At 60.0% G+C, this 57,671-nt stretch carries 56 protein-coding genes, 2 tRNA genes and 2 pseudogenes (2 of these 60 only partly in view); 43 read left to right on the forward strand and 17 right to left on the reverse strand.

Going from position 1 to position 57,671, the window contains the following annotated elements; all coding sequences use genetic code 11:
* Nucleotides 1–164: the 3' portion of a murein biosynthesis integral membrane protein MurJ gene (locus R4P64_RS03330; RefSeq protein WP_317819263.1), read on the forward strand. Its footprint begins 3,745 nt before the window's first position; the window shows 164 of its 3,909 coding nt (coding positions 3,746–3,909); its start codon lies beyond the left edge, outside the window; its stop codon occupies nt 162–164.
* 49 nt (nt 165–213) lie between these two features.
* Nucleotides 214–477: pseudogene (locus R4P64_RS03335) on the forward strand (sigma factor); the annotation flags it as partial.
* Between the two features lie 23 nt (nt 478–500).
* Here the strand turns inward: R4P64_RS03335 and R4P64_RS03340 are convergent.
* A complete protein-coding gene (locus tag R4P64_RS03340) occupies nt 501–1,694 on the reverse strand; it encodes a tyrosine-type recombinase/integrase (protein WP_317819265.1) in 1,194 nt (397 codons plus the stop codon).
* Nucleotides 1,678–2,346, reverse strand: a complete 669-nt coding sequence (locus tag R4P64_RS03345) for a helix-turn-helix transcriptional regulator (RefSeq protein ID WP_317819266.1) — start codon at nt 2,344–2,346, stop codon at nt 1,678–1,680. Before R4P64_RS03345 ends, R4P64_RS03340 begins: the two co-directional genes overlap by 17 nt.
* A gap of 105 nt (nt 2,347–2,451) precedes the next feature.
* Between R4P64_RS03345 and R4P64_RS03350 the strand changes: the two genes are divergently transcribed.
* The 15 genes from R4P64_RS03350 to R4P64_RS03420 all read left to right on the forward strand — a co-directional run bounded on the left by R4P64_RS03350 (nt 2,452) and on the right by R4P64_RS03420 (nt 11,696).
* The gene (locus R4P64_RS03350; protein WP_317819267.1) at nt 2,452–2,691 is read left to right on the forward strand and encodes a helix-turn-helix domain-containing protein; all 240 of its coding nucleotides are present in this window, start codon (nt 2,452–2,454) and stop codon (nt 2,689–2,691) included.
* 98 nt (nt 2,692–2,789) lie between these two features.
* Nucleotides 2,790–3,350: a hypothetical protein gene (locus tag R4P64_RS03355; RefSeq protein ID WP_317819268.1), complete on the forward strand. Its 561-nt coding sequence runs from the start codon at nt 2,790–2,792 to the stop codon at nt 3,348–3,350.
* A 107-nt stretch (nt 3,351–3,457) separates the two neighbouring features.
* The gene (locus R4P64_RS03360) at nt 3,458–4,282 is read left to right on the forward strand and encodes a helix-turn-helix domain-containing protein (RefSeq protein ID WP_317819270.1); all 825 of its coding nucleotides are present in this window, start codon (nt 3,458–3,460) and stop codon (nt 4,280–4,282) included.
* A 181-nt stretch (nt 4,283–4,463) separates the two neighbouring features.
* Complete coding sequence (locus R4P64_RS03365; RefSeq protein ID WP_317819272.1) at nt 4,464–4,973, forward strand: WhiB family transcriptional regulator; 510 nt, start codon at nt 4,464–4,466, stop codon at nt 4,971–4,973.
* Between the two features lie 333 nt (nt 4,974–5,306).
* On the forward strand, nt 5,307–5,576 hold the full coding sequence (locus tag R4P64_RS03370) for a hypothetical protein (RefSeq protein ID WP_317819274.1): 270 nt from the start codon (nt 5,307–5,309) through the stop codon (nt 5,574–5,576).
* Nucleotides 5,569–5,979, forward strand: coding sequence for a DNA-binding protein (locus R4P64_RS03375; RefSeq protein WP_317819276.1), 411 nt, complete (start codon nt 5,569–5,571; stop codon nt 5,977–5,979). The genes R4P64_RS03370 and R4P64_RS03375 overlap by 8 nt, the downstream gene beginning before the upstream one ends.
* Entirely contained in the window at nt 5,976–6,596 is a 621-nt protein-coding gene (locus R4P64_RS03380) for a hypothetical protein (protein WP_317819278.1), read from the forward strand. The genes R4P64_RS03375 and R4P64_RS03380 overlap by 4 nt, the downstream gene beginning before the upstream one ends.
* 2 nt (nt 6,597–6,598) lie before the next feature.
* The gene (locus tag R4P64_RS03385) at nt 6,599–6,973 is read left to right on the forward strand and encodes a DUF2190 family protein (protein WP_317819280.1); all 375 of its coding nucleotides are present in this window, start codon (nt 6,599–6,601) and stop codon (nt 6,971–6,973) included.
* A gap of 14 nt (nt 6,974–6,987) precedes the next feature.
* The gene (locus tag R4P64_RS03390) at nt 6,988–7,872 is read left to right on the forward strand and encodes a major capsid protein (RefSeq protein ID WP_317819282.1); all 885 of its coding nucleotides are present in this window, start codon (nt 6,988–6,990) and stop codon (nt 7,870–7,872) included.
* Nucleotide 7,873: 1 nt separating this feature from the next.
* Nucleotides 7,874–8,293 carry a hypothetical protein gene (locus R4P64_RS03395; protein ID WP_317819284.1) on the forward strand — a complete coding sequence of 140 codons (420 nt, stop codon included), beginning with the start codon at nt 7,874–7,876 and terminating at the stop codon, nt 8,291–8,293.
* The gene (locus R4P64_RS03400; protein WP_317819286.1) at nt 8,290–8,751 is read left to right on the forward strand and encodes a hypothetical protein; all 462 of its coding nucleotides are present in this window, start codon (nt 8,290–8,292) and stop codon (nt 8,749–8,751) included. The genes R4P64_RS03395 and R4P64_RS03400 overlap by 4 nt, the downstream gene beginning before the upstream one ends.
* 601 nt (nt 8,752–9,352) lie before the next feature.
* Nucleotides 9,353–9,943, forward strand: a complete 591-nt coding sequence (locus R4P64_RS03405; RefSeq protein ID WP_317819288.1) for a Panacea domain-containing protein — start codon at nt 9,353–9,355, stop codon at nt 9,941–9,943.
* The gene (locus R4P64_RS03410) at nt 9,940–10,458 is read left to right on the forward strand and encodes a GNAT family N-acetyltransferase (RefSeq protein WP_317819290.1); all 519 of its coding nucleotides are present in this window, start codon (nt 9,940–9,942) and stop codon (nt 10,456–10,458) included. Before R4P64_RS03405 ends, R4P64_RS03410 begins: the two co-directional genes overlap by 4 nt.
* Nucleotides 10,459–10,538: 80 nt before the next feature.
* Complete coding sequence (locus R4P64_RS03415; protein ID WP_411742638.1) at nt 10,539–10,922, forward strand: sigma-70 family RNA polymerase sigma factor; 384 nt, start codon at nt 10,539–10,541, stop codon at nt 10,920–10,922.
* Nucleotides 10,923–10,985: 63 nt separating this feature from the next.
* Complete coding sequence (locus R4P64_RS03420; RefSeq protein WP_317819292.1) at nt 10,986–11,696, forward strand: hypothetical protein; 711 nt, start codon at nt 10,986–10,988, stop codon at nt 11,694–11,696.
* Nucleotide 11,697: 1 nt separating this feature from the next.
* Here the strand turns inward: R4P64_RS03420 and R4P64_RS03425 are convergent, their stop codons facing one another.
* Complete coding sequence (locus R4P64_RS03425) at nt 11,698–12,261, reverse strand: helix-turn-helix domain-containing protein (RefSeq protein ID WP_045066051.1); 564 nt, start codon at nt 12,259–12,261, stop codon at nt 11,698–11,700.
* A 98-nt stretch (nt 12,262–12,359) separates the two neighbouring features.
* Between R4P64_RS03425 and nox the strand changes: the two genes are divergently transcribed.
* From nox to R4P64_RS03450, 5 genes are all read left to right on the forward strand, one after another.
* Nucleotides 12,360–13,544, forward strand: coding sequence for a 4,4'-dithiodibutanoate disulfide reductase (gene nox, locus R4P64_RS03430; protein ID WP_033235294.1), 1,185 nt, complete (start codon nt 12,360–12,362; stop codon nt 13,542–13,544).
* A gap of 56 nt (nt 13,545–13,600) precedes the next feature.
* Entirely contained in the window at nt 13,601–14,182 is a 582-nt protein-coding gene (locus R4P64_RS03435) for a TetR/AcrR family transcriptional regulator (RefSeq protein ID WP_033235295.1), read from the forward strand.
* A gap of 110 nt (nt 14,183–14,292) precedes the next feature.
* Nucleotides 14,293–15,300, forward strand: a complete 1,008-nt coding sequence (gene trxB / locus R4P64_RS03440) for a thioredoxin-disulfide reductase (protein WP_045066055.1) — start codon at nt 14,293–14,295, stop codon at nt 15,298–15,300.
* Between the two features lie 38 nt (nt 15,301–15,338).
* A complete protein-coding gene (trxA, locus tag R4P64_RS03445) occupies nt 15,339–15,662 on the forward strand; it encodes a thioredoxin (protein WP_033235297.1) in 324 nt (107 codons plus the stop codon).
* A gap of 128 nt (nt 15,663–15,790) precedes the next feature.
* Nucleotides 15,791–16,978 carry an N-acetylmuramoyl-L-alanine amidase gene (locus R4P64_RS03450; protein ID WP_033235298.1) on the forward strand — a complete coding sequence of 396 codons (1,188 nt, stop codon included), beginning with the start codon at nt 15,791–15,793 and terminating at the stop codon, nt 16,976–16,978.
* 12 nt (nt 16,979–16,990) lie between these two features.
* Here R4P64_RS03450 and R4P64_RS03455 read toward each other — a convergent pair whose 3' ends face one another.
* From R4P64_RS03455 to rsmG, 4 genes are all read right to left on the reverse strand, one after another.
* On the reverse strand, nt 16,991–17,674 hold the full coding sequence (locus R4P64_RS03455; protein ID WP_033235299.1) for a hypothetical protein: 684 nt from the start codon (nt 17,672–17,674) through the stop codon (nt 16,991–16,993).
* 256 nt (nt 17,675–17,930) lie between these two features.
* Nucleotides 17,931–19,019 carry a ParB/RepB/Spo0J family partition protein gene (locus R4P64_RS03460; RefSeq protein ID WP_095887544.1) on the reverse strand — a complete coding sequence of 363 codons (1,089 nt, stop codon included), beginning with the start codon at nt 19,017–19,019 and terminating at the stop codon, nt 17,931–17,933.
* A 1-nt stretch (nt 19,020) separates the two neighbouring features.
* The gene (locus tag R4P64_RS03465) at nt 19,021–20,076 is read right to left on the reverse strand and encodes a ParA family protein (RefSeq protein WP_233363932.1); all 1,056 of its coding nucleotides are present in this window, start codon (nt 20,074–20,076) and stop codon (nt 19,021–19,023) included.
* Between the two features lie 60 nt (nt 20,077–20,136).
* Nucleotides 20,137–20,817 (reverse strand): 16S rRNA (guanine(527)-N(7))-methyltransferase RsmG, encoded by a 681-nt coding sequence (gene rsmG / locus R4P64_RS03470; RefSeq protein WP_033235301.1) that lies wholly within the window; start codon nt 20,815–20,817, stop codon nt 20,137–20,139.
* Nucleotides 20,818–21,521: 704 nt separating this feature from the next.
* On the opposite strand from rsmG, the gene R4P64_RS03475 reads away from it, so the two are divergent.
* Nucleotides 21,522–21,779, forward strand: a complete 258-nt coding sequence (locus R4P64_RS03475; protein WP_317819298.1) for a hypothetical protein — start codon at nt 21,522–21,524, stop codon at nt 21,777–21,779.
* Nucleotides 21,780–21,791: 12 nt separating this feature from the next.
* On the opposite strand, the pseudogene R4P64_RS03480 reads toward R4P64_RS03475, so the two are convergent.
* The 6 genes and pseudogenes from R4P64_RS03480 to rpmH form a co-directional block, all read right to left on the reverse strand.
* Nucleotides 21,792–22,751, reverse strand: a pseudogene (locus tag R4P64_RS03480) (IS481 family transposase).
* A gap of 393 nt (nt 22,752–23,144) precedes the next feature.
* The gene (locus R4P64_RS03485; protein ID WP_033235303.1) at nt 23,145–23,717 is read right to left on the reverse strand and encodes a protein jag; all 573 of its coding nucleotides are present in this window, start codon (nt 23,715–23,717) and stop codon (nt 23,145–23,147) included.
* Nucleotides 23,718–23,737: 20 nt separating this feature from the next.
* On the reverse strand, nt 23,738–24,853 hold the full coding sequence (gene yidC, locus R4P64_RS03490; RefSeq protein ID WP_033235304.1) for a membrane protein insertase YidC: 1,116 nt from the start codon (nt 24,851–24,853) through the stop codon (nt 23,738–23,740).
* A gap of 4 nt (nt 24,854–24,857) precedes the next feature.
* Nucleotides 24,858–25,211 (reverse strand): membrane protein insertion efficiency factor YidD, encoded by a 354-nt coding sequence (gene yidD / locus R4P64_RS03495; protein WP_045066062.1) that lies wholly within the window; start codon nt 25,209–25,211, stop codon nt 24,858–24,860.
* Nucleotides 25,208–25,588, reverse strand: coding sequence for a ribonuclease P protein component (gene rnpA, locus R4P64_RS03500; protein ID WP_045066064.1), 381 nt, complete (start codon nt 25,586–25,588; stop codon nt 25,208–25,210). Before rnpA ends, yidD begins: the two co-directional genes overlap by 4 nt.
* Nucleotides 25,589–25,614: 26 nt before the next feature.
* Complete coding sequence (gene rpmH, locus R4P64_RS03505; protein ID WP_003942540.1) at nt 25,615–25,758, reverse strand: 50S ribosomal protein L34; 144 nt, start codon at nt 25,756–25,758, stop codon at nt 25,615–25,617.
* An 816-nt stretch (nt 25,759–26,574) separates the two neighbouring features.
* On the opposite strand from rpmH, the gene dnaA reads away from it, so the two are divergent.
* From dnaA to R4P64_RS03575, 14 genes are all read left to right on the forward strand, one after another.
* The gene (dnaA, locus tag R4P64_RS03510; protein WP_033235306.1) at nt 26,575–28,128 is read left to right on the forward strand and encodes a chromosomal replication initiator protein DnaA; all 1,554 of its coding nucleotides are present in this window, start codon (nt 26,575–26,577) and stop codon (nt 28,126–28,128) included.
* 581 nt (nt 28,129–28,709) lie between these two features.
* Entirely contained in the window at nt 28,710–29,894 is a 1,185-nt protein-coding gene (gene dnaN, locus R4P64_RS03515; RefSeq protein ID WP_033235307.1) for a DNA polymerase III subunit beta, read from the forward strand.
* 22 nt (nt 29,895–29,916) lie between these two features.
* The gene (gene recF / locus R4P64_RS03520) at nt 29,917–31,155 is read left to right on the forward strand and encodes a DNA replication/repair protein RecF (RefSeq protein WP_045066067.1); all 1,239 of its coding nucleotides are present in this window, start codon (nt 29,917–29,919) and stop codon (nt 31,153–31,155) included.
* A complete protein-coding gene (locus tag R4P64_RS03525; RefSeq protein ID WP_033235309.1) occupies nt 31,148–31,681 on the forward strand; it encodes a DUF721 family protein in 534 nt (177 codons plus the stop codon). The genes recF and R4P64_RS03525 overlap by 8 nt, the downstream gene beginning before the upstream one ends.
* A gap of 87 nt (nt 31,682–31,768) precedes the next feature.
* Entirely contained in the window at nt 31,769–32,662 is an 894-nt protein-coding gene (locus R4P64_RS03530) for a metal-dependent hydrolase (RefSeq protein WP_045066069.1), read from the forward strand.
* A 104-nt stretch (nt 32,663–32,766) separates the two neighbouring features.
* Nucleotides 32,767–33,786: a PDR/VanB family oxidoreductase gene (locus R4P64_RS03535; RefSeq protein ID WP_394855597.1), complete on the forward strand. Its 1,020-nt coding sequence runs from the start codon at nt 32,767–32,769 to the stop codon at nt 33,784–33,786.
* Nucleotides 33,787–33,813: 27 nt separating this feature from the next.
* Nucleotides 33,814–34,737: an alpha/beta fold hydrolase gene (locus tag R4P64_RS03540; protein WP_317819299.1), complete on the forward strand. Its 924-nt coding sequence runs from the start codon at nt 33,814–33,816 to the stop codon at nt 34,735–34,737.
* 197 nt (nt 34,738–34,934) lie between these two features.
* Nucleotides 34,935–36,971: a DNA topoisomerase (ATP-hydrolyzing) subunit B gene (gene gyrB, locus R4P64_RS03545; RefSeq protein ID WP_033235312.1), complete on the forward strand. Its 2,037-nt coding sequence runs from the start codon at nt 34,935–34,937 to the stop codon at nt 36,969–36,971.
* A 93-nt stretch (nt 36,972–37,064) separates the two neighbouring features.
* The gene (gyrA, locus tag R4P64_RS03550) at nt 37,065–39,596 is read left to right on the forward strand and encodes a DNA gyrase subunit A (protein WP_033235313.1); all 2,532 of its coding nucleotides are present in this window, start codon (nt 37,065–37,067) and stop codon (nt 39,594–39,596) included.
* The gene (locus R4P64_RS03555) at nt 39,596–40,858 is read left to right on the forward strand and encodes a DUF3566 domain-containing protein (RefSeq protein WP_317819300.1); all 1,263 of its coding nucleotides are present in this window, start codon (nt 39,596–39,598) and stop codon (nt 40,856–40,858) included. Before gyrA ends, R4P64_RS03555 begins: the two co-directional genes overlap by 1 nt.
* 75 nt (nt 40,859–40,933) lie before the next feature.
* Nucleotides 40,934–41,007, forward strand: a tRNA-Ile gene (locus R4P64_RS03560).
* A gap of 175 nt (nt 41,008–41,182) precedes the next feature.
* A tRNA-Ala gene (locus tag R4P64_RS03565) sits at nt 41,183–41,255 on the forward strand.
* 130 nt (nt 41,256–41,385) lie between these two features.
* Entirely contained in the window at nt 41,386–43,053 is a 1,668-nt protein-coding gene (locus tag R4P64_RS03570) for an alpha/beta hydrolase (RefSeq protein WP_033235315.1), read from the forward strand.
* Between the two features lie 140 nt (nt 43,054–43,193).
* Nucleotides 43,194–44,459: a lipase family protein gene (locus R4P64_RS03575; protein WP_202026677.1), complete on the forward strand. Its 1,266-nt coding sequence runs from the start codon at nt 43,194–43,196 to the stop codon at nt 44,457–44,459.
* A 64-nt stretch (nt 44,460–44,523) separates the two neighbouring features.
* On the opposite strand, the gene R4P64_RS03580 is transcribed toward R4P64_RS03575, so the two are convergent.
* Together R4P64_RS03580 and R4P64_RS03585 are read right to left on the reverse strand one after the other, a co-directional pair.
* Nucleotides 44,524–44,952 carry a hypothetical protein gene (locus tag R4P64_RS03580; RefSeq protein WP_033235316.1) on the reverse strand — a complete coding sequence of 143 codons (429 nt, stop codon included), beginning with the start codon at nt 44,950–44,952 and terminating at the stop codon, nt 44,524–44,526.
* A 219-nt stretch (nt 44,953–45,171) separates the two neighbouring features.
* Entirely contained in the window at nt 45,172–46,194 is a 1,023-nt protein-coding gene (locus tag R4P64_RS03585) for a LacI family DNA-binding transcriptional regulator (RefSeq protein WP_317541816.1), read from the reverse strand.
* A gap of 1,087 nt (nt 46,195–47,281) precedes the next feature.
* Here R4P64_RS03585 and R4P64_RS03590 point away from each other — a divergent pair.
* Nucleotides 47,282–47,809 carry a peptidylprolyl isomerase gene (locus R4P64_RS03590; RefSeq protein ID WP_033235424.1) on the forward strand — a complete coding sequence of 176 codons (528 nt, stop codon included), beginning with the start codon at nt 47,282–47,284 and terminating at the stop codon, nt 47,807–47,809.
* Between the two features lie 17 nt (nt 47,810–47,826).
* Complete coding sequence (locus R4P64_RS03595; RefSeq protein WP_179300789.1) at nt 47,827–48,780, forward strand: rhomboid family intramembrane serine protease; 954 nt, start codon at nt 47,827–47,829, stop codon at nt 48,778–48,780.
* A gap of 7 nt (nt 48,781–48,787) precedes the next feature.
* Here R4P64_RS03595 and R4P64_RS03600 read toward each other — a convergent pair whose 3' ends face one another.
* Complete coding sequence (locus R4P64_RS03600) at nt 48,788–49,897, reverse strand: NYN domain-containing protein (protein ID WP_317819302.1); 1,110 nt, start codon at nt 49,895–49,897, stop codon at nt 48,788–48,790.
* A gap of 20 nt (nt 49,898–49,917) precedes the next feature.
* The gene (locus R4P64_RS03605; protein ID WP_317819304.1) at nt 49,918–51,738 is read right to left on the reverse strand and encodes a serine/threonine-protein kinase; all 1,821 of its coding nucleotides are present in this window, start codon (nt 51,736–51,738) and stop codon (nt 49,918–49,920) included.
* Nucleotides 51,739–51,855: 117 nt separating this feature from the next.
* Here R4P64_RS03605 and R4P64_RS03610 point away from each other — a divergent pair, with 117 nt between their 5' ends.
* The 4 genes in view from R4P64_RS03610 to R4P64_RS03625 are tightly spaced (at most 14 nt apart) and all read left to right on the forward strand, a layout consistent with a single transcriptional unit that may run on beyond the window.
* On the forward strand, nt 51,856–53,241 hold the full coding sequence (locus tag R4P64_RS03610) for a protein kinase domain-containing protein (RefSeq protein WP_317819305.1): 1,386 nt from the start codon (nt 51,856–51,858) through the stop codon (nt 53,239–53,241).
* A 14-nt stretch (nt 53,242–53,255) separates the two neighbouring features.
* Complete coding sequence (locus R4P64_RS03615) at nt 53,256–54,245, forward strand: PP2C family protein-serine/threonine phosphatase (protein WP_317819743.1); 990 nt, start codon at nt 53,256–53,258, stop codon at nt 54,243–54,245.
* On the forward strand, nt 54,242–55,141 hold the full coding sequence (locus R4P64_RS03620; protein WP_317819306.1) for an FHA domain-containing protein: 900 nt from the start codon (nt 54,242–54,244) through the stop codon (nt 55,139–55,141). Before R4P64_RS03615 ends, R4P64_RS03620 begins: the two co-directional genes overlap by 4 nt.
* Nucleotides 55,141–57,671, forward strand: partial view of a penicillin-binding transpeptidase domain-containing protein gene (locus tag R4P64_RS03625; protein WP_317819307.1) — the 5' portion only. 178 nt of this gene lie beyond the right edge of the window; 2,531 of the gene's 2,709 nt are visible here — the first part of the coding sequence; the start codon lies at nt 55,141–55,143; its stop codon lies beyond the right edge, outside the window. Before R4P64_RS03620 ends, R4P64_RS03625 begins: the two co-directional genes overlap by 1 nt.

A 57,671-nucleotide genomic window follows, 5' to 3' on the forward strand; every position in this document is an offset into this window, starting at 1 on the left:
CGAAGCAAATCGGGACCGGAACATTGAAGAACGGTGTCACGGATATTCCGGTCACCACCGACAGCCCGAGTCAGTACGTTCTCATCTGGATTACCGAACTCAGCACGCAATCCGGACAAAACCAAACAGCCATCTCGGACATAACGTTCAACGCCGCTCGATAGCCCGTCCCTGACCCCTCCCGATGGCCCGCTCCTGGGTTAACATCCGCCGGTGCACACTTATCGGGGGGGCACCGGGGGCGAGGTAACGGATGTCGAATTACTGACAGCACATGTGGCGGGCGATCCACATGCTTTCCGTGAATTGCTGACCCGGCATCAGGATCATCTATGGCACGTCGCCCGGCGTACCAGCTATTCGGACGAGGACGCCAGTGACGCCTTGCAGGAAGGCTTGCTGTCTGCGCACCGCAACGCGTCCAAGTTCCGTCGCGATGCCGCTGTGCGAAGTTGGCTCCACGCGATAGTTGTCAATGTGTGGAATGCCAGGTCAGCAGCCTAAACGAGGCCTTCGGTACGCAGAGAGTACGCAGCAGATCCCAAAGCCTCACCGAGCAAGTCGCCAGCGGCCTTCCGTGTGCGATCCTCTGCCTTCGGCCACAGGTGGCTGTACGTGTTGAGCGTGACCGACGCCGAGCTGTGCCCGAGCGCTCGTTGCACGGTCACCACATCGCACCCGGCAGCGATCAAACCTGACGCGAAGTAGTGACGTAGAGAGTGCATCTTGAGGCTCGATATCCCGGCCGCGCTCTTGGCTTTCCGCCATCGTGTACCGACCATGTTCGTCTCCATCGGATTGTCATTCAGCCCCGGGAACATCCACCGCTGAGGATCGTCGCCAGGAACGTGCAAACGGATGTGTTCAGCTGCCATGTCGATCAACTCTTTCGGGGCCGACACCACACGTTCACTTCCGTACTTCGGAGGGCGTATCTCAACCACACCGCTCCGAATGCGTTGCGCTTGACGCTGCACCTGGATCTCTCGCCGCAGGAAATCGAAGTCACCGACCTGTAGTGCCGAGGCTTCACCCGAGCGGACGCCGGCGAAAGCGCACAGCGCAATGAACAGCTCGAAGTGCTCTTCGGCGGCGGCGACGAGACTGCCCACCTGCCCGCTGGTCGGTATCACCATTGCGGCCTCTGCGCGCCTCGTGCGGGGGAGTTTGACTCCTTGGCTGGGATCGGATGCCAGCGCCTTGTCGCGGATCGCAGCTTTGAGAATGGCGCGCACATTCATCATTCGAGACTTGATTGTCGTCGGCGCGAGCGGCTGTTCCTGCATCTTCTTGACCCACGTCTCGAAGTGGCTGGCACGCAGGTCCGACATTGCCACATTGCCGAATGGCACGGTGCGGTCTATCCGATCCATTTCGCGCCGTGTGTTGTGCACCCACACTTGTCGTGAGGCCCACTCCGCGTAGAAGCTTCGGAACGTGATCTGTCCGCGCGCGGGGTCAATGTAGTTGCCGGTGACCTGACTTGTGACGATGTTGTTGAGCCAGTTTTGGGCGTCTACCTTGCGATCGAATCGTTTGGTATGCTCGGAACTTTCATCATCGACATACCTTGCACGCCAACGCTTTCCGGTGCCGTGAAGTTTGGACTCGACCTTAGTTTCCTTATTGTCAACCTTGACGGTCTTCCACCACAGATCCTCGACGCCGGCGCGCCGGTTACGACGTGGACTCATCGAAGCTCTCCGGCGGGTTAAATGTCAGCTCGTCACCACCTGGGTCGACCGCCATTGAGACAATGCCGGAAAGCCTGTCCGCCTCGCCGACGTCATACAGGCTCGGCTTTTTGCCCGTCTCCAGATAGAGCAACTGCAAGCGTGCGAGATTCAGCGCCTCATAAGCCTCATGGCCTGCCCTGAGCCAGCCATATGACCACCTCACCACCTCTGACGTCGCACCTGCATCTCCAACCTCTTTCAAATGATCGGCAATCAGATCAGAGAGTTTGCGCAAATCCGACTCCCAGCGAGTGACTACTGGCACAAGATCTTTGCCACACGCCGCCGCCTCTCTACGCAATCCGTCGACCTTGTAGACGAGCTGACGCTCGGAGGCCCCCATCTCCGAAGTCATGGCGACCACAGTCGTATCCAGCACCTCGGCGATCACATGCGCCTCATTGAGCCGAATAGGACGTTGCCCTGCTTCGATTCTTTGAATCGTCTGCTGATGAAATGGCAAGCCCCACAAACCAATTCGGCGAGCCAGCTCCGTCTGATTGAGACCTCGCGCAGACCGCAGTTTGTACATTTGGCTCGCGAAGTTCAGCTCCCATGGCGTTACCGGTCGCGCCTCTGATTCGTCCGCGCTTTCACCCTTGGATGTCATGACCAGAGATTACAACGAATTGTAGATATGGGCTACGTGTCCTGTTGCGGATACCGTTTGCGACTGATACAACTATTTGAAGGTTGCCAACTACAGGAGGTTGTAATGCCAGATCGAACGGCACTTATTCAGACGGACATAGAGCAGATGGAGCAGTACCTCACCACAAAGCAGTTGAGCGAGAAGACCGGAATCCCCGAAGCGACCTTCCGTTACTGGCGCCATGTCGGCGAAGGTCCCGAGTCGTTTGTTCTCGGCAAGAAGCGCGTGGTCTACAAGCTGTCAAAGCTCAACGAATGGCTTGCAGCGCAGGAGAACAACAACGTTCGTGGCGGCGTCGCCTGATGGCCATCAACCTAGCCCACAAAAACGGCCCCGACGCGGGTGCAACCGCAGTCGAGGCCAGTGAAAACCACCCGCCAACCAAGCAGGAGCAGATTCCAATGAATGACCATACCGCAGGCGAGGTTACGCAGGAGTCGATGGAGAAGGCATCCGCAAACGCGGTTATAGCCGAGCTCCGCCGGGAGCTCGAAGTGACCTTCCCCGTTACACAGTCCGATGTCAGGGAATGGTTCGACGTCCTCGAGACGATGCACGGCGCCAGTCACAAGTTTGACGAGAACCGATGCGAGTACACGACGGATCGGCTGAACTACTTCGCAGACGCTGAGCGCCGCGTGTCCGAGTTCTTCTCGGCCGTCTACATGTACAGCGAGGAAAACCGTATTCCTGATGGCTTCGACTTCGAATACAGCCCTGGCTTATTCGTCCGCTACGAGCCGATGCGCGAGTGGCCCAGCATCCGTGAGGCTGACGGCTTCCGTCCTGTCGAGGTGAGTACGTCCGAGAAGATTTTTAGTGACGGCACGAGCAGTCGCGTAGTCAGTATCGAAGCCGGAAACGCTGAGTTGACCTACGAGTCGGTGCACCTGTTGATCGACTACCTGACCGAAGCCGCGCGCTCGCTGGTCGCCGACGATGCCCCCGAGGGTGATTCGTGATGTCGCTGACTGAACTGGTTCTCGCCACACTGCTCGTCGTTCAGACCGTCTCGTGGATGGTCGCCGACTACAGCCGCTTCGATCCGCAGGGTGGTGATCGCTGAATCATGTCCGGCCGCTCGCTGAACAAGTTCGCGTGGATGGAAGCACTGAGGGGTGCGGACCTCACGCACGCCGAGTACCGAGTCCTGCTGAACCTCAGCACGTTCGCGAGAGGCGACCTGACCAATGCTCACCCCGGTCTCCCCAAACTGTGTGAAGCCGCGGGCGTCTCGGTGCCGACGGCGAAGAAGGCTCTGCGCGTACTCGTTGCTAAGGGCTGGCTTGTGCTCACCGAAGAAGGCGGCAACAAGCACTGGAAGGGCAAGGCAAATGTGTACTCGCTTTCTATCCCCAAGGGGGTAAGTGATTTACCCCCTTGGGGCGCAGAGAAGGGGGAAAATCGCGATCACGAAGGGGGTAAACCATTTTCGGAAGGGGATAAATCGGCACCACCTGAAGGGGGTAACTCACTTACCCCCCATCAGGAAGTACTAACAGGGGATTACATCAATGAAGGGGATCATTTGTCGTCTTACGTAAGTATCGCGAGAGACGAAGAGCCACCCCAAAAAGAAGTTCAATTCATCGAGGAACGACAAGCACCCGCGCCTGGCTTCGCCGCGCCGGCCGAGAAGTCGCCGAGCATCGACCCCGACACGAATCCGCTCGCATGGATCGACAACGCGCTGCACGGTGGATTCAAGATCGGCGAGCGTGAAGAGGCCCAGCGAATGCTCGACGAGGGCGTGCCTTACGGCCCGGTTCGATGGCGAATCCTCGACGCCCGCAAACCCATGAAGCCGCTCGATCGACTCCGCAAACGGCGCGAGTTCATCGACGACTCACCTGCCCAGCCGTCACACGCCCAGACAGGAGCACCGAACACATGACACTCGACAGGACAGGTGAACCCATCGAGAACGCACCCGCACCACGCCGCCCATCGCATGATCCCTTGTGTCAAAGCGGCTGGCTCGGTGAGGATCGCGACGGACACCCGGTGCCATGCCTTCAGTGTCGACCGCATCTCGCCAAGACCGCTGACGTGAACGATCACGGCGCACTAGATCGATGACTGCTCGCAAGATCACGTCACCGACCGAGGCGCAGATCGTCGAGATGATTGCAGACCTCGATCGGCTGGGAGTTCCGGTCACGGCCTCGCGTGCCGATGCTCAGCACGCGCTACGGCTCGCAGGATGCGGCACGGGTACCGATCGGGTACGCATGGCGATGAACAAGCGCAAGGAGGCTGCAGGGCTGACTTCGCGCAACGGCGATGCCACAAAGCCGAAGCCAGTACGCAAAGAGCCGAAGCGCGAAGGGATCGAACGCAAGCGCGCCGCCGAGCTCGCGCTGTCGGTATTGATCGATCCGAGGCTGTTCGGTGCCGCTTGCGTAGGTCATCACCACTTGTTCGATGCTGCTCTGGATGGCGAGAAGTACGACGAGCGCGCCGCCCGACACCTCGAGGCTGTCCAGATCTGTCAGGGCTGCCCGGTTCTCGAAGCGTGCCGAGAGGTTGCGATCGAGAATCCGAAGGCCATAGCGGGCGTCTGGGCCGGTCAGGTGATGACCTGACGACGAACTCGACCCCCGTCCGAAATTCCTAGAGGGGGGTGGCCTCCTGACTGGCCTCAGGTAGTCAATCTTTTCTCCCCCCGACCGACGACGAAAAAATTTGAAATCACGATCTGGAAGGGATCACATGCGCGCTGCACGCGTTACGCAATGCCAACACCCCGGATGCGAGGACCTGCACCGTTCAACGACGGGAAAGTGCTCGGCACATCGCGAGCAGATTCCTGTGAGAGCGAGCGGCGGAGTCGTTCACATCGGTGGTGCATCGATGACATATCGCGAAGCAATCCGACTCGCTGACACCATCGTCGACGCCGTGGAAGGTGCCCAGTCATGACCGAACCAGTCCAAAGCCAGTACTTCGCAGATAATCGACGCGCCGCCGCGCTATTCGTGCATTGGCTCGACGACAACGACGACGGCATGAAACAGATTCTTCACGAGGCGCTCGAACTCAATCGACTCGTGTTCCTGCCCTTGGCCGTTATGAAAATCGCGGTCAATCTGCACCCCGATCTGCTGACGAAGACACCCGAGATCCGCGAATGGCTGCTCGAACTCGCGTACTCGGAAGTCGAAGAGGAGCAGAACAACAGTGACTGAGATCCGCCGCGTCGACGGAGTAATGCTCTCGCCCGACGACGCGTACACGTTGGCTGAGTCGCTTCGGCTCTTCGGCATGGTGCTGTCGAGGCAGGGATCGAGACTGACACCTCGAATCGAGAGACTCCGCACGCAGCTCGTCATCGCCGCTGACGCCCGGACTGACGCAGAGACGAGAACGTCAGTCCCCGTGGATGACTGGCTGCCACTGTCTGCCCATGACCTTTTCGATACCGACACCGCAGCGCGTGTCCTCGGGTGCAGCGCGGGGAACGTGCGTGACCTCGCCCGTCGGGGACACTACCGGCTCACCTCACCGGCGGCCGGTGGCTATTTGAAGCGGACGCCGTGCGAATGCGGGCAGCGCGAGCAAGCTGACAACGACGGGAACGGTGCGCAGTGACCGCCGATCTGCGCACCATCCCCGGCGTCGAACTCGTCAAGACCGGAACCTGGGAAATCAGCACCGGCACATGGCACGTCACCGCCGAGCTGCTCGCCGCGGCGAAGGCATCGCACGAATCCGGCACGATCCCGCGCCCGATCGTCAAACTCGGGCACGTCGACGAACGATTCGACGGCGAACCAGCACTCGGCTACATCGACAATCTGCAGATCCGCGACGACGGCAACACGCTCGTCGGTGATCTGGTCGGAGTCCCGGCCTGGCTCGCCACCATCGCGGCGAGCGCGTATCCGAACCGATCTGTCGAAGCTGTTCACGATCTCGAGTTCGACGGGACCGCGCACCCACTCGTGCTGACCGCCGTCGCACTGCTCGGAGTGACCAAACCAGGCATCTCGACACTGACCTCCCTCGCCGATGTCCGCGAACTCTACGACGTCGCCGCATCCGCTGGCACGCCCGTCACCATCACCCTGCCCGGCAAGGGTGTGCAGATCTCGCACACCCTCACGCCACGTCAGCGGGTCATGGTCCGCGCAGCAGCAGCCCGCCGACGCCACCGCGCCGCACAACAGATCATCGCCGCCATCACCGCACCAGAACAGGAGCAATAACCATGTCCAGCCACAACATCGACGTTTACGCACCCGGCGCAGACATCACCGCCAACGCCACCGCCGAGGTACTCGCCAAGCGCTTCGTTCGCATCACCGGCAACCGCACCGACGGCAATATCGCCGTAGCGCACGCCACTGCAGCCGGCCGAATCTTCGGCGTCGCCAAGCACGACGCGAAGGCCACTGAACTTGTCTCCCTCGCCCGAGGTGCATCGCGCATCGTGAAGGTCACCACAGGCGCAACGATCGCCGCGTTCGCCGAGGTCGAAGTCGGCACCGACGGTAAGGCGATCACCCTCGCAGCCGGTAAGGCCGTCGGCTACGCCGTCACAGGTGCCACATCCGGCGCTGACGCTCAAATCTCCCTCTACTGAACAGGATTCATGCAATGGTCAACTCACTGATTCCCGAACTCAACGGCCGCCGCCTCACTGTCGACGTGGCACTCAGGCAGCCGATGGTCCTGCGTAACCGCATCGCCGCGCTGGCCGATCCGCAGCTCGTTCTCGACAAGTTCTTCACCGCTGCCGGAACACCCGTCGAGGGCGGCGGCATCCTGTTCTCGATCATCAAGGCGAGTGATTTCTACACCGCCAACGACGTCGAGAAGCGCACCCCCGGATCCGAGTACGGCGTCGTAGAAGGCGTACAGCCCGAACCGAAGCTCGCGACCGTCAACGACTGGGGCGGAAAATTCCAGGTGCTCGACGAGCAGATCACGCGCAACGATGTCTCGTACATCGACACGCAGACCACGCAGTTGACGAACACCATCATTCGCAAGCTCAACGATGCTGCACTCGCTGCAGTCGAGCAGTACATCGGCGCCGAGAACACTCTCACCGGTCACGACTGGGGCGATGTCATCACCGTCGGGCCCGAAGCGGACCTGACGCCGAATGCTGAACGGCCGTCGGCTGACCTGTCGGCCGCGCAGCTCGCATCGACGCTGCAGGAGTTGGGCATCATTCACGATCTGCTGGTTCTGCACCCGAACCAGGAGCACGCGCTGAACGTTGCGTATGGCGACAAGCTCGCTGCCATGCTCGAATCTGCAGGACTGGAGAAGTTCGTCAGCCCGCGCGTGCAGGCAGGCGTCGGATATGCGCTCAAGAAGGCCGAGGCCGGCATCGTCGGATTCGAGACCCCGCTCATGGTGGAGAGCTACGACGAGCGCAGCACGCGCAGCAAGTGGGTCCAGGCGTACGCCGTGCCCGCGTTCGCTGTCGAGAAGCCTTACGCAGTCAAGAAGATCGTCGGATTGGCAGGCTGACGTGACTCTGAGGACTATCGCTCACGCACTGCTCACATGGAGTGAGAACGGCAGAGCCCACACCGCCTTCCACGGTGATCTGGTCGACCTGCCCGACGACGTAATCGCGCGTTTCGAGCGGTTCGGCGCATTCGAATCCGAGGCAGTCGTGGCCCTCAAGGCCACGGTTGAAGAACCGGTCGAGTCAACCACTGCCGTAACACCAGCGGTTGCCGAGACGGTCGCCGAACAACCTGCCTTAGATCCGGTCACAAAACCGGAACCTGCGCAGGTGATCACGGTCGAGCAGCCGAAGTTCACAGCAACTAAAGCAGCCTGGGCCGAGTACGCCACTGCACGCGGAATCGCCGTCGACGAACTCGACAAGAACCAGATCATCTTTGCCGTCAACCAACTCGACGAACTGGAGAACCAATCATGACCGACACCGCCGTCACCGAAGACCTGTGGACCCGCATCCTCGAAGCCCTCGCCCTGCCAGCCGAGGCCGATGTCGAGACCGTGGTCGCCGCACTCGAGGATCTCGTCACCACACCGCCCGCCGATCCGAAGGCCGTCGCCGCTGCAGCAGGGCTGACCGCACTCGATCCCGCCGTCGTGGCGCAGCTGCAGTCCGACGCCCAGCAGGGCCGCGTACTCGCCGCTGCAGCACGCAAACGTGAGGTGACGGACCAGGTCGACGCAGCGCTACGCCGCGGCGCAATCACACCGGCACGCCGACAGCATTGGATCGACAACATCGAAGCCGATCCCGTCATGGCGTCGACGTTGGCGAAGATCCCGAACGAGTTCGCGATCGCGCTGACGCCTATCGGCCACGGCGTCGGCGATGACGACAAGGGCGGCGATATCGTCGAGCCTGCGCCCTGGTTCCGCTGACCATATGACCCGGCGTCAACGTCTCCCCGGCTGTCCGTGAATTCCAGCGCAGGGGAATCGATGGCCGGAGAGCGGGTTTCCTGAGTGCTGCACCCTTTGGGCGTGCGCCACCTCCTTTCGCTCGCCGAGACCCGACCAGCGCCACGAATGAGCACCCCGACTCAACCGAGTCGGGGTGCTTTGCTGTCTGCAGACCCCGCCGAAAATTATCGAGGGGGTGGGGGTCTCCTGACTGGCCTCAGGTAGTCAGGAAGATTTTTTTGCAAGGCCTCGAATGCTCCCCGCAAACCAACCCTGAACGGTACAAGCAGGCACAGAAGCAACGCTCGAAAGCTCGGGATTAGGAACCTTCTGGTGGTTGTAGATTTTGGGGAGGAAGCCTGTGGATAAACAGGCGTACGGCGCAATTTCGCCATCACAATGTGGTAACGACGCGCTTGAAATGCTCGAAGCGCAGCAACTAGATTAGCCAACATTCCCACACATGCCATAGATTGTAGGTACAGTCAAACGAAACTGTGGAACAAACTGTGGATAACTTCCTGCTTTCTGTGGATAACATGAAGCAGGATTTGAGGTCGTCAAAGAAAGGAGACACGACATGGCAGATGTTCATGACGTGGCAGCACTGATTCTCAATCGCTACTCCTCTGTTGATGCCTTCAAGCTGCAGAAATTGGTCTACTACTGCCAGGCCTGGAACCTCGTGGCAACTGACGAGCCTCTCTTTACAGATTCGATCAAGGCGTACGAGAACGGGCCAGTTGTCGGGCGTCTCTTCTACTCTCACAAGGGTCGCAGACGGCTATCGCCACATGATCTGAACGAAGGCTCCACAGAGAATTTGACGGACTCTGAACAGGGCTTGATTGACGCCGTACTCGACGCCTACGGCTCGTTAACCTCCGATGAGCTGGTGGAATTGACCCACCGTGAGGATCCTTGGATCAATGCGTGGGCACGGGCCTCTGTGAATCCCCGCATCGATCAGGCCTCCATGCGGAAGTTCTATGCGCATATGAGTGCGATACCGGCCGACCAGCGCAATGATGATCAGCGCGTACCTCGCCTAAGCGACGCACGCGTGACCTATGTTTGCCCCGATGACCTCGCTGAGATGACGTCAGAAGATGACGAACCATCTGGAGCTCTACTTCTCGCCGTTCGCAGGGCGAGAGCAAATCTGGGGTGAGCGTTCCGTGGGAGCGCGTGGAACGTCTCAGTGACGAACACGCCCTTGACGAGTTTTGCTGTGAAGACCCAGACATGGACAAATGGTTCATCAATTCTTCAAGGCAGCAAGACAGCGCCGGCGGATGTGCCGTTCATGTTTGCGTGAACGCGGACGAGCGCGTCGTTGGGTTTTTCACTCTGACCAGCATTGAGATCCGCGGCGACTCCGTATCCAAGGGGGCAAGTTCCGGCATGACCATCGTGCCGAGCACCCTCCTGGGGCGCCTGGCACTAGATGGAGATCTCAGAGGCCAGGGTATCGGTGCGATTCTCATGCTCGAGGCGTTGCATGCGACTTGCCTAAGCACGAAATATGTCGCTAGTCGTCTGGCTGTGCTGGACGCCAAGAATGAGAAACTCGTGGAACGGTACAAGGAGCTTGGGTTCAACCCCACCAAAACCGATCCGCTTCGCATGTGGATGCGGATCTCGACGGCCAAGAAGACATTGGAAGCGGCTGGCTACGCCCTGTAGGGCTCACTTCGGTACGCAGAGAGTACGCAGTAGATCTGAAATACCCCAGATCGTGCCAACGGTAGAAACGCACTTATCTGCTGGTCAGAGGATTTACCGTATCGAGTCAATTCTCACCAACGCCCGAGAACACACAAGTTGTCAACGCGTGCCTGGATCGAATTCGGCGAAACAAGTCACGCCAAGCCTTTTCGCTCTCCGCCGACAATGTGGAGGAACCTCGCGATTCTCACGATCATGTCGAAGCCGTGGACATGAGGATGACCGTCGATCAAGCCTTGGCCCTGCTGCCGCCTGAGCAGCGCGCTGCCGTCGTTGCGGTGGACATGGAGGGTTATCCCGTAGCCGAGGCCGCAATTCGGCTCGGCATCCCTGTGGGAACGGTGAAGAGTCGCTGCGCTCGCGCGCGCAAGCGTCTAGCCGCCGAATTGGCCGAGTTGGGTGGCCGAGGGAACCGATCGTGATGTCGACGCGTCTAATCTTTGTGAGCACCAGAACAGGTAGCCGCGCGCAGAAAGGGGAGGCTCGTGAACGATTCGTACGTTCCTGCCCCACCTTTCTCCGAAGACTTGCTGGCCGATCTTCACGGCGGTGTTCTCGACCCCGAAACCAGTGCTACCTTGTGGGTCCTCGTCGACGACGATCCGGACGCGCTGGCGTTCGTCAGCAAACTCGACAACGTCAGTCATTCACTGCGGACGTGGGACGAGCGCATCGCCCCGCACGAGCCCATGCCGCCCGAGTTGGCAGCGCGCATCCACAGCACATTGGACAGCGAGTGGAAACAGCAACAGGCGCAACATGATTCCGATTCGAATGTAATCTCCATCGCCCGCTCGCGACGCCGGCTACTGATGGGTGGTGCCGCTGCCGCAGCAGCCGTAGCGGTTGTGGCTGTGTTGATTGCGGTACGCCCCACCGAACCGAACGCCGTCATCACTGCGCAACCCACTCCTACCGTAAGCGAAAACCCGACTCCCGAAAGATTCCTCACCTTGATCGGATCCAAAGATCTTGGTCCACTCGAGGATTCACTCAAACTGGCAGGTTGCCTGCAGGCAAACGGATTCTCGCAAGATGAGCCACTTCTCGGATCGGGCGAGGTCACCGTCGACGGCAACCCAGCCGTGGTGCTCCTACTGCGCGGCACGCAGCCACGTCAGATCACCATCCTTGCCGTCGGCCCGGAATGTAGCGCTGACAAACCGAACACGCTGTCCGTCAACACTATCGGCTAGTTCACTTTTCTGCGACCGGCAACAGCAGCGCCAGGATGCGCTCGCGGAGTTCCTCCGTATCATCCTCCACCGCAATGAGACTCGAGAACATCGCAGCTCCGGCCGCCATCACCAGCACAGCTTTTGCGTCCAACAGCGCGGCGTCGCGGTCTTCCGAATCTTCCAGGAACAACTGAGTACTCGGCCCACTGAACCCGCGCCACAGCTCGTTGCGTAGATCGTCGTGATCGCGCAATGCCGCCAACAGTCCGGGCGCCGCAGCACGAACCTCGGGGCGAGCGAACAACTGCGCGCTACCGGCCACCACCCAGCGGATCCACCCGTCGCGATCCGTTCCCTCGAAGGGCGTCAGATCCGGGGTGGCGCCGAGGATCGATCCGAGAACCAAGTGCGCTTTGGACGACCATCGACGCGACATCGACGCCCTACTGACTCCGGCTCGGGCGGCGATGGCGCGCACGCTCAATTGCTCCCAGCCGACCTCGAGCAGCATGGTGCGGGTGACTTCGAGGACTGCGTCGTCGATGCGTGGGTCTCGGGGGCGACCAGATCCTGTGGTGTTCATCGTCTCGAATTGTCGAACAGATTTGGCGTCGGCGCTATATCGTCGTAGATACGAGTCCACTGGCATCGTAATGGATCCGCCGAAGCAGGAAGAAGAACATGACCCCCACGATCTTCGAACCGGCCCGTCTCGGGCCGCTGACCTTGAAGAACCGCATCATCAAAGCTGCCACCTTCGAAGGCGTGATGCCGCGGGGAGCGATCTCCGACGACCTGATCAACTTCCACGCCGAGGTCGCTCGCGGGGGTGCCGCCATGACCACCGTCGCGTACTGCGCCGTCTCACCCGGTGGCCGCGTCCACCGCGACACCCTCGTCATGAACGAACAGGCGCTGCCCGGTCTGCGCCGTCTGACCGAGACGGTCCACGCCGAAGGAGCACTCGCCGCCGCACAGATCGGCCACGCCGGACTAGTGGCCAACACCCTCTCCAACAAAACGAAAACCCTGGCCCCGTCGACGCGATTGAGTCCGCCCGCGATGGGTCTCGTCAAGGGAGCGACACTCGCGGAACTCGACGGCGTTGTCGCCGACTACGAGCGCACCGCGCGCATTGCCGTCGACGCCGGATTCGACGCCATCGAGGTGCACCTCGGCCACAACTATCTGCTCAGTTCGTTCATGAGCCCCAATCTGAACAAGCGCCACGATCAATACGGCGGAACCGTCGCCAGGCGTGCCGAATATCCGCGTCGGGTGATCGAAGCAGTCCGCAGGGCAGCCGGACCGTCGGTTGCCGTCACGGCGAAGTTCAACATGTCCGACGGCGTCCCCAAAGGACTGTGGCTCGATCAGAGCCTGCCCATCGCCAAGATCCTCGAGGCCGACGGCCATCTCGACGCCATGCAATTGACCGGCGGCAGTTCACTTCTCAACGGAATGTACTTCTTCCGCGGCGACGTTCCGATGGCGGAATTTGTTGCGTCCCAGCCCAAACTCGTGGGTTACGGCCTCAAGTTGTACGGCCCGACGCTCTTTCCCAAGTACCCCTTCGAGGAAGGGTTCTTCCTTCCATTCGCCCGCCAGTTCCGCGAGGCGCTGAGTCTGCCGCTGATCCTGCTCGGCGGCATCAATCGCGTCGACACCATCAAGGGAGCACTCGGTGAAGGTTTCGAGTTTGTAGCCATGGCTCGGGCACTGCTTCGAGATCCGCAGTTGGTCAACAAGTTTCAGTCCGAATCGGTTTCCGAAGGGCTGTGCGTCCACTGCAACAAGTGCATGCCCACCATCTACACCGGCACGCGCTGCGTCGTCCGAGAGGCTCTGCGCCCAGCGACCACATAGCGCGCAACTCCCCACTAGGCTGTTCGACAACCGAGCAGCGTACGAAAGGAGTTCACGTGCCACGCATCAACGCCGCTACCGTCGGCGAGCATCGCGCAGCGCAGCGTCGTGCGCTCCTGAACGCTGCCCGCGAGGTTCTTGCCGAAGGAACCGCGGACATCCCGTCGTTCGGTGAGATAGCCAGGCGCGCCGGACTGGCCCGATCGAGCGTCTATCAGTACTTCAACTCCCGGCAGGACCTACTCGACGCACTGGTCGAGGATTCATTCCCGCGGTGGTCGCAGAAGTTGGCTGAGGCCATGGCGGAGGCCGACGGCCCCGCCGGTCGCATCCTCGCGTACGTCGACGCCAATCTGATCCTGGCCGCAGACGGCGAACACGCGATCGCGGCGTCACTGAGCCAGATCGCACCCGGCCCGAAGTTCGATGAGAAGAGCCGGGCACTGCACGGCGATCTTGTCACTCCGCTGCTGCACACGCTGCAGGAACTCGGCGCACGCGACCCCGCCGTCACTGCCGAACTGATCAACGCGATAGTTCACACCGGTGTCCGGCAAATCGAACGCGGCACCGATCCGGATCAGGTGCGCCGCAGTGCTGGCGCCCTGGTCGCACCGTATGCACACGACCCCAGCTGAGCGCCTGACCACTTTTGCGCCGGGCCCGGGAACAACACCCCTTATCCTGGTGTTGATCGGTACGGCTCTCCAAGAAGCGGAGGGTCTGCACTCACTATTGGAAGGCTCGCATGACCACCCAGCTGGAAACCACGCCCGCGGTCCATGACGTCATCATTGTCGGTTCCGGACCGGCCGGCTACACCGCTGGTGTCTACACCGCGCGCGCTGAGCTCCAGCCCCTGCTGTTCGAGGGAACGCAGTTCGGTGGCGCCCTCATGACCACCACCGAGGTCGAGAACTTCCCCGGATTCCGCGAGGGAATCATGGGACCGGACCTGATGGAACAGATGCGTGAGCAGGCTCTGCGCTTCGACACCGACATCCGCACCGAGGACGTCGACGAGATCGACCTGAGCGGCCCGATCAAAACCGTCGTCGCGAACGGCGAAACCTACGCCGCGCACGCAATCATCCTCGCGATGGGCGCCGCAGCGCGTTACCTGGGGATTCCCGGTGAAGAGCGTCTCCTCGGCCGCGGCGTCAGCGCCTGCGCCACCTGCGACGGCTTCTTCTTCCGCGACCAGGACATCGTCGTGGTCGGCGGCGGCGACTCCGCCATGGAAGAAGCAACCTTCCTCACCCGCTTCGCCCGCTCGGTCACCCTGGTGCACCGCCGCGAGGAGTTCCGCGCCTCACGCATCATGCTCGAGCGCGCCAAGGCCAACGAGAAGATCCGCTTCCTCACCAACGCCGAACCCCTCGAGGTCCTTGGCGAGAACAGTGTCACCGGCCTCGTGGTCCGCGACACCGTGACCGGCGAGACCTCCACCCTCGAGATCACCGGCATGTTCGTCGCCATCGGCCACGATCCCCGCAGTGAACTCGTCAAGGGCCAGGTAGACCTCGACGACGCCGGCTACGTCCGCGTTGCACCCGGTTCCACCGCAACCTCGGTCGACGGCGTCTTCGCGGCCGGCGACCTGGTCGATCACACGTACCGTCAGGCCATCACCGCTGCCGGCACCGGATGCTCCGCTGCGATCGACGCCGAACGCTGGCTCGCCGACCGCGGCGACATCACCGCAAACACCCTCGACGCCGCCGGTCACACGGTCGACGTCGTCGGCGCCCCCTGATTCACCCAGCTGTCGTACCCAACCCTCGAGGAGTAACAGTGTCGAATACCGTCACCATCACCGACGATTCCTTCAAGCAGGACGTCCTGGGCAGCGACAAGCCCGTTCTCGTCGACTTCTGGGCAACCTGGTGCGGCCCGTGCAAGATGGTCGCCCCCGTTCTCGAGGAAATCGCCGGTGAGAACAGCGACAAGCTGACCATCGCCAAGCTCGACATCGACGCCAACCCGGCCGCAGCCCGCGACTTCCAGGTCATGTCGATCCCGACGCTGATCCTGTTCAAGGACGGACAGCCCATCAAGACCATCGTCGGTGCAAAGGGCAAGGCAGCGCTGCTCAAGGAACTCTCGGACGTACTCTGAGTACCCTGTGAACGTAGGGGATTCTCGCAATCCCCAGGTTTTCTGAGATAATCGATCGATGTGCCTGATCAGATCCACTTCCAGGCACATCGATCGAATTCTTTTGCCGATCCGAGAGGTTTTCACGCATGCATCGACTCCGACACGGTGATCACGGCCCGGCCGTCGCCGAGATTCGGGGCACATTGACGAAGCTGGGATATCTGCACCACATCCCGTCCAGCATTCGACGTGAAAGCGGCGACGGTGCCCATTGGGTTGCGCCGGACGTCATCTTCGATCATCACCTCGACAGCGCCGTTCGTGCCTTCCAGCAGCAACGTGGGCTACTTGTCGACGGCATCGTGGGCCCGGCAACGTATCGGTCCATTCGTGAGGCGTCGTACCGCCTAGGCGCCCGCACTCTGATCTACCAGCTGTCCGCTCCGCTGTACGGCGACGACGTGGCAGCACTGCAGACCAAACTCCAGGATCTCGGCTTCTACTCGGGGCGCGTCGACGGCTTCTTCGGGCCGATGACGCACGAGTCGTTGTCGTCCTTCCAGCGTGAGATCGGCATCGCCGCCGACGGCATCTGCGGCCCCCAGACTCTGCGCTCGCTCGACCTTCTCGGAACTCGTGTCACTGGCGGTTCACCCCACGCGATCAGCGAGGAAGAACTGGTGCGGCGCAAGGGCCCGCAGCTGGGCGGAAAGCGGATCGTCATCGATCCCGGTCTGGGCGGCCCGTCCACCGGAGCGATTGTGAACGGTATCTCCGAGTCCGATGTGCTGTGGGATCTTGCGATGCGCCTCGAGGGGCGTATGGCTGCAACCGGAATGGAGACGTTCCTCTCGCGGCCGCACAATGTCGATCCGTCAGAGGCTGATCGGGCATCAACTTCCAACGCGTTCGACGCAGACCTGATGATCTCGCTGCGGTGCGACAGCAATCCCAGCCCGTCCGCAAACGGTGTGGCGAGTTTCCATTTCGGAAATTCACACGGTTCGGTCTCGAAGATCGGTCAGATTCTCACGGGGTTCGTCCAGCGCGAGATCGTTGCCCGAACTCCGTTGCAGGACAACAGGACTCATGGTCGCACGTGGGAATTGCTGCGACTGACCAACATGCCGACGGTACAGATCGATCTCGGATACCTCTCGAACGCGAATGATGCTGCGGTGCTTACCAATCCGCGTATGCGTGACACCATCGCCGAGGCCATCCTGATTTCGGTCAAACGCCTGTACCTGCTTGGGCAGGACGATCAGCCCACCGGCACGTTCACGTTTGCCGAGCTTCTCGCAGAAGAACTTTCGGTATCCGACCGCAACTGACACGCGCGTTACTCACACGCGTGTCAGTTCACCGACCTGAATCATCTCGAGGGCCGCGGCCTGCAGGAGTCGATCGAGGGCTTCCTCGACGTCGACTTTCCACTCGTGGTCCCGATCGAGTTCGAGCCGCAAGCGTGGGTACCGATGATGGGGCGCAACAACCTCGAAGCCGTAATCCTCGAGGAAATCTGCGCTGATCATGCATTCCTCCGGTGAACATTCCAATGCTGCAGTTGCCGACGCGATATCCGACGCCGACTCCTGCTCATGTGCGCGGATACCAAAAGCCTCGAGGGCACGGACACCGCGTCGAACGAGATCGGTCACGACAGCGGAAATGAGGGCCGGCCCGAGGCTTTCCTCGACGCCCGACGGCTCCAGCCGAAGACTGGTCAGCAGAACGGCGTCAGAGCTGACGGGACTGGTGGGGAACATCTGGGCGCGCGGAATGGTGCGGGGAGGGGCGTAGAGAGCGCTGCCGAGTGGTTTGCCGTCCTTGACCGCGACCTGGCCGCAGGATCCCCACTCGAGCATAACCATCGACAGCCACGCTTCTTTTTCGAATTCCTGATCGCAGAATCCCCGCGCATCGTGAAGGGCCGCCGGATCCATCTCCCAGAACACACAGCGGCGAGCGTGTGCCGAAAGTTGATCGAGACCGTCAAGCCGCAGCGATGTGATGACGTGAGTCGACACTGGCTAACTCACTTCCGTAGGTCGCGATCTCAATTTTGGTATCTGCCGAACATTTAGGTCTCCGCCGCACATTTTTGCCCTACCCGACGCGTTTTCCTTCTCCAGAATAAGCCACCACAACTCCGTCTGCGCTGCCGCTGCACCCGCCACATCAAAACTGTTGCGGTTCAAAGTATTTCACTTCCAGGAACCGCTCAGCCTCAACATTTTGTCACAGTGACAAAACTAGCTGGTATGGATGGATGTCGATGTTTCGTCACTTGTTCGATTTCTGCGCTTCCATCATGCCCACGATGCGCTGAAGGTCATCCACCGAGCCGAACTCGACCACAATTTTGCCCTTCCGCTTACCCAAACTCACCGTCACGCGGGTGTCGAACGAGTCGGACAACCGCTCCGCCACATCCTGCAGACCCGGCATCACGATCGGCTTCCGCTTCTGTGGGGGAGCGATCTCACTGTCCGCGCGGTTGGCCAAAGTGACAGCTTCTTCTGTCGCTCGGACCGACATTCCTTCCGCCACGATGCGCGCCGCCATCACTTCCTGAGCGTCGGCACCCGCCTCGAGGGAGAGCAATGCACGAGCATGCCCGGCCGACAGGACGCCAGCAGCGACGCGTCGTTGGACAGCCACCGGCAGCTTCAGCAGACGGATCATGTTGGTCACGACGGGGCGCGAGCGACCGATACGGTTCGCCAATTCCTCGTGCGTCACCTCGAATTCTTCGAGCAACTGCTGATACGCGGCAGCCTCCTCGAGGGGATTCAACTGAACACGATGAATGTTCTCGAGGAGCGCATCACGCAACATCGAGTTGTCGTCGGTCTCACGAATGATCGCCGGAATCTTCTCGAGGCCGGCTTCCTGGCTCGCCCGCCAGCGGCGCTCACCCATGACAAGTTGGTACTTGTCGCCGTTGCGGCGAACCACGATCGGCTGCATCAAACCGAACTCACGGATGGAATGCACCAACTCCGCAAGTGCTTCTTCGTCGAAAACGTGACGCGGCTGCTTCGGGTTGGTCTCGATCAGACTCGGTTCGATCTCGAGGTAGACAGCGCCAGCGGATGTCAGTTCAGACTCGAGTTCATCCGCGGTCGGCACTGCAGTCTTTGCGGCGCCAGCTTTCGATTTTGCCGTTTTGGGGGCCGCTGTCTTCGGTGGGGGAGGGGAGGGGTTGGCCTTCTCGCCGCCGTTTTCACGGCTTCCGATGTCACCGCTTCCCACCTCACCGCCGATGATGAGATCCGCTGCTGCCGCCCCCAGTCCGGGTGCAGTGGCCGGACCGGTAGGAATCAGTGCGGCAAGGCCGCGGCCCAATCCGCCTTTACGTGCCTGGCTCATCTCACTGCTCCTGCGTCGTAGTGGTGACAGAGCGTCCGGCCAATTCGCGGCCGGCATCGAGGTAACTCATCGCCCCGCGTGAACCCGGGTCGTAATCGAGAACGGTCATGCCGTAGCCCGGAGCTTCGGAAACCTTGACGCTTCGGGGAATCACAGCCCGGAGAACGGTGTCGCCGAAGTGCTTACGCACCTCTTCTGCCACCTGGTCGGCGAGCTTGGTGCGGCCGTCGTACATCGTCAGGAGAACGGTCGAGACATGCAGATCGGGATTCAGGTGTGCCTGCACCAATTCGATGTTTCGCAGCAACTGGCCGACCCCCTCGAGGGCGTAGTACTCGCACTGAATCGGGATCAGAACTTCCTTGGCCGCGACCATCGCGTTGACGGTCAGAAGGCCGAGAGACGGCGGGCAGTCGATGAGGACGAAGTCCACGTCCAGCTCCGCGAGCACCTTGTCGTTGAGCGCGCCCTTGAGACGATTCTCGCGAGCCACCATCGACACCAGTTCGATCTCGGCGCCGGCCAAGTCGATTGTCGCGGGGATGCAGAGAAGCCGTTCACTGTGCGGGCTTGTCTGAACCGCGTCAACGGCCTTCACTTCGCCGATGAGGAGCTCATAGCTCGAAGGGGTACCCGAGGTGTGAACGACGCCCAGAGCGGTGCTGGCGTTGCCCTGAGGGTCCAAATCGACCACGAGGACGGTAAGCCCTTGAAGGGCGAGCGCAGAAGCGAGGTTGACGGTTGTTGTTGTCTTGCCGACGCCACCCTTCTGGTTGGCGATCGTGATGACCCGACGGAAAGCGGGCTTGGGCAGGGTCACCGAGTGTGGGTGCAGCACCTGGCTTGCGCGATGCGCGGCGGCGCCGATCGGAGTCTCTTCCGAGGAGATCTCGGAATAGGGAGCCGTGAAATTCTCGTCGTCATTGATCACCGGATCCGCGTTCACGCTCGGCTGCGGTGTTGCTGTTTCACGTGAAACAGCGGTCTCCGGCGACGGAGCGGTTTCGGACGTAGTAACAATTTCCGGTGAAACCACGGCTTCAGATCGACCCGACATTGACTGCTCCTTCGATTGCGAATCGACCACTGCGTGCTCTCATCATGTGTACTTCCTTCGTCATCGCTGACGCCGTTTGGGGAGACGCTCGGCCTTGACCACGACGGTGGGCGTCCGGAGAAATTTGGATCCACACTCGAGTATTTCGAACTTGCCCGCGCCGAGTTTGGTCAACGCGGTTCGGTCACGCTCGATCTCTTCCGCAGCGCTCGAACCCTTCAGCGCAAGCATCCGACCGTGCTCGTGAATGAGGGGGAGTGACCAACGGGCCAGCTTTTCCAACGGCGCAACAGCACGCGACGTCACTACGTCGGCACCGCCCGCTTCCTTCACTACGCCAGATTCTTCGGCGCGCCCCCGGACCACCAGAACATCCAATCCGTTGGATTCGATGAACTCGGCGAGGTACACAGACCGTCGTAGAAGCGGTTCGACCAGAGTCACTTTGAGGTCCGGCCGCGCGATTGCGAGAGGGATACCCGGCAACCCGGCTCCACTTCCTACGTCGACAACAGACTCACCTTCGGCGATCAACTCACCAATAACAGCGCAGTTGAGCAAGTGACGTTCCCAGAGTCGCGGCACCTCGCGAGGTCCGATGAGACCACGCTCAACGCCGTCCGTTGCCAGAGATTGGTAGTAGCGTTCTGCAATGTCGTATCGATCGCCGAACACAGCGCGCGCAGTCGCTTGTTCATCCCAGTCAACCGACGCCGCACCATTTTGTTCCACGTGAAACATCCTCCCGCGTATACCGCGAAATCAACAATCAAGACCAAAGTTATTATCCGTGTTATCGCCGACAAGTGTTCACTTCTACGCGTCGACTCGCTGTGAGTCTGCCAACTCATTCGCAGTCGCGCCAGGTTTCACGTGAAACATACTCATTCAAAGAGAGATCCCCTCGAGCAGTATCATCACAGTGACGAAACTAAGCAGTGTTCCTATATGGGGAAATTCATCCCGAAAACTGTCTAATTCATTGAACTTGAGGTGAGGCGTTTCACGTGAAACCATCCGGCACATTCATCCCGCCCCAGACATTCTGAAAAATGACACTTACCGACTCGTGGCTCACGTACATGGGTGCGGGTTCTACTCACTTCATGACGGCCAGGAACAGCCGACCGGGGGAGGGGACTTAATCGGCAGCCTGTTCCCGAACTTCGGATTGCTCGTCTCGACGAATTAGTCGCCAACCATAAATACTGCCGAGATCCGGAAACACTCCATGACACTGAAGGACTCGGCGACGACTGGATTCAGGTCGCTCGGCAACAACAAGCCGGGGAAGTCGCGCACATGTTCCTCGATACTTATCTTCCGTTCGCAGAGAACGGATCCGGCGACCTGTTATACGTCGACACCCGCGGGGTCAGCAACAAGGTTTCGTTCGCGAGTTCGGCTGGGAGGTCGCTGATGACTGCGATCCTGTATCGGCGTCGTTGACGGATTATGTCGATTCGGTTCGGATCAGTATCGAATCGGGCACCGAACATTCCGGCCTGCTTCCGACCTTCGAGGAAGGCGCGCTCATATGGGACGTCGACTACAGCGACAGCCCTCCGCCAGTTCCTCCGCCGAAACCGACTGTGATTCGAATACCGTTCGCCCTGACGAGCTTTCTGCCGTCACAGATCGGTCCCGAAGATGACCTGATCGATCTCGACGTCGTCAGGCAAACAATCATCGACACGGCCTAGGTGTACCGGCCATCAGGTTGGTGACAGCCGGCTGATCGGCGGCAGGCCTCCGAGTGCGCTGTGACGTCGTCGAGTGTTGTAGTACTCGATCCAGGGCGCAAGCGCGGCGGTGCGCTCGGCGTTGCTGGTGAACACCTGCCGGTAGGCCCACTCGGCCTGCAGGGTGCGGTTCAGTCGTTCGACCTTGCCGTTCTGCCATGGGCAGTGCGGTTTGATGAACTTCTGACGGATGCCGCGCTAGGCGCAGACCGCACGCAATGACCACCGGTAGGCCCAGGCGTTGTCGGTCATCAGCCGTTCGATCCTGGTGATCCCGTTGCCGGCGAAGTAGTCAATCGCGCGGATCAGGAAACCCGCACAGGTGGCGCCTTTCTCGTCCGGCAGGACCTCCGAGTAGGCGAGCCTGGAATGGTCGTCGACGAGCGAGTGAACGTAGTCGAATCCAACCTTCGTCGAGTAGTCCCGCTCCCGGTGCTCGCGGCCGCGGGCACACCATCCGCCGCCGTCGGGGATCCGGCCGAGCTTCTTGACGTCCATGTGCCCCAGCTCGCCGGGGCGCTGACGTTCGTAGCGCACCGCGGTGGTCTTCGACGAGCGGATCACCTCTCCGGTCAACGGGTCGCAGTCGGCCAGATACGGCACCTGGTGTCGTCGCAGGACGCGGGAGACGGTGCGGGCCGGCACCCCGAGTTCCGCTGCGAGCCAGTCCGGTCCGCGTCGTTCACGCATGCGTAGTTTCGACGATCCGCGTCTCGACTGTGGCCGCGGTTCGGGTCGGCATCATGTGCGGACGAGAGGACCGATCGTGCAATCCCGCCTCACCCTCGGCCGCGAAGCGGTCCACCCAAGTGGACACACATTTACGGGAAACCCCATCGCGCTGGCGATATGGGCCTTGGGCCAGCCGTCCCGGTGGCGTTCGACGATGAGCATTCTCCCGAGATACGTGGTGCGGGCATTACCGTGGGACACGAGAACCTCCGGTGGGAAGTGGGCCTTCGACAAGCCACACCCCAACCGGAGGTTCTCTTCACATCAAGCCGACACGCCCGCTACCAATGTCCTGGCCGGGTACACCTAGGCGTCGTATCCGAAAGCAATCATCGACGGTTGTACAGCGATCTACCGCCAAGTGTCCCGCCAACGAGGTGTCTCGGTCAGTTGGCTCGTCGGGATCGACACACGGACTGTAACCTTCGTTGCCGTGGTGACGGGTATCGGCAACGAAGTGATCGTTCACGAGATACCAGAAGAGGGTGCCGTTTTCGCGACCGTTTCACGTGAAACCGATTGCCGGAAAATGCAAAAAGAATGCGAACCCCGGATCGAATCCGGGGCTCGCATTCTTGTACTGCTGGGGGAGTGTCAGTCCTTCAGGACAACCACTCGACGTGACGGCTCAGCGCCTTCACTTTCGCTCGATACGCCCTTCACCTTGGCGACGGCGTCGTGCACGATCTTGCGTTCGAACGGCGTCATCGGCGCCAGTTCTTCGCGCTCACCGGTTTCGAGAACACGTGCAGCAGCCTCGGCACCGAGGGCACTGAGTGCTTCACGACGGCCTGCGCGCCACCCGGCGATATCGAGCATCAAGCGGCTACGTTCGCCTGTGGACTGCTGGACGGCAAGGCGGGTCAATTCCTGGAGAGCGTCGAGAACCTCGCCCTTACGGCCAACCAGCTTGGTCAGATCGTCCCCGCCGTCGATGCTGACGATCGCACGATCGCCCTCGACGTCCAGGTCGATATCACCGTCGAAGTCGAGTACATCGAGCAACTGCTCGAGGTAATCGCCGGCGATTTCGCCTTCTTCGATCAGGTCGTCGTCAGAATCGTCGATGTCTGAATCTTCGACGTCGACGTCGGTAACGGGCGCAGCGATTTCAGTGCTCACGTCTGCGTTTTCTCCATCCAAAGCGGTGTCAGCATCACTGGACATTGGTCGTTCTCTTTCCTCGATCAGCGCCGCTTATTGCGCTTGGGGGAGTTACCGCGATTGCTCTGTGGCCGGTTCTGTTTCGGTTTCGACGAAGCGCCGCCACCCCCCGAGCCGGTGGGCTTGGTCGCTGGCTTGTCGGCCTTGTTGAGAGATACCTCGGGCAACTCGGATTCGTCTGATGATTCCGTCGCACTCAGTGCGGCCGGAGATCCCTTTTTCTTGGCGGGATTCGGGCGAGCACCGGGCTTGGGAGCATTGTCGTTTCGACGTGAGATCGCTTCCTGCTTCTTCTCTTCTTCTTCGGCGTCGATCTTGCGGAAGACGAGGTGCTGCTGACCGTAGGTCCAGATATTGTTGGCAACCCAGTACAGAAGAATTGCGATAGGCAGGAACGGTCCACCGACCAGAACACCGAGCGGGAAAACGTAGAGCGCGAGCTTGTTCATGATCGCGGACTGTGGGTTCGCTGCGGCAGCTTCGGACTGGCGGGCGACGGATGCGCGGGAGTTGAAGTGCGTAGCAATGCTCGCGATGATCATCAGCGGAGCTGCAACCAGGATGATGTTCAGTCGTGACGGCAACTCGGGAACGTTCTCGGTGACGTAAGCCTGAAGCTGTGCGACGGGGGTTGTGATAGCAGCCGAGATCGGTGCACCGAACAGACGTGCGTCCAGGAAGGATTGCACATCCGCAGCGCTGAACACGTAGTTAGGCGTGCTGGCGTTCGTAGCGGGATCCATACCCAGCTGACCCATACCGGTTCCGGTTCGGTTGAACGAACGTAGAACGTGGAACAGACCGATGAAGACGGGTGCCTGAGCCAAGACCGGGAGGCAACCCATGATCGGGTTGAATCCGTGCTCTTTCTGGAGCTTCTGCATCTCGACAGCTTGACGCTGACGGTCACCTGAGTACTTCTTCTGCAGAGCCTTGATCTGCGGCTGCAGTTCCTGCATCTGTCTGGTGGTGCGGACCTGCTTCACGAACGGCTTGTACAGAACCGCACGCAGCGTAAACACCAGGAACACCACTGCGAGTGCCCAGGCGAAACCGCTGTCTGCGCCGAACACAAAGCCGAAAACCTTGTGCCAGACCCACAGAATCGCGGAGACCGGATAGTAAATGAAATTGAGCACGGCTCTAAGTACTCCTCTGTTCGTCCATAGGACCGCGGTGGCGGCAACCCGCATCACGGCCACGACGGGGCGGAACGGGGTCCCACCCTCCAGAATGCCAGGGGGCACACTTCGCCAACCGCACCACAGTCAAGAAAAGGCCTTTGATCGCCCCGTGTGTACGGAGGGCATCCACCGCATACTCGCTACACGTGGGGGTGAACCGGCAGGTCGGCATCCGCAGGGGCGACACATACGTCCGGTACAACTCGATACAGAAGATGAGAACAGTGGCGGGAGCGCGACGCACAGCCTTCAAAACCGTCAGAAAACGGGAGGCTTGGGGAGTTTCGATCTGCTCATCGAGCGGAGTACTCATGGCTCTTCACTTACCGACACCAATAGATTCATTTTGCCCAGACCTGCGCGCAACTGCTTGGCCAACTCATCGGAACTGGCGCTCGCGCTACCCGGAAGTGCACGAATAACCACGTCTGTTTCCGGTGAAACCTGTTGTGCGAGGTCTGCACATATATGACGAAGCCGGCGCGCGACTCGATGTCGAATCACCGCCGGCCCGACAGCCTTGCTCACGATCAGCCCGAATCGGGGACCGTGATTTGTTACTACCAACGCCTCTACCTGCTCGCGATCGAACGCGTGCACGACAAGGTCGCGTCTTCCCATACGACGACCACGTCGCACCGCCACGGAAAAATCCGAGTGGCGGCGCAACCGGTACGGCTCAGGCAACACCCCGAGCTCCTGATCTCAGAATCAGATCAGGCTGTCAGGGAATCGCGGCCCTTACGGCGACGCGCCGAAACGATTGCACGACCCGCACGGGTACGCATACGAAGACGGAAGCCGTGAACACGCGCGCGGCGGCGATTATTCGGCTGGAACGTCCGCTTGCCCTTGGCCACGGTCAACACTCCTCGAAGTTCATTGGCGCCTCCCGGCGCCCTCTAATTGATCGGCGCCACCTGAGCGCCTTGGATCTAACGGTCTTCTCCACCCGGCAAGCGGCTTGGATAATCCTTCCGACCCGACATATGTAGTCAGCACGAAACGATCACCACCAGCGGGTGACTGTTCGAGGTTACTTACCACCGTTGCCAAGGTCAAACCAGCGCATTCGGCGGCCACTCCTCCGAAGCAGAAGCGACACGCCGAATGTCCTCGAATCCCCGATTTTCGAACCCGGATGTGCATAGGTCGTTGACCTCGAGCGAGGCACCGAGTGTGACCTTGGCAACATTTTCGCAACGGTGCTCAGAGCATACAAAACCCGGTGTACGCAATTCCGGCGGAAGAGCACTCGACAAGGCCTCATCTGCACGTTCGGTCCGGGGGTCAGGTTGCGACGCGGAAACCCAAGTTTTGGCATTCATCCACAGGGCTGTGAGTATCAACGCACCGCTACCGCCGAGTGTCCAACGCCTCGAGTTACATCAAAAGGCCAGGTAGATCGACTTCGGGTTGGATTCTCAGGAAAAATCCCACAAATAAACCGACTCGGTGCACGTTTGTCCACATCTGTGGATAATTGTGTGGAAACACAGTTCAGGTGGCATATTCGTAGGCTGTTACGAGGTTTCTCACCTCAGGTGGCAGACACACCAACAGACATAACAAAAGTGTCACACCAGCGCACATCCCCACCACCGAACATCCATGCCGCAGCAACGTGCTCGGTAGCGCCAGCGCACTCGCTGTCGGTGAAACACGGAAGGAACCACGTGAACGACGATCCCAACGCGCTCGAACGTGCCTGGGTCGACGTGGTTGCAGAACTCACGAGTGATGACCCCGGGAACGATCTTCCGATACTGAGTAGTAAGCAGAAGGCATTCGTCCGCCTGGTGAGACCACTCACACTCGCGCAAGGATTTGCACTCCTCTCGGTTCCGTCGTCCTTCGCTCAGGAGACCATCGAGCGCGATCTGCGCGAACCGATTCTGCAAGCACTCGGACGACATCTCGGTGGACAGGTCGAAGGCCTCGGCGTCCGTATCGCTCCTCCCGACGAAGATTCGGCAGAACCGGAAGAGCGCACAGGAAGCCGGCAGTTCGAATCGGTCAGCAGTTCCGGCGCCTACCGTCGACGCCGATTCACCGAAGGCGACGGGGAACCGTCCGACTCCGAGACCGCCGAGAGCGAAGAGGTCGACGACGACCGGGAAGCATTGGCGAGCGTTCACGAATCGTGGCCGTCGTACTTCACGAAACCGCCGTCGACGCCGTCCTCGTCGAATTCCGGTGCAAATAGCCTCAACGCGAAGTACACGTTCGACACGTTTGTCATCGGTTCGTCCAACCGATTTGCTCACGCTGCCGCGGTCGCGATCGCGGAGGCGCCCGCCCGGGCCTACAACCCTCTCTTCATCTGGGGCGCGTCCGGGCTCGGCAAGACGCATCTGCTGCACGCGGCCGGCCACTATGCGCAACGGCTCTTTCCCGGTATGCGCGTGAAGTACGTCTCCACGGAAGAATTCACGAACGACTTCATCAACAGTCTTCGCGACGACCGCAAGGTGGCATTCAAGCGCCGCTACCGCGAGACGGACGTCCTCCTCGTCGACGACATCCAGTTCATCGAAGGCAAGGAAGGTATCCAGGAAGAGTTCTTCCACACCTTCAACACCTTGCACAACGCGAACAAACAGATCGTCGTCTCCTCCGACCGGCCGCCCAAGCAGTTGGCAACCCTCGAGGAGCGTCTGCGAACGCGATTCGAATGGGGCCTGATCACCGACGTTCAGCCGCCGGAACTCGAGACGCGTATCGCGATCTTGAGCAAGAAGGCGCGGATGGATCGCCTCGAGGTGCCGCACGACGTCCTCGAGCTGATCGCCAGCCGGATCGAGCGCAACATCCGCGAGCTCGAGGGCGCGTTGATTCGTGTCACCGCGTTTGCCTCGCTCAATCGGCAGCCGTTGGATCTCACGTTGGCGGAAGTTGTCCTTCGGGACCTGATGCCTGATTCGTCGAGCCTCGAGATCAATGCGGCGACGATCATGGCCGTGACGGCCGAATACTTCAATATGTCGATCGACGACCTCTGCGGGCCGGGTAAGGCCCGTCCGCTCGCTCAGGCACGCCAGATCTCTATGTATCTGTGCCGTGAGCTGACGGATTTGTCATTGCCGAAGATCGGTCAGACGTTCGGGCGTGACCACACCACGGTCATGTACGCGGACAAGAAGATCCGTAAGGAAATGACCGAACGTCGCAAGGTGTACGACCAGGTACAAGAGCTGACGGCTCGGATCAAGCAGCGTTCCAAGCGCTGACCTGCATTTTTTACCGGTGCCCCCTCGAGGGGGAAAGTCCTTCCCTCGAGGGGGCACCGCTGTGTCGACTGCGTCCCTCGAGGGCGTGTCATTCCTCCAAACCCACGACACGCCGGGGTTCGACACGCCGATTTAGTTAAACCTTTCGTTTCTTCTGGAAAGTATTCACATCTGGGGATAACTGTGTGGATAACTTCGAAAGTCTGTGGAGATCTCGAGGAGTAATCCGAAAACTTCTTGTCTGTGCACAGAGGGGCCTGATCGCTCCTCGAGTCTGTCCTCGAGAAGTCCACAAGCCCTCGAGGGGGCAGACCTGCATCGACAACCGTTACTCCACAGATTGCACAGGACTTATTACTACTACTGAGAAATTTCTAGGAAAAGCTCTTTAAAAGTAGATTTGTGGACAACTCCTGTGAGGAACCTCGGAACGGGCCTCGCTCGTCCCCGTCTCGGCTTTCCTGATCGCCCCTCGAGGGCATACGGTTGGCGTCGCACCCCGTTGTGCCAAACTTGTCATCTGACGTCTGTGCCAGACTTGCTGTCACCAGAACATGCCTACCGAGAGGAATTACCCGGCGATGGAGCTTGGAAGCCTGAAGTTTCGCGTATCCCGGGAAGAGTTCGCAGATTCAGTTGCATGGGTTGCCCGTAGCCTCCCCTCGAGGCCGCCGGTTCCCGTTCTCGGTGGCGTTCTTCTCGATGCAACCGAACAGGGACTCACGGTCTCCGGCTTCGACTACGAGGTATCCGCTCAGGTTCGCGTTTCCGCAGATGTCACCACTGTCGGTCAGGTCCTGGTTTCCGGTCGCCTCCTTGCCGACATCACCAAGTCCTTGCCCAACAAGCCTGTCGATGTCACCCTCGAGGGCACTCGCGTTCTGATCTCGTGCGGAAGTGCAAAGTTCTCCCTGCCGACGATGCCGGTCGAGGACTACCCGCAGCTTCCGACGCTTCCGCAGCAATCGGGTTCCATCCCGGTAGATCTGTTCTCCGAAGCGATCAGTCAGGTTGCCATCGCAGCCGGTAAAGATGACACCCTGCCGATGTTGACCGGTATTCGCGTCGAGATCGCCCAGAATTCCATTGTTCTGGCTGCGACCGACCGTTTCCGTCTTGCTGTCCGTGAGCTCGAATGGATGCCGGCAAACCCCGATGTCGAGGCTGCGGTTCTCATCCCGGCAAAGACCCTGTCCGAATCCGCGAAAACGCTTGCCGGAAACGCAAGTTCACCGGTCGAGCTGGCTCTCGGTTCAGGCTCGAGCATCGGCAACGACGGCCTCCTCGGTATCGTCAACGACGGTCGTCGCACAACGACTCGCCTCCTCGATGCCGAATTCCCGAAGTTCCGCCAGCTTCTGCCGGCGCAGCACACCGCCATGGCAACCGTCGAGGTTGTTCCGCTGATCGAAGCCATCAAGCGTGTAGCTCTCGTGGCAGAGCGTGGCGCTCAGGTGCGTTTGCAGTTCTCTTCCGAGGGACTGCTGCTCTCCGCTGGTGGCGACGACGCCGGCCGCGCTGAGGAAACTCTCAACGCAACGTTCCAGGGTGAGCCGTTGACCATTGCGTTCAACCCCGGATACCTCACGGATGGACTGAACTCGCTGCACAGCGAGAACGTCCTGTTCGGCTTCACGACGCCCAGCCGTCCCGCAGTTCTGCGTCCGGCTACCGACGAAGATCCGACACCGGACGAGTCGGGTAACTTCGCTGCGCCCTCGAGCGAATACACCTACCTGCTGATGCCGGTTCGACTTCCAGGCTGATAATCGCTGTTGGGCGGCATGAGTGTTCGTTCGTAGATTCTCGTTGCGGGACTTCCGTTCGTGGGATTCCCTGACACTCGATCTGGTACCGGGAACCACTGTGTTCCTCGGTTCCAACGGGCACGGTAAAACCAACATCCTCGAGTCGCTCGGCTACTTGTCGACGCTGTCCTCTCATCGGGTTTCTTCTGATGCCCCGATGATTCGCAACGGTTCCGCTAGCGCTTTTGCCGGTGCAACGGTGGTCAATTCCGGTCGTGAACTCACCATCGACGTCGAGCTGATCGAGGGAAAGTCCAACCGCGCCAGGATAAATCAGTCGCCGGCGCGGCGTCCCCGCGAAGTACTCGGCATCCTTCAGTCCGTGATGTTTGCGCCGGAGGATCTGTCGTTGGTTCGCGGTGATCCTGGTGACCGCCGGCGATATCTCGACGAACTGTTGACGTTCCGCATCCCTCGAATGGCCGCTGTACGTGCGGATTACGACAAGGTGTTACGTCAACGCTCAGCGCTGCTGAAAACGGCGGGCGGGGCACTACGACGCGGTTCCGGTAGCGGCGAGAATGTTCTCTCCACCCTCGAGGTGTGGGACGGGCATTTGGCGGCGCACGGCGCACAATTATTGGCCGGACGCCTCGAGTTGGTTCACGATCTCGCTCCGCACCTTGCCGAGTCGTATCGCTCGATAGCGCCGGAATCGAGGCCCGCGTCGATGCGATACCGCAGCAGCCTCGGAACGTCCTTGGATCCTGAATTCACCGATCCCACAAGGATTCCCGGAATCGACGACGTCGCGTACCTCGAGGAGCGTTTCCATCACGAACTGTCGGTGATGCGAACCAAGGAAATTGATCGGGGTGTATGTCTGGTCGGTCCGCACCGTGACGACCTCGAGTTGATTCTCGGGGACAGCCCCGCAAAGGGTTTTGCCAGTCATGGGGAATCGTGGTCGTTTGCGTTGTCGCTGCGGCTCGCGGGGTTTGCGTTGCTGCGAACAGAAGGCAGTGACCCCGTATTGCTGCTCGACGACGTTTTTGCGGAATTGGATCGGCGCCGTCGCCGTGCGTTGGCTGCGGTCGCCGCCACCGCTGAACAGGTCATTGTCACCGCCGCAGTTCCGGAGGACGTTCCGGACGAACTCGAGGCAGCCAAGTTCGGCGTCGAAGCATCGGAAACACCCGAAGGTCGTATTTCACGGATAGTCTCGAAAGACTGGTCTGCGACGACGGACTTGTCCGAAGGGGTCGAGAATCGTGACTGACGAAAAAGAGCCCGAACTTCGGGGTATCGATTTGGCGCGCCGAGCCCTCGAGGAGGCCCGCGCTGCGGCTAAGGCCAACGGCAAAGCTGTCGGCCAGGGCCGGTCGTCGCCCAAGTTCGGTAGCGGTAGGCCGCGTCGACGTGGAGGTTGGTCCGGCCCGGGCCCCGATGCCCGCGATCCACAACCGTTCGGTGCATTGACCAGCGCGGTATCCAAATCCCGCGGCTGGTCCCCGAGAGTGTCCGAAGGGACGGTTCTCGGCCGGTGGCCGCAGGTTGTCGGTGAAGACATCTCGGCGCACGCCGAGCCCATTTCCCTTCGTGAAGGGGTTCTGAGCATCTCGGCGGAGTCGACGGCCTGGGCGACTCAGTTGCGGATGATGCAGTCCCAGATTCTGGCGAAAATCGCAGTTGCTGTGGGTGACGGCGTCGTGAAGACACTACGAATTACAGGACCGAGCGCACCCAGTTGGCGTAAAGGCGAAAGGCACGTCAAAGGCCGCGGACCTCGCGATACGTATGGCTGAGTAGGGCCTGGTTGTACCTATTACTTCATGTTACAGTTACTCCCGTTACTGGGTGAACTGTGTCACAGAGCATGAAGGGGTAGTCAGATGCCGAGCAAGGTACATGCCGAGCCTGATCACATCTTGTTGCAGGCACGCAATGTCGAATTCGACTGGTCCGACCTGCCGATGCACTGGATTCCGGGTGACCCGTTCAGTACTCACGTACTCAACGTGCTGCATCTGCTGCTCCCGGCCGGTGAAGAGTGGTTTGTCGAAACGTTCAAGGAAGCACTCCCTCTCATCGAGGACGAGAAACTTCGTGACGACGTTGTCGGCTTCATCGGCCAGGAAGCCATGCACGCCGGTGCTCACACCGGTGTGCTGGTCCATCTGAAAGAAAACGGACTTGATCCGACGCCGTACACGCAGCAGATGGAATGGGCTTTCTCGAAACTGCTCGGACCCCGTCCCCTGACAGGCTTGCGAGCCGAGAATCACCTGGTCGAGCGTCTTGCGATCATCGCAGCCATCGAACACATCACAGCGTTTCTCGGTGACTGGGTTCTCAACGCCGACGGTCTGGATCGGGCCGGTATGCACCCGACGATGCTCGACCTGCTTCGTTGGCACGGAGCCGAGGAAGTCGAACACCGCTCCGTCGCGTACGACGTGATGCGCTACTTCGACAAGCGTGAAACCCGCCGTATCCGCACTCAGATCATGGTCACGCCCGTCATCGTGTGGTTGTGGATCCGCGGAACCCGATTCCTGATGCGCAACGATCCCGAACTTGCCAACCAGGCGCCGAGTCGGCGTCGCCCGCACTTGTCGGATTTTGTGGCAGCCGGCAAGCGCGGCACCGTCCCCACCAGTTTCGAACTGGTCAAGCGGATGTCGACGTACTTCTCCAAGTCGTATCACCCCGGCAAAGAAGGTTCGACGGCTCAGGCAGTGAAGTACCTGGCATCCTCGCCGGCCGCGCAGGCGGCGGCACGGTGATTCCGTCGATCGCCAGGATCAAGGACGTCCTGATCGGGCACGACGGTCTTCCGCGGCATCCGGCGCCGCCAGATCTCGCGGGCCGCGCTCGCCCCGATCGGGCTATGCGGATCACAGAGTTGTTGGCGGACAAGTACCTTCGCGTTCTGACGGCCTATGACTACAACCCGAAGATCGCCGGTCACAACCCGGATACCGCGCTGAACATGGTGGTCAGTACCCGTGAAGTGGTGGCGACAGACGAGAATGTTGTCCGCCTGCGCTTCGAGTCTGCAGACCGCTCGCCGCTTCCCCCGTGGCAGCCCGGCTCTCATCTGGATTTTCATTTGCCTTCCGGTTTGCGTCGACAGTATTCGCTCTGCGGTGACCCCGCTGATCGCTGGGGATATACCGTCGCTGTGCGCCGAATTCCCGATGGAGGTGGTGGTTCGGTCGAAATGCATGCACTGCAACCAGGCGAGCACGTGACAGTTCGTGGTCCGCGCAACGGGTTTCCCTTTGTCGGTGAAGGTAGTGCGCTCTTCATTGCCGGTGGTATCGGAATCACACCGATCATCGCAATGGTCAGGGCTGCAAGGGAATTGGGAATGGACTGGCACTTCGTGTACTCGGGCCGCTCCCGCGAGTCCATGCCGTTCCTCGAGGAGATCGCTACCTGGGAACCGGAACGAGTATTCGTGCGGCCTGACGATGAATTCGGATTACCCACTGCCACAGATCTTCTGGAGAAGGCTCCGGAAGGTGGAGCCGTGTATTGCTGTGGCCCGACACTCATGCTCGACGCAGTGCGCACGAGTTTTCGTGAAACCTCCTCCACGGCTTTGCATTTCGAAAGATTTGGAGCTCCGCCGGTAGTTGGCGGGGTCCCGTTTGAAGTTCAATTGGTCAGCTCCGGTGAAGTGTTGACCGTGAATGCCGACCAGTCGGCACTCGACGTTGTCCGGAAAACCCTGCCCGGTGTCGGCTACTCGTGCCAGCAAGGCTTCTGCGGGACCTGCCGGGTGAAGGTCCTCGCCGGCACTCCGGATCACCGCGAAAACCGACTGACCGATGCCGAACGCGAAAACGAGATGCTGATTTGTGTGTCGCGTTCCGACGGCGGACGACTGGTACTCGATCTCTAGTTCTACTCACCTACGAAGGGTCTGCAGATGACCAAGCACGCGCCTCTCCATGCCGTAACTGCACGCAGCGTCATCGACGGTGCCGTCAGCCTTGCCGTATTCGAGCAGGGCCCGGTGGACGGTGAGACGATCGTCCTCGTTCACGGGTGGCCGGACACTCACGAATTGTGGAACCGCGTCGCGGCGCTGCTGGCCGACAATTTCCGTGTTGTCACCTACGACAGCCGTGGGGCCGGCGAGAGCACGATCCCGTCGCGAGTCCAGGACTACCAACTCAGTGCGATGGCCGGTGATCTGTTTGCCGTGATCGACGCCGTCAGTCCGAACGAGCCGGTTCACGTCGTTGCTCATGACTGGGGATCCGTCGAAACCTGGGAGGCCGTCTGCGAGCCGGGCGCCGAGGAAAAGATCGCATCCTTCAGTTCCATATCGGGACCGAATCTCGACCATCTCGGTAAATGGATCCGTTCCAGTGCGTCCAAGCGGCGGTTCCGCGGGCCGGCCGCGCAAGCTGTGGCGTCGGCGTACACGGTGCTGTTTCAGATTCCAGGTCTGTGCACGGTGCCGTTGCGGCTGTGGTTTTCCAAGCACTGGCCGGCGTTTCTGGGATTTTTCGACGGTCTCGACCCGAAATCGGTGGTGACCGCGCCGACAATTGCCGACGACATGGTTAACGGTCTCAAGTTGTACCGAGCAAATATTCGGCCTGCTCTGGGCAAACCGCGTGAACGGTACACGGACGTGCCCGTTCAGTTGATCCTGAACAAGTACGACAAGGCAGTTCGCCCGGTGGGCTTCGAAGATACGGAAAAATGGGTCTCCGACCTGCGGCGAACCGAAATTGCGGCCGGTCACTGGTCGCCGATTTCACACGCCGGCGAGGTTGCCGAACATGCGCAGGCCTTTATTGCGAGCCTGAGAGAGCGTCGCCAGGAGAAGCAAACGTCCTAGCGATTCACCCTCCCAGGACCAAAATAATTCGCCTGTGGCGCAGCCAGGGGTGTCATTGGGCGGTTCCTGTCGGTGCTTACCAGTAAGATGGTCTCCGGTAACTAGCGGCAACATTCTCGAACCCGCTCCGACGACACCCGCAAGGGCTTGCTGACGGCTGCGCTCGAGTATTGACGGAGAAGGAGAGCTACCAACCCGTGGCTGCCCAGAAGTCAGATACAAGCACTTCCAGCAAGGACTACAACGCGTCGTCCATCACAGTCCTCGAAGGACTGGAAGCGGTACGTAAGCGCCCAGGCATGTACATCGGTTCCACCGGTGAGCGCGGCCTGCACCACCTGATTTGGGAGGTCGTCGACAACTCTGTCGACGAGGCGATGGCCGGACACGCCACCAAGGTCGAGGTCACCCTCCTCGAAGACGGCGGAATTCGCGTCGTCGACGACGGTCGTGGCATCCCGGTCGGAATGCACGCGTCCGGAGTTCCCACCGTCGAGGTCGTGCTGACTCAGCTGCACGCCGGTGGCAAGTTCGACTCCGATTCCTATGCAGTCTCCGGTGGTCTGCACGGTGTGGGCATCTCGGTGGTCAACGCGCTCTCCACCAGGCTCGACGTCGACATCAAGGTCGACGGCTACGAGTGGCATCAGACGTACACGGACTCCAAGCCCGGCGAGCTCATTCAAGGTCCCGCCACCAAGGAGACCGGAACCACGGTCAGCTTCTGGGCGGATCCCGAGATCTTCGAGACCACGCGATACAACTTCGAGACCGTTGCGCGTCGCCTGCAGGAAATGGCTTTCCTCAACAAAGGTCTGACGATCACGCTCACCGACGAGCGCGCCGAGGTCATCGATGTCGACGAGGAATCGATCGACGTCGCGGAGGCACCCAAGTCGGCAGCCGAGACGCAGGAAGCGGCTGCTGCCGCTCCGCGCAAGGCCAAGACCCGCGTCTACCACTACCCGGGTGGACTCGAGGACTACGTCCGTCACATCAACAAGTCCAAGAGCCCCATCCACAACTCGGTGGTCGGATTCACGGCCAAGGGCACGGGCCACGAGCTCGAGGTAGCAATGCAGTGGAACTCCGGCTACTCGGAGTCCGTGCACACCTTCGCCAACACCATCAACACGCATGAGGGTGGAACGCACGAAGAGGGCTTCCGCGCGGCGCTCACCACGGTCGTCAACAAGTACGCCCGTGACAAGAAGCTGCTCAAGGAAAAAGAGCAGAACCTCAACGGTGACGACATCCGTGAGGGTCTCGCAGCCATCGTGTCGGTCAAGGTCGGTGAGCCGCAGTTCGAGGGCCAGACCAAGACCAAGCTCGGCAACACCGAGGTCAAGTCCTTTGTGCAGAAGGCGTGCAACGAGCATCTTCAGCACTGGCTAGAGGCCAATCCCGCTGACGCCAAGACCATCGTGAACAAGGCGGTCTCGTCGGCGCAGGCCCGTATCGCTGCCCGTAAGGCCCGCGAATTGGTTCGTCGTAAGAGCGCTACCGATCTCGGTGGCCTGCCAGGCAAGCTTGCGGACTGCCGCTCCAACGATCCGGAGAAGTCCGAGATCTACATCGTGGAGGGCGACTCGGCAGGTGGCTCGGCCAAGTCCGGCCGCGACTCGATGTACCAGGCAATTCTGCCGCTGCGCGGCAAGATCCTCAACGTCGAGAAGGCCCGTCTTGACCGCGCGTTGAAGAACACCGAAATCCAGTCGATGATCACCGCCTTCGGCACCGGCATCCACGACGAGTTCGATATCGCGAAGCTGCGCTATCACAAGATCGTGCTCATGGCCGACGCCGACGTCGACGGTCAGCACATCGCGACGCTGCTGCTCACGCTGCTGTTCCGCTTCATGCGCCCGCTGGTCGAGCACGGTCACGTCTACCTGGCCCAGCCGCCGCTGTACAAGCTGAAGTGGCAGCGCAGCGAGCCGGAATTCGCGTACTCCGATCGTGAGCGCGACGTCTTGGTGAAGGCTGGTCTCGAATCCGGCAAGAAGATCAACAAGGACGACGGCATCCAGCGTTACAAAGGCCTTGGCGAGATGAACGCCAAGGAACTGTGGGAAACCACGATGGACCCGACGGTGCGCGTTCTGCGCTTGGTGACGTTGGACGATGCCGCTGCCGCCGACGAACTGTTCAGCGTGTTGATGGGTGAGGACGTCGAGGCCCGGCGCAGCTTCATCATCCGCAATGCCAGGGATGTCCGTTTCCTCGACGTGTAGGGCCTACGGCCCTGTGCGCCTTTCCGGTAGCTCCGACAACCACAAAGGCGCACAAGGGGCTCGCCCCCATCTTCTTCTTAAGAAAGTGAACTCATGACCGACACCACGTTGCCACCGGACGGACCGCAGCACGACCGCATCGAACCGGTCGACATCCAGCAGGAAATGCAGAGCAGCTACATCGACTACGCCATGAGCGTCATCGTCGGTCGCGCTCTGCCGGATGTGCGCGACGGCCTCAAGCCCGTGCACCGCCGCGTGCTGTACGCGATGTACGACACCGGCAATCGCCCCGATCGCGGATATGTGAAGTCTGCCCGTCCGGTCGCCGAGACCATGGGTAACTACCACCCCCACGGCGACTCCTCGATCTACGACACCCTGGTCCGTATGGCCCAGCCGTGGTCGCTGCGGTACCCCCTCGTCGACGGTCAGGGCAACTTCGGTTCCCGTGGCAACGACGGCGCCGCCGCCATGCGTTACACGGAGTGCCGTCTCACGCCGCTCGCCATGGAGATGCTGCGTGAAATCGACCACGACACAGTCGATTTCACACCGAACTACGACGGTAAGACGCAGGAACCGACGGTTCTCCCCAGCCGCGTTCCGAACCTGCTGATCAACGGCTCCAACGGTATTGCCGTCGGTATGGCCACCAACATTCCGCCGCACAACCTGCGTGAAGTTGCCGAAGCCATCTACTGGGCACTCGAGAACTACGAAGCCGACGAGGAATCCACTCTCGCTGCCGTCATGGAGCGGGTCAAGGGACCGGACTTCCCGACGCACGGCCTCATCGTGGGCGGCCAGGGTATTCAGGACGCCTACACCACCGGTCGCGGCTCCGTCCGTATGCGCGGTGTGGTCGAGGTTGAAGAAGATGCCAAGGGCCGCACCACAATTGTCATCACCGAGCTGCCCTACCAGGTCAACCCGGACAACCTGATCACCTCCATCGCGGATCAGGTTCGTGACGCCAAGATCGCCGGCATCTCCGATATTCACGACGAGTCTTCCGACCGCGTCGGCATGCGCATCGTTGTCACCGTCAAGCGTGACGCCGTTGCCAAGGTTGTGTTGAACAACCTGTACAAGCACACCCAGCTGCAGACCAGCTTCGGCTGCAACATGCTCTCCATCGTCGACGGTGTGCCGCGCACCCTGCGCCTCGACCAGATGATCCGTCTGTACACGACGCATCAGCTCGAGGTCATCGTCCGTCGCACCCAGTACCTGCTCCGCAAGGCCGAAGAGCGCGCTCACATCTTGCGTGGTCTGGTCAAGGCTCTCGACGCTTTGGACGAGGTCATCGCCTTGATCCGTGCGTCGCAGACCGTCGACGTCGCCCGCGCCGGATTGATGAACCTCCTCGACGTCGACGAGATTCAGGCCGACGCGATCCTCGCGATGCAGCTGCGACGTCTGGCCGCCCTCGAGCGTCAGAAGATCGTCGACGAATTGGCCGAAATCGAAATCGAAATCGCCGATTACAAGGACATTCTGGCCAAGCCTGAGCGTCAGCGCGCGATCGTTCGTGACGAGCTCAAGGAAATTGTCGACAAGTACGGCGACGACCGTCGTACTCGCATCATCGCCGCCGACGGCGACGTCAACGACGAAGACCTCATCGCCCGTGAGGACGTTGTTGTCACGATCACCGAGACCGGCTACGCCAAGCGCACCAAGACCGACCTGTACCGCTCGCAGAAGCGCGGCGGCAAGGGCGTTCAGGGTGCCGGCCTCAAGCAGGACGACATCGTCTCGCACTTCTTCGTCAGCTCGACGCACGACTGGCTGCTGTTCTTCACCACGAAGGGCCGCGTCTACCGCGCCAAGGCATACGAACTGCCCGAGGCCAGCCGCACCGCTCGAGGTCAGCATGTCGCCAACCTGCTGGCCTTCCAGCCGGACGAGCGCATCCAGTCCGTCATCCAGATCAAGACGTACGACGACGCGCCTTACCTGGTACTTGCCACCCGCAACGGTCTGGTCAAGAAGTCCAAGCTCACGGACTTCGACTCCAACCGCAGCGGCGGCATCGTTGCCATCAACCTGCGCGGCGACGACGAATTGGTCGGAGCTGTTCTGTGCTCCGCCGACGACGATCTGCTTCTCGTCTCGGCACAGGGCCAGTCGATCCGTTTCTCGGCCACCGACGAAGCACTACGGCCCATGGGTCGCGCAACGTCCGGTGTCCAGGGCATGCGCTTCAACGGCGAGGACGAGCTGCTCTCGCTCAACGTCGTCCGTGAAGGCAAGTTCCTGCTGGTCGCCACTTCCGGTGGTTACTCCAAGCGAACCGGCATGGAGGACTACCCGGTCCAGGGTCGCGGCGGCAAGGGCGTACTCACCATTCAGTACGACAAGAAACGTGGCACTCTGGTCGGAGCGCTCATCGTCGACGACGACGACGAGCTGTACGCGATCACCTCGGGCGGCGGCGTCATCAGGACAGCTGCCAAGCAGGTTCGTAAGGCCGGACGCCAGACCAAGGGCGTGCGTCTGATGAACCTCGGCGAAGGCGACACCTTGCTCGCAATTGCGCGCAACGCCGACGAACCCGAAGAGATCGCTGCCGCAAACACCGACAGTGCAGACAATGCCGATGGAGCTAAGGAGTCCTAGTGAGCACTCCCAACCAGCCGGGCAGTGACCAGAAGAGCACGAGCACTTCCGGTTCGACGCCCCCAAAGCCGGAGCAGCCAGCTGCTCCGGCGGGTGCAGGGGGCTCGCAGTCTCCCGTTGAGGCTTCGAAACCTCCGGCCGCTGGTAAGCCAAGCGGCTCTGCCGCCGATTCCAAGGCTGTGGCCGACAAGTCGGCACAGCCTGCGGCTGGGAAGAGTTCACCGGCTGCTCCCGCTGCCCCGAAGGCACCTGACGCGCCTGCACCGGCTAATCAGGCACGGGGTAATCAGGCGCCGCCGTGGCAGCGTGGTCAGCAGCAGTCAGGTCCGCAGCAGCCTGTTACGCAGCAGGCAGGGGCACAGCAGCCTGTTTCTCAGCAGCCTGGGGTGCAGCAGCGCGAACCCCAGACCAACATCACCCGTCCGGCTGCGCCGCGACCTGATGTTCGGAAGGGGCCTGCACCTGCTGCCGGGAAACCGCCGGTCGGTCCGCCGAACCAGCGGCCAACAGGTCCTGGATCTCCGTCGCAGCCGCCGGCTCGGCCGGTGGTCACGGGAACGGCTGCTCCGAAGGTCACGAACAACGCGGCCATGAACAACGCGGTCGACAACAAGACCGTCGCGAACAAGACCGTCGCGAACAAGACCGTCGCCGACAAGACTGTGGCAAATAAGACGGTTGCGAATAAGACGGTTGCCCCGCCGAAGGGGCCCAACGCACCGGCCGGAAATGCTCCGGCTGGTCCCCGGGCCAAGGCTGCGGCGATCGACGGTCCGACTCGGCATATCAGCCGTAAGGATCTGCCGAAGGACATGCCGGACCTCTCCGAGGCGAAGCATCCCCTGCCGCAGGCGGCCGTTGGTGACAAAAATCACGTCGCTGCCGTTGCGGCTGCGTCCGGCGGGGGGCCTTTACGGGCGACGGTGCAGATCCGTCGTATCGATCCGTGGTCCACGCTCAAGATCACTTCTGTGATCTCGGTTTCACTTTTCTTCGTGTGGATGGTGGCTGTCGGTCTTCTGTACGTCGTTTTGGACGGCATGGGCGTCTGGGACCGCCTGAACAACGCTTTTACGGACATCGTGTCCGATGGCGGATCCGACGGACTGGTGACAGCGGGGCAAGTCTTCGGCTATTCCGCAGTGATCGGTTTGGCGAACATGGTGTTGTTCACCGCGCTCGTCACGATCGGATCGTTCATCTACAACCTCTGCAGTGACTTGGTTGGCGGCGTCGAGGTAACTCTCGCAGACCGCGACTGACCTGCATAAACGTTGCCCCACCGGACCCGTTTTGGTGTTAGCGGGCCGGTGGGGTAATCTTTGAAACCGGTTCAGGGGCCTATAGCTCAGGTGGTTAGAGCGCTTTACTGATAATGAAGAGGTCGGAGGTTCAAGTCCTCCTAGGCCCACTCCTTGTGCCGAAGAAGGGTTGCTGGAATGAAGGTTTTCCTGCTTGTCGGGGCTAGCATTCTGGTGTCTCTCGTAGTCACCAAGTTGATCAAAAGTCAGCGCGGAGACAAGGTTTGGCACGATTTGGAAACAAGCTAGAACATAGGTACTCTGACTCCGGTCGGAAAACCGAACGGGGCCTTAGCTCAGTTGGTAGAGCGCTGCCTTTGCAAGGCAGATGTCAGGAGTTCGAATCTCCTAGGCTCCACAGTAAGAAAACACCCTCCCGGGAAACTGGGAGGGTGTTTTTGTATGTGCGCACCCAGATCGTGAGAATTAGCATGCCGACTGGGCGGTACGGTGCCTGAAATGGGACGCTCTGCGCTTACGATTCCCGCATGAGATCTGTGTGGGACCGCATCCGCCGCTATTGCGGGACGCTTCATCCTGTCGGCCTTGCCTTTGCGCTGGTGTTTTTCACCTGGTCGATGACCCCGTCGCTCCTGCCCCGAGTGTGGTACTTGCAGGGCGTTGCGACGGGCATTTCGCTGGCAATGGGTTACGCGATCGGAACTCTGGTCGCGTGGACGGTTCGCAAGTGTGGCGTCGAACCGCAGTGGTCGGAGCGCACGAAGAAGATCGCGTGGCGGACGATGGCGGTGGTGGCCGTGATCGCGGTTCCGCTCTTCTTGATTTTGGGGGCGCGGTGGCAGCGGATCGTCCGTGAACTTGTCGGTATGCCGCGTGACAGTGCGGCAAACTACCTTCTGGTTGCGCTTATTTCGCTGTTCATCTGGTTCATCCTGCTCGAGGCATCGCGCGGCATTCGCCATTCCACGAACCGCCTTTCGCAGTTCGCATTGCGGTTCGTCCCGAAGGAAGCGGCGAAGGTCGCCAGCCTTGTTGTGGTTCTCGCTCTTGCTGTCTTTGTCGTGAACGGTGCGCTGTACAACGGGTTGATCGCGTTCGCGAACTGGAGCTTCTCTGGTGCGGATACCGAAACTCCGGACGGTATCGAACAGCCGCTCATTGCCGAACGCAGTGGTTCACCGATGTCTGCGGAAGCCTGGGACTCGCTGGGGCAGGAAGGGCGCACCTTCATGGGTAGTGGCCCCACCGCGGCGGAGATCACGGCGCTGACGGGGCGTGAGGCGAAGCAGCCGATCCGCGTGTATGCCGGGCGTGAGTCCTCGGATTCGATTCGCGGCGTGGCAAACCGGGTTGTGGACGAACTCAAGCGCACCGGTGGGTTCGACCGCGGAACTCTGGCCGTCGTGACAACCACGGGTCGTGGTTGGGTCAACGAGGATGTGGCGTCGGCGTTCGAATATGTCGAGGACGGTGACACCGCCATTGCGTCGATGCAGTACTCGTTCCTGCCGAGTCCGTTGGCCTTCATCGCGGACCGCGAAACTCCGATGGTTGCCGGCCGCGCGTTGTTCAACGCTGTTTTTGCGGAGTGGATCAACCTGCCCGTGGAGACGCGTCCCGAGCTGGTCGTGTTCGGCGAGAGCCTCGGTTCGTACGGTGGTCAGGCCGCTTTTGCCGGGGACCAGGACATGATGACGCGCGTGGACGGAGCTTTGTGGGTGGGTACACCCAACTTCACGGAGCAGTGGCAGGAGATCACGAACAATCGTGACTCTGGTTCGCGGGAGATTCTTCCCGTGATCGACGGCGGCGAGTCGATCCGTTTTGCCGCTGATCCGATCGACCTGGAGCTCGAGGCCGACTGGGCTGACGATCGAATCGTCTACTGGCAGCACGCCAGTGACCCCATCACGTGGTGGTCGTTCGACCTCCTCCTCAACAAGCCCGACTGGTTGAGCGAAAAGCCGGAGGGCCGCGACGTGGATCCGGGTATGACGTGGATTCCTCTTGTGACGTTCTGGCAGGTCACGCTCGACATGGTGTTCTCGGCGGATGTTCCGTCGGGTCATGGGCACAACTACGGCGAAGATGCCGCGGACATGTGGGCCAACATCTTGCATCCGACGACGTGGACGCCGGAGAACACCGAGCAGTTGCGTGCGCTCCTCACCAACAATGTGGAGCCGACGAAATAGATGAAAGTGGCTGTACAGCAACGACTCTAAGATTCTTTCCTTACCGGTAAGTTTGTTTTGCGGTATATGTTACCCTGCGTTCACTGTGTGTCAGAGCACAGTGCAAACGACGTGGGGAGAACGTGAACGTGAAGAACCGAATGTGGTGGGCAGCAGGCCTGTCCGTTGCAGCACTGGTGGTCAGTGCTGCAACGGCGCCGTTCGCGGCAGCTGAGCCGGCGGATTTCTACACTCCGCCGACTGAACTGCCCGCCGGGGACAACGGCGACCTCATTCGCAGTGAGCCGACGCCCTTGCTTCTCAGCGTGCCGGGATCGAATGGTCCGTGGCCGGCTACCGCCACCAAGATCATGTACCGCAGCGAAGACGCCACTGGTGCTCCCGTTGCAGTCACCGGCACGTACCTCGAGCCGACAAACCCGTGGACCGGGCAGGGGGCGCGTCCACTGGTTGCCAGCGCAGTAGGTACTCACGGACAAGGTGACCAGTGTGCCCCGTCCAAGCTGTTCAACACCGGACTGGAATACAGGTTTCCGACGGACGTGATGGTCGGCTACGAGTCCATCTGGGTGAATATGTTGTTGCTCAACGGCATTGCCGTTGTGGTCACCGACTACGACGGGCTGGGAACGCCGGGCGACCACACGTACGTGAACCGCGCCGCCGAAGCGCACGCCGTCCTCGATTCGGTGCGGGCTGCGCAGCAACTTCCGAACACCAGCATTCCCGACAACGGGCCCGTCGGCCTGTGGGGTTATTCGCAGGGTGGCGGCGCTGCCGCTGCAGCAACGGAGCTGAAGCCGTCGTACGCCCCGGAGCTCGATCTGAAGGGCACGTACGCGGGCGCTCCTCCGGCTGATCTGGAAGCCACCCTCGAGCAGATCGACGGCACATTTCTCACCGGCTTGATCGGATACGCGCTCAACGGAATCGTGGCTCAGTACCCCGACGTGGAGCCGCTACTCGACGCGGAAATCAACGATCGTGGACGCGCGATGCTCGCGGCGACCAAAAATCAGTGCGTCGGCGAGACGGGCCTGCAATTTGCCTTCCAGAAGACGTCGGAGTTCACGAAATCGGGCGAATCGTTGTCGGTTGTGCTCGATCGCTTGCCCGTTGCACAGGGGATCCTGGCAGAACAGAAGATCGGCAACCTGACGCCGACGTCGCCGGTCCTGATCCAGCACGGGCGAGCTGACGACATCGTGCCGTTCGGCCAGGGACAGGAACTCGCGCGGGAATGGTGCAGCAACGGCGCGACGGTGCAGTTCTCCGTCAACGAGCTGCCCTCTGTCGCTCCGGGTGTTGCACTGGGCCATCTAGCCCCGTACATCACGGGAACCCCGGAATCCATCGGCTACATGATCGATCGGTTCAACAACGTTCCGGCGCCGTCGAACTGCTGACTGGCGCTCACCAACGACGAGAGGCCCGGAACACACTGTGTTCCGGGCCTCTCTGCTTCAAGATCTACGCAGTCTGTTCGTCCACTCGCGGCGGAGCCGACGCCACCGGCGGGTGCTCGCGGTGGCGGCTCTTGTAGAAAACAGCTCCACCGATCACAGCCACACCGGCAATGACGAACAGGCCGATGCGCTTACGTCCACGCGGCTTCGGTTCACGCTCTGCGCGCGCCGCTGACTTGGCGGGGAGGGACTTTGCACACTCCACGCCCTTCTTGGCGAGAACAGCGCTCTGACGGCCCAGGAACAGGCCGAGCTGTCCGGCGCCACGGGCAGTTGCCGTGGCGACCACAGCGGCGATGCGACGGGCGTTGTCGGCTGCGTCAGATTCCTTGATGCGGGTTGCTGTTTCCTCGAAAGAGTCTTCGACGCGGGCCACGGCCTGGTCGAACGTGTCGGGAAGCTGGCTGCTGAGGGACTCGGTCACTCGTGTCATGACTCCACTTTGTCACAGGATCTGTCCCAGGAACTGTCGGGTGCGCGATTTCTGGGGGAAGCTGAATCATTTTTTAGCGGATCGAGATCATTGGTAGACATGGCGATGGGATCGATTCCACAAATTCGATACGCAATCGGACGGCGAGGGCAATGCCTTGGCACGAGATGTGGACGTGACGAAATGTGGGCAAAAATTCGGTATCGCGGACGGTGACCGTCAGCGACGTCCGTCATGCGGTGCGCATGAATTGCGTTCGATCAACGTGGATCCGATGCGGTAGGTGCGCCCCTGGTCTTCTTTGCCGATTATTCCTGAATCTATTTGCTGGAAAAGAAGATCCATCGCAACAGCGGCCAGTTGCTGTGCACCGTTGTCGATCGTGGTGATCGCAGGTTGCCACATTTCGAGCCACGGCATGTCCTCGTGGCACACCAGGGACAGATCGTTCGGAATGCTGACGCCGCGCGCGACCAGTGTGGGCAGGATACCGAAAACGGCCTCGTGATTAGCGGCGTAGAGCGCCGTCATCTTCGGTGAGTGCTCGAGTAACGACCCCATTGCTTCCGCTCCGAAATATGTTGTGAAGGAACCTTTTCGGACCAGAGACTCATCCACCTCGATGTGGTACTCCGACAGGGCGCGTCGATATCCCTCGAAGCGTTCCCGGCCGGAATCCGCATGTTCCGTGCCGCCGATGTAGCCGATGTTCCGGTGGCCTAGTCCTAGTAGCGCTCTGGTGGCGAACATGGCACCGTCGACGTCGTCGCCGAGAACATTGGGGGCTTTGCTTCCCTCCACGAATCTGAAGAGATTGACCACGGCACTGCTTGAAAGGAGATCGTTGGAAGCCAGGGCGTTACGGCCGCTGCCGATCACGACGGTGCCGTCGACGCCGTGTTCTGCCATCATCTCGAGGACCTCGCGTTCGCGTGCTACGTCGGCACCGGTAATGCAGAGAATGACCTGAAAACCCTTGTCCGAGGCTCGTTTCTGTACTACTTCGGCCACTGTGCGGAACGACGCATTGTGCAGGTTCTCCATCACCAGACCGATGAGATGTGAGCGGCGTGAGCGAAGGGTACCGGCGGCACGGTTGGGGCGGTACTGCAACTTGCGTGCCGCCTCCTGCACGGCTGCTCTCGTCTGCGGGGAGATTGACGTCGATCCGCTCAAGGCTCGGGATGCTGTGCTACGGGATACGCCGGCGGCGTGTGCGACATCGATCAATGTGACGGTCATCGGTTCCTCTTCGCGGCGGTGGATATGTGCTTGTGTCGTTCGAGAATTTCTGTGCAGTGGGTCTGCTTTCCGGTGTGGTGATTTTACCGGTTTTGACGCCGTTCATGGAATCGATCCCATGCTTGCCTGTATCGCGCAGAATTGTCATTCGATCAGATGAACTTTCAAATATTTCGGCCCAATCAAGAACTCTCCTGTGTACTTTCCGTATCACCTGGAATCACATGAAGAGGTGGTCGAATGATCGGGCAACGTATTGCGGGAGCTGCTGTTGCGGCAGCAGTGCTTACAGGATTCGCAGTCGCAGCATCCCCCACTGCCAGCGCTGACTCGGTATCTCAGTTTCAGACGGGTGCATCGGGACCGTATGGATATGGGGCAGTCAATATTTCCACCGAACCCGGCGGATATATCAGCGTCTCCGTAAGTGGAAGAACAAATGCAATAAATTCCGGCATGCCTGGCGACGGTGTTTGCTTTGTTCAGGTCGACGATCGTCAAGCTGACTTGAAGCTCGATCAAACAGGTAGCGGTGCCGTTCGATTCGGTCCACTCTCAAACGGAACATATACCGTCCAAGGCACCTGCGCGGATCGTGGTTTCGGTCGGATCAACATGGTGAATCCGAGTTCCGTTTCGGTCTCGATCGACGGAAACGGGCCGACGAGTTACGGCTCACGAGGACCCAGACCCCCTGCAGTGGAAACGCTTTCACAATATTGCGACCGAATGGTTGATACAGCCAATGGCGTTGGAACCATGGTCGCGTTGGCCGGGCTCGCCTATCCTCCTGCAGCGGCCGTCGGATTGCCGGTATCGGCTGCCGTGATGTCAGCTGCCGTTTCTATCAGAGGGACCTGCATGTACTACGCGACACAGATTGGGGATTCCGCGACAGTTGCGCAGCAGTTCTGCCGATCGATTGAGGACGCCATCAAAGCCCCGCTGGATGCGTTGCCTGTCCGCGTTCCAATCGCACCTCTGTTGCCGAGCTTCTGTTAGCTGTCGGGTCTTTCTGCTCCGCTGGCATTCGGCCGGTTTGGCAGCCTCACATCCATCGGAAGCCAGACAATGGCACGATGGGGTGGTGACTTCAACTCATCAGACCGCAACCGCAACGCTGCACACGAACCGCGGCGACATCAAGATCGCTCTGTTCGGCAACCACGCGCCGAAGACCGTCGAGAACTTCGTCGGCCTGGCCGACGGCTCGAAGGAATACTCCACCGAGAACGCATCCGGCGCCAAGACCGGACCGTTCTACGACGGCGCAGTCTTCCACCGCGTCATCGACGGTTTCATGATCCAGGGTGGCGACCCCACCGGAACCGGCCGTGGCGGCCCGGGCTACCAGTTCGGCGACGAGTTCCACCCGGAACTGCAGTTCGACCGCTCCTACCTGCTCGCCATGGCTAATGCCGGCCCGGGCACGAACGGATCGCAGTTCTTCATCACCACCGGCCCGACGCCGCACCTGAACCGTCGCCACACCATCTTCGGTGAGGTTCTCGACGACGAGTCGCGCAAGGTTGTCGACGCTATCTCCTCCACCGCGGTCGATCGCTCCGATCGCCCGGTCGAGCCTGTCGTCATTAACAGCATCACCATCTCCTGAACAGGTAAACAACGAAGATGACTAACCCCGGTTGGGGCGGCGGTGCGAGTGAGGGCCTCCCGCCCCAACCGCGGTGCGTCCGCCATCCAGATCGATCCACTGCTCTCTCCTGCAATCGTTGCGGCCGCCCAGCGTGCCCCGATTGCCTCCGTGAGGCGGCGGTGGGCTACCAATGTGTTGACTGTGTAGCTGCCGGTCAACGCGATGTTCGACCCGTGCGTGGCGTCGCGGGCAATACCGTGACGCAGGCGCGGCCGGTGCCGGTCGTGACGTACACGCTCATGGGCCTCAACGTCCTGGCGTTCCTGGCGACGCTCGTGCAGTCGCGCAGCATCATGAACAATCAGGTCGATTCGTCGATCTTCGCGAACTGGGCCCTCAACCCCGCACTGGTTGCGGGCGGCGAGTGGTTCCGTCTGATCGGGTCGGGATTCCTGCACTTCGGAATCCTGCATCTGGCCGTCAACATGTATGCGCTCTACATCCTGGGCCGCGACACGGAGATCGTGATGGGCCGCTCCCGGTACATCAGCATCTATCTCGTGTCGCTGGTCGGTGGCAGCGCGTCGGTGATGGCGTTTCAACCGGTCTTTGCGTCGGTGACGTCGCTGTCGTGGACCGCGGGTGCGTCCGGTGCGATTTTCGGCATCATGGGCGCGCAGGCGGTTCTGCTGCTGCGTCTGCGTCGTAGCCCGGTCCCGATCATCTCGGTGATCGCGATCAATGTGATCATCAGCATTTCGCTGCCAGGCATCTCGTTCTGGGGACACGCGGGTGGTCTGCTGGCAGGCGCCGCTGCCGCTGCCGCATTCCTGTACGTGCCGCAGTGGTTGGGTGCGGGTCAAGATCGGCTGAAAGCAGTCCGGATCGGCTGGATCGCTTTTGGTGCCGTCACCGTGGTCACGATCGGAATCATCGTGATGCGTGTCGTGCAACTGCGCGAGCAGGGGCTGTTCCTCACCAGCGGATAGCAGGATTTCACGGTCGTCGTTGGGTGGGCTCGACTGGTGTCATCGGAAATTCCTGGGTTGATCCCGCGGGTTTCGAGGCCGTATCGGGAATGAATCGTTGACCTGATATTTCGATCCGGATAGCACCGCCGATGTCGACCGTCGCTAATTGATCCAGAATGGTCGGGGTATTCGGTGTCAATACAACCGCATCTCCGCCTGGACGCTGACAGATCCGGGTGCCATTAGACGAATCCAGATCGGTCACCTCAAGGGAATCGCTTGCCGATAGATTGACAACCAGATGCTGACGACTGATTCGTGAAACCTCGGGGGTATTCGGAATCAAGGCATCAATGCTGATGCCATTGCGTAGCGGCCCGCGCCCTAGGACGATTGGCAAACCGAATTCAACCGGAAACCGGAACAGTTCGACGTCGCTATCGGCACTGAATGCGATTAGTTGTCGAGCTCGAGGTCGTGGCCCGAGTGGATCCAAAGCCTGCCTACACGTTGGGCAACAAGCGGTGCCGGATTCATCGACGGCCGGCCACAACAACAGAACGTTCCATAGCTTTGACTGCAAGCATAAAGAATTTTTGCACCGCCAATGAGTGTTGAGGATCGCCCGGTGGCCGCGTAGGTCGATTCCGAGTTGCTGGAGCTCCTTGCGCTCGATCATCATCGAAATTGCGTGGTGCGATTCGAACTTTATCCCGGATGGAACAAATTCTATCTTGTCGCCGTTATTGATCGGCTTCACGAATCGCGCAGGGTCGTCGATAATCCAGGGATGCTGCCGGCGATGGTCGACAAATTGATCTCGCGAGATCACTACGGCGTTATTGCGTTCTGCATAGTCGAGAATGATCTCATCGGCCACCGGGACCTCTGTTATCGCGTATTTTTCGCGTATTTCTCGCCACTTCCTGCCACGCATGTCTGAAACTGCATGGCGGAGCGAGTTATCTGCGACGCACAGCATGGTTGAGCCAGGAAATTGCTCCTCGAGAGCAGTCGCGACATCGACGAACCTGCTGACCAGTGGCCCGCGACCACCCAAAGGTGGAAGTGACTTGTCCCAGCAAATATTGGACAGGTCAATTGCGAAGATATTGATTTTATCGCCAGTAATCATCTTCCCTCCCCCTTTCTATTTTAATCACCGATGCGCGTGAGGGTCAAATCTGATTCCATGAAGTAATTGCATGGTTCTCCGACTGTGAAGTTTGATTTTCCCGCGAGGTTGGTGGCCGGCGACGATTTATCAATGCTGTTGACTGCCCCGAAAAACTCCCCTGAACCGGAAGGTGAATCTTCCCGAGTCCAGCATTTATAGATTCTGTTAATCTGCAGTATCCAGCTTCCGTTTTCGTAACTCCAGATATCTGTCCCACCGGATTCCCAACTTACTAACGACCCGCACTCTGAACCGTCACGCAAGCATATGGGTTTAAATTTTGCTTGACTGGACTGTATTTCAGGTAGTGACGATGCTCCAGTAACGGATCGCGGTGTTCGTGTATATTCATATGTTCCCGATAAATTCAAGGCTGATGAATTAATAAATTTCGGGTCGATTCCAGGCAGGGTTGGAAAGAGAACTTTCGGGTCTACGTCTCCTGTTCTCGTCAGTTTTAATTCGTAGTTTAATTCTCGATTGCACGGTGCGGAATAATTTGAGGTGAGACTTCCCGAATAGTCGCTCGAATCGGGATCGGATTTCCAGGTTCCTGACGCCCAAAATTTAGTATCGATTGGGTTAGCGGTTTTTGAAGCATCGCAAGTTCCGGGTTCATTGCCGGTGTAAACTGTATTCCAGGTTCCATCAAGGTAATCGGCGATGTATCGAGACGGAGCTTCGGAGCTGTCGCTCGGATCTGATTGTAAGATTGAAGCAACACAAACTCCTGTTTCTTCCGGGCAGTGTGATTTGACGGACCACTGATACGTAAAGGCCTTTGGTGGACCATCTGCCACTGTCTGCGTGTAAACCGCTCGGTAGGTACCGTCGAAACTTGCGCCGGGGTTGGCATCCGCTTGTGACGGCGAGGTCCAGAACCACGTTCCGGCGGCCGCCAGCACAACCGCAGCTCCCAGTACCAATGGTGCTCTGCGCCTCTTGCTCGGAGTCACGGGTGCCGGAGTTATAGCCTTCTGGAAAGCGCTGGCTAATTCTCCGGCGCTGGCGTAACGGTCAGCTGGTTTCTTGTCCATGCCCTTCGACATGACACCGTTTACCCCGCGAGGAAGTGACGGCACGATTTCGGTCGGCTTCGGGACTTGTTGCTTCATATGCGCGGCTATCAACTGTGGGCCGCTGGCTCCCGAATAGGGGCGTTCGCCGGTTATACATTCGAATAGCACGCAGGCCAAGCCGTAGATGTCGACGGATTTGCCGTTTTTTCCGTCGTAGCGCTCTGGCGCCATGTAGGCGTAGCTGCCGATGGGTACTCCGTGGGACAGGCGTTCCTGGCCGCTCTTGAGAGCCACTCCGAAGTCGATGACGTACACGTGCCCGTTCTCGTGTACGAAGATGTTCGACGGTTTGATGTCACGGTGGACGAGATCGACTTTGTGTGCCGCATCGAGCGCTGAGGCAGCGTCTTTGATTATGCGTGCAGTTTTGGCTGGAGTCAGCTTGCCGTCGCGTTTGATCAGGGTTTCAAGGTCAGTTCCGACCAGCAGAGCCATGTCGATATAGAGTCGGCCGTCGATTTCGCCGAAACTGTGGATCGGCACGATGTTGGGATCTTGGAGCGTAGCTGTTGTCCGCGCTTCACGATTGAACCGAGCTCGATACTCTTCGTCGTCCGCGAGAGTTGGGACGAGGAGTTTGATCGCAACCTCACGATCCAGCTCTGTATCGCGTGCACGCCAGACCTCTCCCATGCCACCGCGCCCGAGTTTTTCGATGAGTCGGTATTTGCCGAATGGACGCGTCACATTAATCTCCACCTTCACGCCTGTCTGAATCATCAGCAATATACTGCGTTTGCGCAACCGTGGTGCCTGCAATCCCTGTACGGTTCTATATCTTGGACGACTTGGTTGGTGGCAAAACGCGTCCACCGCTCATGAATTCGGAGGTTGTCGATGAATGTGACGCTTTCAGTGGTCGAGGGACCGGCAGACGAACGGGAGTACGTCTTCACCGAAAGAGCGACGGTTATTGTCGGTCGATCGAATGACTGTCACATGGTGATTCCTTCTGATAAGGAAGCTGCTGCGACGATATCTCGACATCATTGCCTGCTCGATATAAATCCTCCGAATATTCGGGTGCGCGACTTCGGAAGTCTGAACGGCACTCAGGTGAACGGTGTGGAGATCGGCCGCCGTGGGAAAGGGCAGACCCCGGCCGAGGGTGCGCTGTTGCGTCTCCCTGAGCTGGATCTGCGCCATGGCGACCAAGTCAAGTTGGGTCCGACACTGCTGTCGGTCGGAATTAGCGGTGGCGATGAGATCGCAGCTACCGCAATTCCCTGTTCTCGATGCGGTTCGCCGATTACGGGAGATGCGGTTCGGCGCGACGGAGACTTGGTGTGCCACCGATGCCGTCAGGACTTGACCGCCTGTGTGGAGGATTTGATCCGCAAGGCAGATGCGGGTGAACTCGATCTCAAGCCGATCAGTGGCTACGAACTGATTCGCGAATTAGGTAGAGGCGGCCAGGGAATTGTTTTCTTAGCTAAACATAGAAAATCTGGATCACTGGTGGCGCTCAAAGTTCTGCTCGCGGAAGTGGCGTCTTCCAGCCGGGCTCAGAAACAGTTCTTTCGTGAGATGTCGAGTATTTCGACTCTCAGTCATCCGAACATCGTGTCGTTTCACGAATCCGGCGAATCGGGCGGACAGTTCTTCTTCACGTCCGACTATTGCGACGGTGGGAGTATTGCCGATGTCATTCGAAATCGGAAAAGTCTATTCCCGATCGAATCGTCGGTGAAGTTGGTGCTTCAGGTGCTGCAGGCGCTGGAATACGCGCACACTGCAGAAGTATCGGTGCCTGGTCACACGACGGTTCGTGGGCTGGTGCACCGCGATGTGAAGCCGGAGAACATTCTGCTTTCGAGCGCGGATTCTGGGGTGACTGCGAAGTTGGCCGACTTCGGATTGGCAAAGGCATTCGATCTGGCGGGGCTCAGTGGCCAGACTTTCACGGGCGAATCTGCAGGAACGATGCGGTTCATGTCTCGGGAACAACTCACCAATTTCAAGTACTCGCGTCCCGCGATCGACGTGTGGTCAACTGCAGCGACGCTGTACTGGATGCTCACGGCGGAGGCACCTCGTGAGTTCCTGCCTGGTGCCGACCACATTCGCACGGTGCTGGACACGTCAGCCGTGCCGATTCGCGAACGTAATCCGAATGTTCCGGCAAGATTGGCGGCAGCGATCGACAAGGCATTGATCGACCACCCGAAGATCAAGGTCGATTCGGCTGCCGCCTTTGCTCGATCACTTCGTGAAGCTTTGTGAGTGTGAGGTCGGTGATGGCACTGGCCTGGGCAGGTCGCACGGACGTCGGGCGGGTGCGTTCGCAGAATCAAGACCGGTTCCGCGTCGACGCAGACCGGGGAATCTTCATACTTGCAGACGGCATGGGTGGTGCCGCTGCGGGTGATGTTGCCGCCCAAACCGTCGTGGACATGCTTCCTCAGTACATGGAGCGATATCTTGGCAATCTGCCAACGGCAGACTTCGTACAAGATCTTCCGAGTCGGTTGAAGTCGGCAATCGCGGATCTTTCGTTGCAAATCCGCAAGGTCAGCTCACGTTCGGTCCGGCAAGCGGGAATGGGGACCACACTTGTGGTTGTCGTAGCCGGTGAAACCGAAGTGATGGTGGGGCACGTGGGCGACAGTCGTGCCTATCTGTTTCGGGGTGGGCGGTTGCATCAGGTGACCAGCGATCACACTCTTGCGCAAGCATTGATCGATTCGGGTGATCTCACGGTCGAGGAGGCGTCCAGTCAATCAGGGCTACAACAGCTCACGCGATATGTCGGCATGGAAGAGCCTCCAGTTGTCGATGTCTCGTGCATTCAGTTGTTCGAGAATGATCGGTTGCTGATGTGCAGTGACGGGCTGACTTCGATGGTGTCGGACGCGGATGTGTCGAGGATTCTGAGCCGATTTGCTCATCCGGATGAAGCGTGTGTTGCGCTGGTGGATGCCGCGAACGCTGCCGGCGGTCGAGACAACACCACCGTTGTTGTTCTGCAGTGTGAATCGCACGTTGCAGACGAGCAGCCCGCACATGTGGAACAGCCAGCGTATTCAGGGCCGCCCCGACCTTCGGAGGAGTTCGGAGGCGACGATCGCACGACCGTTGATCTTTCCCTCAAAGACTGGGAGAGAGCAGGTACCGTTCGGCTCCCGGCATCCCAGTTCCCCGCACCCAGATCCAGGTTCGCAGTCGTGCAACGGTTGCGCGAATGGGCCAATCCGAGGCGACACCGCAATGAAGAGGAAGAATCATGACCGGCACAGCCTACTTACTCGCTGTGGCGATCGTTGTTGCTGCTTTTGTGCTCTGGCGATATCCACAATTGCGTGAGCCGGTCGTTCGGCTGATGCGCCCGCACGGCAGCCGCCGGGGGCGCGGCGCGGACGAACAATTGTCGAGTTCGAAAGCTGTCAGCAGGATCGCCGAGGCCGTGCGCTTCGAGTGCATCGACGAATCCGTGGAATTCAGCCACTACGTGGCAGTACAGGTACCTGAGCATCTATTCGACATCTGGCGAACAAGAATGGACAAAGTCGGTTCCGCAGTGGCAAAGGAAGTCAACGTGCGCGGTGAGAAGTTTGCGGCGCGGAACCGCGCGCAGTGGCGAACTATCGCATCGACAGACCTGCACTACTTTATGTCGGTTGGCGAATTCGAGGTTGCAGCAAGCTTTTACAAGCAGAAGTCTGCGCCGTCGGCGGAGGGATTCGGCGAACACGGAGAGGCTGTGTTCCAGAGTTCGTCGAATGATCGCAACAAGACCAGCATCTATGGGGTAGATCCGGGACGCTGGCGAGAAGTTCCACATGAAACGCATGTGGTGCGCTACACCGTGCGAATGCTGCACGGCCAGAACGAAATCGCTCGAACTCGACTCGATGAAGCCAAGGCGGCTGTGAGTATCGGTCGAGATTCGGGAAACACATTGGTGGTACCGGATGTGTCGGACCTGCGCGGTGTGTCGAGTCGGCACCTGGAAATTTCTCGTGAGGCAGGTGGCGTCGAGGTTACTGATCGTTCGACGAACGGCACCTTCCTTCTCGACGGCGAGAGGTTGGAAAAGGATGTCCCGACCAGGATTCTGGTTCCCTCGCAACTGTCTCTTGCCCATCCGCGTGGGGTCGCGATAGTGAAAGTGGATCATTCGTAGTGACTGCGACCCACGAGGAAGTCGATGAGAAAGTTGATTCGACGTGGTCGTCACACGTGTCGAAGTCGACGATTGTCTGGGCATCTATCGCCGTCGCTGCGGCTTTGGTTGCCCGCCCAGCCGAACTGGACCTTTGGATCACGTTGGGGTTGACTGCATTACTGTCCTTCGGTTGCTGCCTTGCAGTGTCGGCGTCCGGGGCAGCGGCGCTGCAATGGACCGGCACGTTGTGTGCGTTGACGGTGATCGGAGCGATGGCCCAGATCCGGCTTGGTGCTTCCCCGATCAAGGTTGCAGTGACCTGTATTGCCGCAGCCGCAATATTCGTTGTCGTTGTTCGATCTGTTCGTCGCCGAATTTCCCGTGATCTGTTGTCGTTCATATCGATAGCGGTATATGTGGCCATCGGATGTGTTCTTCTGCGAGTGGTGATTCCTATCGTGCTGGGCGCCGGGGATTTCACATACTTGTTGACGGGAACGATAGGTTTGCCAGGCACCGGACTGGCGATACAGGTCGGAGAGTTCACTCGAATCGGCCTGGTTGCGTCGGTGGGTGTAACGATGTGGGGTGTCGCACAAGCCTCCGGAGACAGTTCGGCTTCTACGGTGCCGCGCTGGAAGATTTGGGTAATCACCCCGTGTTTTCTTGGCTATCTGGTTGTTCTTGCTGCTGTCGACAATGGGCCGGCCGTGTTGACGGTCATCGGTGTCGTGACAATTGCGATCTTGATATTCGGCCCTGCGAGGCTGCTGAGTGCAACCTGGCGGAAGCTGCGAAGTCCGATCGGTCTGGGTGCGGTGGCTGTGTTTGCGGCGTTGGTCGTTCTTGCAGCCAGCCAGGTCGACGATTTTGCCACTCGGGCACCGGGTCGATTCTTGAGCCTCTTGGATCCCAACGAGCAGATGCGAGCCGGATTTCAAGCGATGCAGCGGGGCGGATTGCTTGGCTCGGGTATGGGCACATCTCCATTTGCCACAGGGGTTCCCATCGGCGAATCGGATTTACTTCCCGCAGTACTCGCAGCTGATCTGGGTATGGCGGTCATGGCCGCTCTCGGTATCGTCCTGTTGGTCACTCTGGCAGCCATCACCGTCAGAACACTTGCAACGGACGGATATTGGGCTGTATTAGGTACTGCATTGGCGGTCATGCTCCTGGTGCAGGCGGCGTGGCCGCTGTTGGCGAACGTCGGAATTCTGCCGTTGAGCGGTATCAGCGTGCCCTTCTTAGTAGTGACGGTATCTGCGCTGCTTCCCGTCACATTCTCGGTTGCAATAGCTATCGGCGTGTCCGCGAATTCGGAACCCACTACGGCGCTGCGTAGGCAGTTCGCCTCCGCGATAGGGGTCTTTCGGACCGTCGTCAGCGCAACGTTGACGATTGCGATACTTGTTCTTGCGCTGTTTATTTCACCGGTTTCCGATGCTGCCCAGATTTTCATGCCACGCGGAAAAATTGTGACGTCGGATGGCAAGATCATCGCCACAACCGCCGACGACGGGCGCCGGAGCTATCCGGGGGGCCAACTCTATGCCGAAGTGGGTCTTGTTCACCGCGACGGTGCCCAGTACGCCGTCGAGTCTGTGATGGCGGATGAACTCACTTGCGGCGGAACGCCGTCGATTCTCGACCGTATCCTCGTTGTGGTTCGACCCGCGCCGTGTACTCCCTCAGCTGTGGTCACGACACTCGACTCTCATTTACAGGAAGCGGCGGCAGAATCATTGAACGGGCTGTCCGGCTCAGTCGCGGTACTCGATTCCCAGACCGGGATGATTCGAGCTTTGTACAGTAGCGACGACATAGTCCCGGATGAGTTCCGCAGTGAAGACTTGCCGTCATCGCCGCCGTTGATGGCTGCGCGTCAGGAACCTGCTGCTCTCGGCTCGGTATTCAAGATCGTGACCGCCACAGCAGGGTTACTCGAGGGCGTCGACATGTCGGATGCACCAAGAGAAGTGTTCTCGGCGGACGGTGAAACCCTGCAGAATTTCGACAAGGCAATCTGCCCGTCGACATCGGTTGAGGACATGTTGACTTACAGCTGCAACACATCGGCGGCGTTCATCGGAGTTACTGTCGGCCAGGATCGTCTCGACGAGATCAGCCGGAAGTACTTTGGGGCCGGCGCGAACATTGCCACCGATATCGGATCATTTGCGATTGCCGGGATCGATACAGGGATGGGGGAGAAGGCACTCACGGACATGCAGGTCGGTCGTTCTGCGATTGGGCAAGAGGGGGCCACGGGCAATGCACTGTCGATGTCTGTGGTTACTGCTAGCGTCGTTCGATCGAGTTCCGAAGGTATGCAGGGAACTTCGGTACCTGCACCGCAACTGATCGAAGGTGTGTGCAAGGCCGGAAACCTTGTGTACGAATCCTCCGATCTGACCGTCGGCGAACCACTACCGACGGCCGTCGCCGACAGGGTGATGCAAGGCATGCGTGGCGCTGCGGTCTCAGGTACGGCGCGCACGTTGGAAGCCCGTGGACACTCGTTGGCCGCCAAGACGGGAACTGCCGA

The organism is Rhodococcus sp. IEGM 1366, assembly GCF_033142425.1.
Taxonomy (GTDB): domain Bacteria; phylum Actinomycetota; class Actinomycetes; order Mycobacteriales; family Mycobacteriaceae; genus Rhodococcus_F; species Rhodococcus_F globerula.

Coding starts and splice junctions, on each gene's coding strand:
- R4P64_RS03340 (WP_317819265.1), bottom strand. CDS start 1,694: ATGAGTCCACGTCGTAACCGGCGCGCCGGCGTCGAGGATCTGTGGTGG.
- R4P64_RS03345 (WP_317819266.1), bottom strand. CDS start 2,346: ATGACATCCAAGGGTGAAAGCGCGGACGAATCAGAGGCGCGACCGGTA.
- R4P64_RS03350 (WP_317819267.1), top strand. CDS start 2,452: ATGCCAGATCGAACGGCACTTATTCAGACGGACATAGAGCAGATGGAG.
- R4P64_RS03355 (WP_317819268.1), top strand. CDS start 2,790: ATGAATGACCATACCGCAGGCGAGGTTACGCAGGAGTCGATGGAGAAG.
- R4P64_RS03360 (WP_317819270.1), top strand. CDS start 3,458: ATGTCCGGCCGCTCGCTGAACAAGTTCGCGTGGATGGAAGCACTGAGG.
- R4P64_RS03365 (WP_317819272.1), top strand. CDS start 4,464: ATGACTGCTCGCAAGATCACGTCACCGACCGAGGCGCAGATCGTCGAG.
- R4P64_RS03370 (WP_317819274.1), top strand. CDS start 5,307: ATGACCGAACCAGTCCAAAGCCAGTACTTCGCAGATAATCGACGCGCC.
- R4P64_RS03385 (WP_317819280.1), top strand. CDS start 6,599: ATGTCCAGCCACAACATCGACGTTTACGCACCCGGCGCAGACATCACC.
- R4P64_RS03390 (WP_317819282.1), top strand. CDS start 6,988: ATGGTCAACTCACTGATTCCCGAACTCAACGGCCGCCGCCTCACTGTC.
- R4P64_RS03400 (WP_317819286.1), top strand. CDS start 8,290: ATGACCGACACCGCCGTCACCGAAGACCTGTGGACCCGCATCCTCGAA.
- R4P64_RS03405 (WP_317819288.1), top strand. CDS start 9,353: ATGGCAGATGTTCATGACGTGGCAGCACTGATTCTCAATCGCTACTCC.
- R4P64_RS03425 (WP_045066051.1), bottom strand. CDS start 12,261: ATGAACACCACAGGATCTGGTCGCCCCCGAGACCCACGCATCGACGAC.
- nox (WP_033235294.1), top strand. CDS start 12,360: ATGACCCCCACGATCTTCGAACCGGCCCGTCTCGGGCCGCTGACCTTG.
- trxB (WP_045066055.1), top strand. CDS start 14,293: ATGACCACCCAGCTGGAAACCACGCCCGCGGTCCATGACGTCATCATT.
- R4P64_RS03450 (WP_033235298.1), top strand. CDS start 15,791: ATGCATCGACTCCGACACGGTGATCACGGCCCGGCCGTCGCCGAGATT.
- R4P64_RS03460 (WP_095887544.1), bottom strand. CDS start 19,019: ATGAGCCAGGCACGTAAAGGCGGATTGGGCCGCGGCCTTGCCGCACTG.
- R4P64_RS03465 (WP_233363932.1), bottom strand. CDS start 20,076: ATGTCGGGTCGATCTGAAGCCGTGGTTTCACCGGAAATTGTTACTACG.
- rsmG (WP_033235301.1), bottom strand. CDS start 20,817: ATGTTTCACGTGGAACAAAATGGTGCGGCGTCGGTTGACTGGGATGAA.
- R4P64_RS03485 (WP_033235303.1), bottom strand. CDS start 23,717: ATGTCCAGTGATGCTGACACCGCTTTGGATGGAGAAAACGCAGACGTG.
- yidD (WP_045066062.1), bottom strand. CDS start 25,211: ATGAGTACTCCGCTCGATGAGCAGATCGAAACTCCCCAAGCCTCCCGT.
- dnaN (WP_033235307.1), top strand. CDS start 28,710: ATGGAGCTTGGAAGCCTGAAGTTTCGCGTATCCCGGGAAGAGTTCGCA.
- R4P64_RS03530 (WP_045066069.1), top strand. CDS start 31,769: ATGCCGAGCAAGGTACATGCCGAGCCTGATCACATCTTGTTGCAGGCA.
- R4P64_RS03535 (WP_394855597.1), top strand. CDS start 32,767: ATGCGGATCACAGAGTTGTTGGCGGACAAGTACCTTCGCGTTCTGACG.
- R4P64_RS03540 (WP_317819299.1), top strand. CDS start 33,814: ATGACCAAGCACGCGCCTCTCCATGCCGTAACTGCACGCAGCGTCATC.
- gyrA (WP_033235313.1), top strand. CDS start 37,065: ATGACCGACACCACGTTGCCACCGGACGGACCGCAGCACGACCGCATC.
- R4P64_RS03570 (WP_033235315.1), top strand. CDS start 41,386: ATGAGATCTGTGTGGGACCGCATCCGCCGCTATTGCGGGACGCTTCAT.
- R4P64_RS03575 (WP_202026677.1), top strand. CDS start 43,194: ATGTGGTGGGCAGCAGGCCTGTCCGTTGCAGCACTGGTGGTCAGTGCT.
- R4P64_RS03580 (WP_033235316.1), bottom strand. CDS start 44,952: ATGACACGAGTGACCGAGTCCCTCAGCAGCCAGCTTCCCGACACGTTC.
- R4P64_RS03585 (WP_317541816.1), bottom strand. CDS start 46,194: ATGACCGTCACATTGATCGATGTCGCACACGCCGCCGGCGTATCCCGT.
- R4P64_RS03595 (WP_179300789.1), top strand. CDS start 47,827: ATGACTAACCCCGGTTGGGGCGGCGGTGCGAGTGAGGGCCTCCCGCCC.
- R4P64_RS03600 (WP_317819302.1), bottom strand. CDS start 49,897: ATGATTACTGGCGATAAAATCAATATCTTCGCAATTGACCTGTCCAAT.
- R4P64_RS03605 (WP_317819304.1), bottom strand. CDS start 51,738: ATGATTCAGACAGGCGTGAAGGTGGAGATTAATGTGACGCGTCCATTC.
- R4P64_RS03610 (WP_317819305.1), top strand. CDS start 51,856: ATGAATGTGACGCTTTCAGTGGTCGAGGGACCGGCAGACGAACGGGAG.
- R4P64_RS03615 (WP_317819743.1), top strand. CDS start 53,256: ATGGCACTGGCCTGGGCAGGTCGCACGGACGTCGGGCGGGTGCGTTCG.
- R4P64_RS03620 (WP_317819306.1), top strand. CDS start 54,242: ATGACCGGCACAGCCTACTTACTCGCTGTGGCGATCGTTGTTGCTGCT.